The organism is Vibrio maerlii (assembly GCF_003415655.1).
In the GTDB taxonomy this organism is placed as follows: domain Bacteria; phylum Pseudomonadota; class Gammaproteobacteria; order Enterobacterales; family Vibrionaceae; genus Vibrio; species Vibrio maerlii.
In genome coordinates, this window is record NZ_QRHC01000006.1 from 1 (window position 1) to 57,671 (window position 57,671).

The window sequence follows — 57,671 nt, forward strand, 5'->3', positions numbered from 1 at the left end:
GAGACTGTCTTAAATTCTGTGTAACTGTCTAAACTTAAAGCCGTAATGGCTAAGGATAGGCACATGGATAAGAAAGCACTTGAAGCTTTTGCTAAAGAAGCTGCAAAGGGAATTAAAACTCCCGAAGACTTAACTGAATTCAGTCAGATGCTCAAAAAGATCACTGTTGAGGCTGCTCTCAACGCTGAAATGGATGAGCATCTTGGCTATGAAAAACACCAACCTTCTAAATCCAATAACAGCCGAAATGGAAAGAGTTCCAAGAGTGTAAAAACTGAAGATGGAGAGTTTGAACTCGACACTCCTCGCGACCGCCTTGGCTCATTTAACCCTAAGCTCGTCAAAAAGCACCAAACACGATTTACCTCAATGGATGACAAGATCTTGTGGCTCTATGCGCAAGGTATGAGCACCCGCGACATCGTAAGCGCTTTTGATGAATGGTACGGTGCCGAAATATCACCAAGCCTCGTGTCGCGCGTTACAAATGCGGTGATAGAGGAAATCGTAGAGTGGCAATCTAGACCACTTGATGCCATTTATCCTATCGTTTATCTAGATTGTATCGTGGTCAAAATCCGCCAAGACAAACGCATTATTAATAAGTCTATCTTCCTTGCGTTGGGCATTAACACCGACGGTCAGAAAGAGCTGATGGGCATGTGGGTAGCCGAAAACGAGGGTGCGAAATTTTGGCTGAGTGTTCTAACTGAACTCAATCAACGTGGTGTTGAAGATATACTCATCGCCTGTGTAGATGGCTTGAAGGGCTTTCCTGATGCAATCAATACTGTTTTCCCCCAAACACACATTCAGCTTTGTATAGTCCATATGGTGCGAAACTCATTGAAGTATGTGTCGTGGAAAGACTACAAGGCGCTCACAGCCGATCTGAAGCGAGTGTATCGCTCAGCTACAGAAGATGAGGCTTTGCTTGAACTAGAGCGCTTTGGTGAAACCTGGGACAGCCAGTACCCACAAATCTCTAAGTCCTGGCGCAATCATTGGCAGAACCTCAACACGCTTTTTAACTACCCTGAAGATATCCGTCGGGCCATTTACACCACCAATGCGATTGAGTCTCTGAACAGCGTAATACGGAAAGCACTCAAGAAACGTAAGATCTTCCCAAACGACGAGGCCGCAACCAAGATGGTGTATCTAGCGATCAAAGACGCAAGCAAGAAATGGACAATGCCCATTCAAAACTGGCGTCAAGCTATGAGTCGATTTATTATCGAGTTCGAGGAACGATTAGAAAAATACATTAACTAGATGGCAGATACACAGAATCTGTTACAGCCTCCTCTAGCTCTCTAGCTCTCTAGCTCTCTAGCTCTCTAGCTCTCTAGCTCTCTAGCTCTCTAGCTCTCTAGCTCTCTACCTATGCGTTGGAGCCTTATAGAAATGGCTCTCTACCATTCTTTGCGTAATTTGGTGTGATGGTTCGGTAATAATCTTCTGCGTGTCACCTGATTCAACCACTTCACCTTCGTGCATGACTACAAGCTTATCAGTGATGTGCTTGACGATGCCGATGTGTTGAGACACATAAACAAAAGCAACCCCCATTTCTTCTTGAAGCTCTAAGAACAGGTTTATGATCTGCGAGCGCATCGCCATATCTAAGCCGTTTAATGCTTCGTCAGCGACGATGATCGATGGTTGGAGGATAAGAGCACGCGCTAAACACACACGTTGTTTCTGACCCGTTGCTAGCATCTGAGGGTAAAAGTAAGCATGTTCAGGAAGAAGCCCAACGCGGAGTAGGGTATCTTTTACGCGTCTTGCTCGCGCTTCTGGCGTCATCTCGGTGTTACGCTTTAATGGCCCTTCCAAGATACGACCGATTTGAATTCGTGGATTCAAGGAGGTGTTGGGGTCTTGGAAGATCATGCGAATCAGTTTACAACGCGTTGAATAATCCTTGTGTTCAAGTAAATCTCCATTCACGCGAATCTCGCCTGCAGTAGGTTCGACAACCCCAGCAAGCATACGAGCGATGGTGGATTTACCCGAGCCATTTTGGCCGATAAAGCCAATTGTCTGCCCAGCTTCGAGTGTAAAGTCTATGGGCTTAACTGCGTGCTGAACTTTTTTACGGAAAAGACCAGAGCGGACAACAAAGTCCTTTGATAAGCCCTTTACTTCTAACAAGGCGCTCATGATTTCTTCTCCATATTTAGCGGAAAGTGACAGGCAAACTTATGGTTCTTAATGCGTTGAGAATACGGGATCTCGATACATTGTTTCTGTGCATAGGGGCAACGAGGTCCCAAACGGCAACCAATAGGTAAATGTTGCAACGGTGGAATGGTGCCTGGCAGAGAGTCCAGCTTCTCTTTATGTGGAATCCACTCATCGAAGTCCGGCATCGCTTTTAGCAGTGCGACAGTATAAGGGTGCTTTGGCTCAGTGAGGATCTTATCTGTATCTGCAGATTCAACAGACTGTCCACAGTACATGACCGTGATGCGACTTGCCCATTGGGTAATGGTCGTTAAGTCGTGGCCGATCAAAATGATTGTGGTGTTTGCAATCTGATTCATACGACTCAATAAGCGCAAGATCTGCGACTGAGTGATTGGGTCCAGATCGTTTGTCGGTTCATCGGCAATCAGAATCTTAGGCTTAGCTGCAATCGCCATTGCGATCATCACCTTTTGACACTCACCATCGGTAAGTTCATAAGGGTAGCTATCCATCAAGCGTTTGTGGTCTTTGATACCGACTTTATGGAGAAGGGCGATTGCCTGCTTCTTCTTCCATTTAAATCGCTGCCACCATTTTCCTTCAAAAGATTTACTTGGGATCGATTCGATAAGCTGACGACCGATATCCTCCGAGGGATCTAAACAGGTTGAAGCCTCTTGGAAGATCATTGCGACTTCGCGGCCGATGACCTTCCTGCGTTCACGTGGTGTGAGTTGGAGCAAATCAATATTGCCAAGTCTCATCCGGTCAGCAGAGACTCGCCAGTTCTCTTTACATACGCCGACAATCGCTTTTGCAACCAAACTTTTACCTGAACCTGACTCGCCCACTAGACCGCGAATTTCGCCCTCATTTAGGGTAAAGCTCATGCGGTCTACGGCTTTCACCAACCCCTGTGGGGTCTCGATCTCTATCGTTAGGTGTCGAATATCTAATAATGGCATTATTCGATCCCTGTATTCAGTGCGCGGCGTACACCATCGCCCACGAGGTTGATGATGATAACCGTGAACATAATCGCAAGACCTGGCAAGGTCATGGTCCAAGGCGCTAGATAGATGAGCTCAACGGAGTCACCTAAGATTGCTCCCCACTCGGTACTCGGGGCTTGAGCACCAAGGCCTAAGAAGCCTAAAGCGGTGATATCAAGTATCGCGATCGAGAGAGCTAGGCTGGTTTCAGCAGCGATAACCGTCAATATGTTTGGAATAATTGAGTTCCATAGTAGGTAGAAATCGTTCGCACCATCTAGGCGAGCTGCCATGATGTAGTCTTTCTCTACTTCTGTGTGTACTGCGATATAAACCGATCGAATAAACCTCGGGATCAGCGCCAAACAGATCGCAAGCAATATATTAAACTCACCAAAGCCTAAGAAGGCGACAAAGATGATCGCCAATAACAGAGATGGAATCGACATAACGGTGTCGAGCAAGTGGTTCAAGGTACTGGATAGCAAACCTTTCGTCATGCCCGCAAGGATTCCGATGATGCAACCAATAACCGCTGCAATAAACGTGATGATGATAGCCGCGCCAAATGTCAGCTGAGAACCGACAATAAGACGAGATAGGATATCGCGGCCAAGGTCATCTGTACCTAAGAAAAACTCAACACTGCCCGCGGGATTCCAGGAGGGTGGTACCAGTAAGTGACGGGTTTGTTCTTGCGGGTCGTAAGGTGTGATCCATGGTGATGTGATCGTGATGAGTAACAGAAAACCCAAGCACCAAAGCCCAAACATCGCCATGTTGTTTGAACGGTAGCTGCGCCAAAAACGTTCAAACTGAGTCGGTATCTGTTCTTCTTGGTAGATACTATTTGTGAGCATACCATTCCTTCCTTACTAGAGGGTTGGCAATTGCGCCTACTAGCTCCGATAAAATATTGGCTGTGAGTACAAGTGTCGCGACGACCATTACACCCGCTTGGATTGCAACGTAATCTCGATTAGAGAGTGCGTCTAACAACCAACGACCAATCCCAGGCCAGTTGAAAATAGATTCCGTAATGATTGCAAGGGTAATCATGGTTGATAGCTGCACACCAATTTTTGGGATGATCGGTGGGATTGCATTTCTCAATACGTGCTCTGTGATGATTTCGTATTGAGATAGACCCTTAATACGTGCTGCGCGGATGTAGTTTTTGGTCATTACGTCGGCAACAGAGGCTCGCATCAATTGAATGACCTGTGTTGTTGGCGCGAGCGCCAGTACAATACATGGCAAAATCATATGTTGAATTACAGATTGTAATGCATGAGCGCGATATTTTCCGTCGGCCATGAAGGCATCGATAATGGCAAAACCTGTAACGTGGTTAATCTCGTAAAGCAAGTCGTAACGCCCCGCGACAGGTAGCATTTCTAGATGTAATGAGAAATACATAATCATGATCAACGCTACCCAAAAGATAGGCGCAGAGTAACCAGACATTGATGTAAAGCTGATCAGGTTGTCGACAAATTTTCCTTGTCGCATACCGGCCAGTGTGCCTAGAGGGATACCTATAATCAGCGAAAGAACAAAGGCAACGATGCAGAGTTCTAGGGTTGCCGGAAACACCTGAGCTAGCTGTGCTGAAATTGGTGATCCATCTTTCGCAACGCCAAAGTTTAAGTTAGCGAGTTCTCCTAAATAGGTTTGCCACCCAGGCCAGAAATCAACCAGAGCCCAAGGTGAAGTAGGGTCTAGTCTTAGAATGTTGTAACCCACTAGCGTCAAAATCAGCAAAGTGATAATGAAGAGGTTAAGTCGGCGAATGGTATAAACAAACATCGTTATTGTCTCCGCTCAACTTGATCAAAGGGTTGGCTATTAAATGGGCTGTATTTAAAGCCAGTTAAATCATTGGAGTTCACTTGGAACTGGACACCATGGGCCAATGGAATGACTGGAAACTCTTCGTTCAATAGATTCTGCGCCTGACGATATAGGTTTAGGCGATAGCGCTTCTTATTGGTCTCTTTTGCCAAATCGAGCAAGAAATCAAAGTCAGGGTTACACCACAACGAGACATTAATACCAGCGCGTTCTGACTCGCAAGAAAGCAAAGGCCGGAGGAAGTTATCAGGGTCACCGGTATCACCGATCCAGCCAGTTAACACCAAGTCTATATCACTGCTGCGGTCAGCCTCAGAACGTCGATAACGATCTTCAGTAATGATATTCAGCTTTATACCAACCTGGGCAAAGTTCGACTGGATGAGCTCGGCAGTTTTGCGAGGACTTGGATTGTAAGCCCTTGGCTCTAGGGGCACCCACATTGAAAGCTCGAGACCGTCACGATAGCCTGCCTCATTAAGTAGCGCTTGTGCATAGTTACGATCATAACGTATTTGAATGGTGTCTTTCTGATATGCCCAAGAAGAAGGAGGGAGTAAAGTAAAGGCGATATTACCAGTGCCGTAGTAGACAGAATCGAGAATGCTTTCGCGATTAATCGCCAGGTTGAGAGCTTTACGCACACGCATGTCATTCAACGCGGGGTGAGCTGTGTTCAAACCAATAAAGGATACGTTCATTGAGGGCTTAGCAACGAGTTCAACTTCGTCACGACGCTCGATGATAGGGATCTGACTAGAGCGAGGTGAAGTAAGCACGTCACATTCATTCCTCAGTAACTTGGCCAATGTACCTGTTCCTCGGTGAGAAACATCAAATACCACTTGCTCCATTTTTGGTGTGCCTTGCCAGTAATCGTTATGTCGACGAAGACGAACGAGATCATTAGGTTGAAACTCATCCAAGTAGAAGGGACCTGTGCCTACTGGCAGGCTGTCAAGTTTTTGCTTTTCATCTTTAGTTAGGAGTTGTCGTGCGTACTCTTGAGACAAAATCACTGCATGGCTAGTCGCAATGTTTGATAAGAATGAGTTGTCAGGTTGCGCTAATGTGAATTGAACCTTTAACGGTGCAATAGCTCTTACATCGAGTACTAGGTTTTGAAAATCGAGGCCAGTGAACCAAGGGTAGTTGCCGCCATTTACGTAATGGAATGGGTGTGTAGAATCGAGCAAACGTTGAAAACTGAACACCACATCTTGCGCATTTAAAGGGCGCGTTGGTGTAAACCAATCGGTGGTTTGAAACTCTACATTAGGCGTAAGTTCGAAGGTGTATATAGTCCCTGTCTCGTCAACTTGCCACTGCGCTGCAAGGCTTGGTTCTGGCAAATGAGAGTCAGGATTTAGAGTGAGTAGGGTACTATACAGCTGAGGGCTGAGTGACTCTGCAGTAATACCACTATCCACTAACTGCGGATTGAAAGTTGTAGGGCTACCTTGCCCACAATAGACAAAACCTGTGCGCTTAATTTTTGAATGGTCTACGTCATCACTGCATGCCGCAAGTATTGTGATGCTAAATAATCCGCAGATTAGTTTAATAATTGTATTCATATGACTTTGTTGAAAGCAGAGTTTGTCTGTCTTCATAAGGGCCTGTAAACCCAAGGAATCCGGCTAATTTACCACTCTTTAAAGAGTAGCTCCAAATGAAACCTAAGTTTTAACCTTTTATTTCTGAGAAATGTGTTGCCCAGTATCTATTTGATATTTGCGTACCATACCCCTGAATTGATGGTAGCTAAGGTTGAGTAACTCAGCGGCGTTCTTCTGGTTGAATTTCGCCTGCTCCATGACTGCATTGAGTAGTTTGATATCTTGTTGCTGCTGCCATTCCTTATAGTCGAGTGGAAATGAAGGGATAACTTTACTGTTCTGCTCGCCTGATACATCGGTTTTTACTGTTTCTGGGTGACGCCAAGGTGACTCAAATGGGTTGAGTTGAATCTGCTCGATAGGGGTTTCTGTTAATCCGTGTTGATAAACAGCACGTTCTATAACGTTTTTCAGTTCACGCACATTGCCAGGCCAATCGTAAGCCAGTAACTCGTTCTCGGCATGAAAAGAGAAACCGACGAAAAGCGGTAGTTCAAGCTCTCGACACATTTGCATGGCATAGAACTCTGCCAGTAATAAAATGTCTTCTTGCCTTTCTCGAAGCGGCGGCAGGTGAATAACATCAAAGGCAAGTCGGTCAAGGAGATCAGCACGAAACTGACCCTGGTTCGCCATTTCTAGAAGATCTGCATTGGTTGCACAAATTAACCTGACATCAGATTGCAGAGTTCGGGAGCCGCCCACTCGTTCGTACTCTCCATATTCAATGACACGGAGTAGTTTCTCTTGAACTGCTAAAGGGGCTGTTGCGAGCTCGTCTAGAAATAGACTCCCTTTTTCAGCGCGTTCAAAACGACCCTGGTGTTTACCTTTTGAGCCAGTAAAGGACCCCGATTCATGACCGAATAACTCAGAATCAATTAAACCTTCACTGAGTGTTGAACAATTCAGTGAAACAAGTGGGCTATCCCATCGCTTAGAAAGATAATGCAGGCGCTGAGCGATCAACTCTTTACCTGTACCACGCTCGCCAATAATAAGCACTGGTCTGTTTATTGGTGCAAGGCGAGAGACCTTTTCTAATACATTTAGGAATAATGGGGATTCACCAATTATCTTTTGCTGCATACTTATCTCACTAGTGGCGAAAAATACCAAAGGTTGGTTTATTTCATCATAGCATAGAGAGAGATAATGACGTGATAAAATTAACTTATTGATTTATCGTTGTTTTAAAGTTGGCACGAGGCTTGATTACTTATTAGTAAACTGAACAAGTCACTCGATTGTCGAGCTTATTATTACTGGAGTTTATTATGGGTATTTTTTCTCGTTTCGCAGACATCGTAAATTCAAACATCAGCGCATTACTGGATAAAGCTGAGGATCCAGAAAAAATGATCCGCCTGATTATCCAGGAGATGGAAGATACTTTAGTTGAAGTGCGCACCAATTCCGCGAAAGCCATCGCTGACAAAAAAGAGCTTGCACGCAAGGTTGAAGCGGTCGAATCTCAGATTGAAGATTGGCAGCAAAAAGCCTCGCTTGCACTAATTAAGCAACGCGAAGATTTAGCTCGTGCCGCGTTGATTGAAAAACAAAAACTACAAGATGCTGTAAAAGGTCTGCACACAGAACAAACCTTGGTTGAAGAAACAATTGAAAAGCTAACCGGTGAAATTTCGAAATTAGAAACTAAAATCACCGAAACACGAGCGAAGCAGCAAGCACTTGCGATTCGTAGTCAAGCTGCGACAAATCGACGCGATATTCAACGCCACCTCAATGCTGGTCGTACTGAAGAAAGCATGGCGAAATTTGAGCGTTACTCACGTAAAGTGGACGAGTTAGAAGCGGAAGCCGATTTACTAGCAAATAGTGGTAAAGCGAAATCGCTAGAACAAGAGTTTGCTGAATTACAGGCGCAAGATGAAATCGAACAAGAGCTTGCGAAGCTGAAAAAGCAGGTTGAAGAACAAAACAAATAATAGAGGTGAAAGATGTCGACATTCTTAATCGCAGGTCCACTGATTGTATTTTTGATATTTGTGGCTCCGCTATGGTTGTTCCTTCACTATCGAAGTAAGAAAAGCAGTGCAAATGGTTTGAGCAGTGAAGAAATGCAGCAGCTTGAGTCCTTGGTTAGGCGAACTGAGCAGATGCAAGACCGTATTTCTACCTTAGAAAAGATCTTGGATTCAGAGTCACCAAATTGGAGACGAGATTATGGCAAGTAACGGCTTATATCGTGATGTAGAAAATAGAAAGTTAACCGGTGTTTGTGCCGGTTTAGCCAACTACTTTGGGATTGAAGTGTGGTTGGTTCGGATTCTATTTATGTCAGCGGCGCTGCTTGGTGGATTGTTTCTTGTTGTTCTTGCCTATATCGCTCTGACATTGATGGTTGAGAAGCAACCTGCAAATTACGTGAACCAAGTAAAGATGCAACAGGACCACACACTTAAGAGTAAACCATGGAAGGCGGGTAAAACACCAAGTGCGCTTCTATCGAATATACATAAAGATGTCGACCAAATGGAAACCTCTTTGCGTAATATCGAAGCGTATGTGACATCGGATGCTTTCAAAGTAAATCGTGAATTTAATAAACTTTAACACTTAGCCAGTTATAAACTCTTGATGAGATCTTACTTTAGATTTCACTAAGATAAATAACTGGCTGAATTTTATAACAAATACTTAAAAAGTATTGGTTAATCCCCCTATGTTCAACTATCTTAATATAAGTTGTTAATCATGGATGAACGCTATGTTAAGAAGAATGCCTCTCGCAGTTCTTGTTACCCTTGTCCTTTCCGGATGTGGTAAAGAGCTCCCCCCTGTCCCCGAGCCTGAATCTAGACCTGCCAAGCTCTTTACCGTGTCGGTCGGTGAACACTCTTTTACTCGAACTTTTCCCGCTGTTTCTGAAGCGGGTGACCGAGCCGTGTTGGCATTTCGTGTTCCAGGGCTGATGCAGACCATTGATGTTCGAGAGGGGCAAAAGGTTAAAAAGGGCGAGGTGCTGGCTACCCTAAACCCAGATGAGTACACATTGTTGATGCAGGCTGCTCAAGCCGAGTTTCAGCTAGTCAATGTGCAATACGAACGTATGAAGAAACTGCGCAAAGATAAAGTCGTTTCGGAACAAGACTTCGATCAAGCCCAAGCGAACTATAACTCGGCTAGAGCGTCACTATCGCAGGCAAAAGCCAATGTCAGTTATACCAGTCTCGTCGCGCCTTATGATGGAACAATTTCTTTAATCCCTGCTGAGAATCATGAGTACATTGCTGCCAAAGAAGGGGTAATGAATATTCAGACGGATCAGCTACTGAAAGTGATCTTCCAGCTGCCTGATTATTTACTGCGCAGAGCGAGTCGCGATCAGAAAGTGACAGCGACAATGAAATTTGATGCTTTTCCAGATGCAACTTTTGATGTCGAGTTCTTAGAAATTGATACCGAGGCTGATCCTTCAACCAGTGCCTACAAGGTGACCATGATAATGGAGCGACCTACCGACATCGGGATACTACCAGGCATGTCAGGTACGTTGACGGCGGTTATTCCAAAGGGCAATGCCTCTTCAATTCCAAAAAGCGCTTTGCTTCAAGAAGAGTCGGGTAACTTTGTTTGGCGAGTGAATGACGATAGCTTAGCGGAAAAAGTTGAAGTAGAGCTTAACGACAGCAATGAAGTGCTTGATGGCCTTGAAGATGGAGACCGTATTGTGATCAATGGCGTCAACAATATCGAAGCTGGCATGAAGCTTCGTGAGTGGGTGAAGGAGCGAGGACTGTAGTATGAAAAACAAAAATCGCGTTCTTATCTCTCTGTTTTGTGTTGCGGCGATTGCTGGTTGTGGACAAGTCGAGCTTGAACAAAAAGAGATGATTCCCAATGTCAGAACTTACGAGCTAGGCAATCGAACTCAGCTTGAAGACTCGCTTTACTTTCCTGCTGTGGCGACGGCTGCTGAACGTTCTCACTTGAGCTTCCGAGTTTCTGGAGAGATCAGTTCGTTAACGGTCAAAGAGGGTGATCGAGTGAGTAAGGGCGATTTAATTGCAGAGCTCGATCCAACTGACTATCAGCTTGACGTCGATAATGCTCAGGCAAGCTTTACTGTGTCTGACAGTCAGTTTAAGCGTTCTAAACCACTGGTTGAAAAAGGTTTGTTAGCAAAATCACAGTTCGATGAAATAGCCGCCCAGAGACAAATTGCTCTACGCCAGTTACAGCTAGCGAAGCTTAAATTGTCGTTTACAAAACTGATGGCGCCTGTAGATGGCATTATCTCGCGAGTTAGTGTGGATCAGTTTGAGAATATTCAGATTGGTCAACAGATCGTCAATATTCATAGTGTAGAAGCCGTAGAGGTCCAGGTTCAGGTTCCCGATAGCTTATATGTAAACCAACCAAGCGAGTTGGATTTAGAGAGCATTGAGGCGAGTGTAAGAATTGAGAGTGGTAATGAATATACCGCCAAGCTAAAAGAGTTCACGACGGAGCCGGATCCTCAGACGGGTAGTTACACAGTCACCTTGGTTCTTCCTATGCCAGAAGATGAGTTGATTCTTGATGGTATGGCAGTTGAAGTGACCACAAAGGGTGAAAGTGTCGGATTGGAACTCAATGCCGGTACGAGTGTGCCGATCGAAGCGGTGTTTAATGCCGATGGTGATTCCGTTCTTAGAACCAATAAGTTTGTTTGGGTGATCAACGATGACCAAACGGTATCGAAGACTCAAGTTGTCGTTGGTAAAGCGACCCGCTCGCATCTGCAAGTTCTGAGTGGGTTAGAAGAAGCCAAGCAAGTGGTGGTTGGTGGCGTGGCTAAATTACGAGAAGGGATGCAAGTCAATGTGCTTAAGTCGCAGGAGGCGAGTCAATGAGTGAAGTAAATAATACGCCCGCGCTAAATGACGACGATGAAAAGGGTATCGCGGCATATTTCATAAAGAATCGTGTCATCAGTTGGATGGTGTCACTGATTTTCTTAATTGGTGGTACGGCGGCTTTCTTTGGGTTGGGCCGATTGGAAGACCCTGCTTTTACCATTAAAGATGCGATGGTCATAACCTCGTATCCTGGGGCGACACCGCAGCAGGTCGAAGAAGAGGTGAGTTACCCGCTTGAGAAAGCGATTCAACAATTGACCTATGTTGATGAGGTCAACTCGATATCAAGCCGTGGCCTTTCCCAGATATCAGTAACGATGAAGAACAACTATGGTCCCGATGATCTTCCACAGATCTGGGATGAGTTGCGTCGTAAAGTCAATGATCTGGCACCTCAGCTTCCTCCTGGCGTGCAAGATCCAACGGTGATCGATGACTTCGGTGATGTTTACGGGATTTTGTTGGCAGTTACGGGAGATAGCTACTCGTATAAAGAGTTGCTTGATTACGTTGATTACTTGAGGCGTGAGCTTGAGCTTGTCGATGGTGTGAGCAAGATTTCTGTTTCTGGACAGCAACAAGAACAAGTCTTCATCGAGATCTCCATGAAGCGTTTGAGTACCTTAGGAATTTCTCCAAATACGGTTTTTAATCTGCTATCAACCCAAAACGTTGTGTCGAACGCGGGTGCGACTCGAATTGGAAGTGAGTACATTCGTATTCAGCCAACCGGTGAGTTCCAAGATGTAGATGAACTTGGTGACTTAATTTTATCGGAAGGTGGTGCTCAAGGGCTGCTGTACCTGCGTGATGTGGCTGAGATTAAGCGTGGTTATATCGAGATCCCTACCAATATCATTAACTTTAACGGCAATTTAGCGCTTAATGTCGGCGTTGCGTTCAGTAAAGGGGTTAACGTAGTAGAGGTCGGAAAGGCGTTCGACAGACGTTTGGCTGAGCTTAAATTTCAACAACCAGTGGGCATAGAGATCTCAGAGATCTATAGTCAGCCTAAAGAGGTGGATAAGTCGGTAAGTGGTTTTGTGATCAGCCTAGGTCAAGCCGTCGCAATCGTTATTATCGTATTACTTTTCTTCATGGGTTTGCGTTCAGGTCTATTGATTGGCTTGATTTTGTTGCTGACGGTGCTCGGCACTTTCATTTTCATGCAATACTTTGCAATTGACCTTCAACGTATCTCTTTGGGTGCACTTGTCATCGCTCTCGGTATGCTGGTGGACAATGCCATCGTGGTGGTTGAGGGGATATTGATAGGAACGCAGAAGGGCAGAACCCGGATGCAAGCTGCGACTGATATTGTGACTCAAACGAAATGGCCATTGCTAGGTGCGACCATTATTGCGGTTACTGCGTTTGCACCTATTGGCTTGTCGCAAGACTCAACCGGTGAGTACTGTGGAACCCTATTTACGGTGCTTCTGATTTCATTGATGCTAAGCTGGTTTACGGCGATTTCTCTTACCCCATTCTTTGCTGATATCTTCTTCAAAGGCCAGAAATTAACGGGTGGTGGAGAAGATTCAGACCCGTATCAGGGCGTGGTATTTGTTTTTTACAAACGATTCCTTGATTTCTGTATGCGTCGAGCGTGGTTCACAGTGATCATTTTGGTGATTGGTTTAGCTGCCAGTTTTTGGGGCTTTACCTTTATCAAACAATCTTTCTTCCCATCATCGACAACACCGATGTTCCAAACGGATGTGTGGTTGCCGGAAGGCACCGATATTCGTGCAACGAATACCAAGCTAAAAGCGCTTGAGTCTTGGCTTGCAGATCAAGATGGTGTGGAACATATCACCACGACAGCGGGTAAAGGTTTACAGCGTTTCATGCTGACCTATGCCCCAGAAAAAAGCTACGCCGCATATGGTGAAATAACCACTCGTGTTGCTAGCTACGAAGTGTTACAGCCACTGATGGAGCGCTTCCGTGAGCACATTCAGAATGAATTCCCAGAAGTGAACTATAAGCTTAAACAGATAGAGCTTGGTCCTGGTGGTGGTGCAAAGATTGAGGCTCGATTAGTCGGTTCCGATCCGACAATCTTACGCGGTTTAGCAGCTCAAGTAATCGACATCATGAATGCTGATCCAGGTGCGACCAATGTTCGTCATGACTGGCGTGAACGTACCAAGGTTCTTGAGCCTCAGTTTAACGAGAGTCAGGCTCGTCGCTACGGCATTACCAAGTCTGATGTCGATGAGTTCTTAGCCATGTCTTTCTCTGGTATTTCAGTAGGTGTCTATCGTGACGGTACAACGCTGATGCCGATTGTGACTCGCTTGCCGGAAGAAGAACGTGTCGATATTCGAAATATCGAAGGAATGAAGATCTGGAGCCCGGTTCTGAGTGAATACATTCCTCTGCAACAAGTGACTCAAGGCTACGAAATTCGTTGGGAAGACCCGATCATCGTGCGTAAAAACCGTAAGCGTATGCTGACGGTATTCGCTGATCCGGATTTGCTGGGTGATGAAACGGCAGCAACCCTGCAGGGGCGCTTGATGCCATTGATTGAAGCGATTGACTTCCCTCCAGGTTACAGCCTTGAATGGGGTGGTGAATATGAGTCATCAGGTGATGCACAGGCTTCATTGTTTACCACAATGCCGCTCGGTTATCTGTTTATGTTCTTGATCACTGTGTTCCTGTTTAATTCAGTGAAGGAGCCGCTGATCGTATGGTTGACCGTGCCGTTAGCGGTGATAGGGGTAACAACCGGCCTTCTGGCATTAGATACCCCATTTGGTTTTATGGCATTGCTTGGTTTCTTGAGTCTATCGGGGATGGTGCTTAAGAATGGTATCGTGCTATTGGATCAGATCTCGGTAGAGATAGCTTCAGGTAAAGAACCATACACTGCAGTAGGTGATGCAGCGCTAAGCCGTGTAAGACCGGTTTGTATGGCGGCAATCACGACGATTCTTGGCTTGGTTCCACTGCTTCCGGATATTTTCTTCCGCCCTATGGCAGTAACCATCATGTTCGGTTTAGGCTTTGCAACCGTTCTTACATTGATTGTTGTACCTGTGTTGTATCGATTGTTTTATCGATTAAAAGTCGCGTAGACTCAGGTTAACTTAACACTTGTACTGAAAAGCCTCGACAGAGGCTTTTCTTATATTTCGGGAGAGCTGAAATGGCAGAAAGATGCAGTTGGGCGGAGGTGTCTGACCTTGATAGGGACTACCATGATAACGAGTGGGGAGTACCTGAATATGATGACAACCGTTTGTTTGAGTGTATTTCACTAGAAGGTGCTCAAGCGGGGTTGAGTTGGAGTACCATTCTCAAGAAACGAGAAGGCTACCGCGCGGCTTTTCACTATTTTGATATTCAAGTGGTGAGCAAGATGACAGAAGCCGATGTTGAGCGTTTAGTATTGAACCCAGAAATTGTTAGGCACAGAGGCAAGATTGAATCGGTAATCAATAATGCAAAACAGTTGCTCGATATTCAAAAGGAGTTTGGTTCGGTGAGCGATTACTTCTGGGCCTATGTTGATCATAAACCGCAGGTCAATCAATGGAAGGAAATGTCAGATTTACCAGCCAGTACCGATTTATCTAAACAGATAAGTAAAGACCTTAAAAAGCGAGGTTTTAAATTCGTTGGTCCGACGACGGTTTATGCTTTCATGCAGGCTGTAGGGTTAGTTGATGACCACTTGGTCGACTGTGTCTGTCGAATACGAAAGAGTTAAATAGAGAACTAGAGAAATAGAGAACTAGAGAACTAGAGAACTAGAGAACTAGAGAACTAGAGAACTAGAGAACTAGAGAACTATTTTGGGGGTTGACGTTATTACGTCAACCCTTTTTGTTATCTGCGATTCAAACAAGCGAGATAACTCGTTTTAGACAGTAGCTTCTTTCTCTAGGATAAGTGCGTTGTAACGCTCAAAGCCTGCTTCTAGGTCAGCGATCAAGTCATCCACATTTTCTAAACCAATATGTACGCGAACTAGCGTGCCTTCAAAGTTGGGATTAGCGACGGTTCTCAAGCTATTAAAACTGCGTGGTTCATTGGCCAGAATTAAGCTTTCGAAACCACCCCATGAGTAACCCATAGAGAAATGTTTCATACCATCGAGTAGTGCGGTCGTCGCTTTAGGGTAGCTTGTATTCAATACAAATGAGAATAAGCCGTTCCCACCAGTAAAGTCACGTTTGAAGAACTCATGTCCAGGACAGCTTTCTAAGGCTGGGTGGCGAACGTGGTCAACTTCAGGGCGACTTTGTAGCCATTGTGCGACTTTTAGGCTATTTTCTGCGTGTTGTCTTAAGCGAACATCTAGCGTACGAATACCACGTAGACCAAGGTAAGCGTCGTCTGGAGAAACACATTGACCCATTAGGTAGCTTTGCTCACGCAACTGATCCCAGCACTTCTCATTAGCTACCGCGGTACCCAACATCACATCTGAGTGACCTACAATATATTTGGTCGCTGCCTGAATGGAGATATCGACACCGAAATCGAATGGTGAGAAGTTAACTCCCGCTGCCCAGGTGTTATCTAGCATCACGATGATGTCGTGTTCATGAGCGATGCGGGCCAGTGTAGGAACGTCTTGGACTTCCATCGTGATTGAACCTGGAGACTCAGTAAACAATACCGTTGTATTTGGCTGGATAAGGTCACCAATCTCTTCACCAATGGCAGGCTGATAATAAGTCGTTTCAATACCCATCTTTTTCAAAATGGTGTCACAGAAATCACGGGTTGGCTCGTAACAGGTGTCGACCATCAAGATATGATCACCTGTTTTTACAAAAGATAGGATTGCGTTGGAGATCGCTGCGGTGCCGCAAGGATACAATGCACAGCCAGTACCCCCTTCAAGGTCGACCATTGCATCTTGGAATGCGAAGTGAGTATTGGTGCCGCGACGGCCGTAAAATAGGGTCTTGTTTGCACGATTAATGGTTGCTTGCTGCTTCTCTGCAACGGTATCAAAAACTACAGTAGACGCTCGCTGAACAGGGGGGTTTACCACACCGTTTGTCCATTTTTTGTCTCGACCTGCCGTGATTAATTTGGTCTGTTTATGCTCAGACATCTGAATTCCTTATCTTTAAAATTGCATTACGTTATTTAAACCATGCATTGCAGGCGAAGATCAACCTTTTACTGAAGCCATCGACTATCAGCGATGGCTTTAGAAGCAATTAAAAGCAAAAGCAGACCAGCTTTACAGTAGTGGATTGAACAGATAGAAAACGCGTTCTAAGAAACGTGCCCCAATGTGGCGTTTTTTCCATATTTCAGGTTCAACGTCGTAAGAGTTAGCGATGTACTCTTTCTGCAGCCAGACTAACTCTTTGGTGAAGGCTTGGTCATCGACCGCAAGCGTAACCTCGAAGTTGAGCCATAGACTTCGCATGTCCATGTTTACCGTACCGACTAGACAGAAAGACTCGTCGATTACTACCGATTTTGTGTGCAGCAAGCCACCGTGGAACTCATGTATTGAAACTCCTGCTTGCATTAGCTCGCTGTAGAACGCTCTAGATGCCCATTTCACCATGATTGAGTCGTTCTTCTGTGGAATGATTAAGTCAATCGTTACACCACGTTGAGCCGTCATCTTGATGGTATCCAACAGCTCCTGGCTTGGAACGAAGTAGGGGGTGGTAATGGTGATATTGTGATTCGCTTGATGCATCGCAAGGATTAGCACTTGTTGAATCAAGTTGTCAGGCATACCAGGGCCTGATGGAACCACTTGAATAGGGTGGTGATTGGTCGCTAGATCGATCTTACACTCTGGCAGTGGTGGGAAGTGACGTTCACCTGTTTCCACTTCCCAGTCCCAACTATGAATGGCGGAAAGCACGTTAACGGTCGGGCCAGTGATACGAATCATGATGTCGATCCAATGTCCGACTCCGCTATTCTGCTTAAAGAATCGAGGGTCGACTAGGTTCATTGAACCGGTGTAGGCCACTTCGTTGTCAATCACGACAATTTTTCGATGTTGACGAAGGTCCATTCGTCTTAATGGGATACGCCAAGCACTTACTTCGAGTGCTTGCACAACCTTAACACCGCTATTCTTCATCATGGTGTACCAGTCGCTTCGGAAAAAACGGGGACTACCAGCGGAATCTAACAGTAGCTTTACTTCAACGCCACGTTTTGCTGCTCGAATCAGTGCACTAGATACTGAGTCGGCTAAGCCACCTGGATGCCAGATGTAGAACACCATCGAAATGGATTCTTGAGCGTTCTCTATATCTTCAATAATCGATTGAAGAATTTCTTCAGGGGAGTTTTGTAGCGATAAAGTGTTACCACTTAGCGATGGAATGCCCATTCGATTGTTACAAAGTTCGTCGATCCGGTAGATATGATCGCCTAAATGACCCACTGTGTGTGCTTGGCAATCGTTAAGTTGCCTAAACCATTGTTCAAAAGGAGAGAACATTTTATGTGCGCGTTCGGCTCTTTTTCGCCCTAAGTTTAACTCGCCAAACAGCAAATAACAGATCACCCCGAAGATAGGGATAATGTAAATGATCATAAGCCAAGCCAGAGAAACACTGACGGCGCGGCGTTTAAGCACGACGCGAATGGTGACACCTGCCACTAAAATCCAGTAGAGCGCAATACCAGCCAAAGTTAAGAAGTGGTAAAGCTTATCCATCTGCTATGCACCTGTAATATTTAAAGTTATCTATAGTTGAGTATATCTGAGTTAAGGACGAAGTGAATATTCTAGAGAAGGAAATAAGATGCAGAATATTACTGTTGTGATTGTGTAATAGAAAAGTTGAAAAATTAGACTTTGGTTAAATTATCAACATTTAGCAGGGATAATTACGCGATCGTACGGAAAAATGTACTGTTCGGGCTTCCAATTTTAATCTGAAACTGTTTTACTTGCTATACATTCAATCGTACTAGATAACTTTTAAAGTGTATAAAAATATGTACACACCTTTTGACGGTTGATGATGCAAACACAACACAATATTTGGAGATACCGTGGCTACAAGCACAAGCAGTCAACCTCGTGATACTTGGGGTTCAAAATTAGGCTTCGTCATGGCAGCAGCAGGATCAGCTGTAGGCCTTGGCAACATTTGGAAATTCCCGTACACCGCTGGTGAAAATGGTGGTGGTGCGTTCGTTCTAATCTATCTTTTCTTCGTAATCTTTATCGGTTTCAGCGTAATGCTGACTGAATTTGCTGTCGGCCGTAGAACACAGAAATCTGCGGTTGGTGCATTTAAGTCAACTGACCGTCGTTGGACATTTGCCGGTGTGATCGGGGTAATCAGTGGTCTACTTATCATGGGTTTCTACCCGGTAGTAGGTGGCTGGGCAATCGCGTACGTTGGCAAGGTTGGTACTGGTCTACTAAGTGCACCAGAAGCAATCGGTGACAGCTTCGGTGGTTTCATTTCTAACCCGGTTCAACCGCTAATGTGGATGGGTCTTTACCTACTGCTTAACATCGTAATCGTAATGAAAGGTATTTCTGGCGGTATCGAGAAAGCAGGTAAGATTCTAATGCCTCTACTATTCCTTATCCTGATCATCGTATCAGTGAAAGGTCTAATGCTACCTGGCGCGATGGCTGGTCTAGAATTCCTATTCAGCCCTGATTTTTCTAAGATTGACAGTGGTGTTGTTCTAGCGGCTCTTGGTCAGGCGTTCTTCTCACTATCCCTAGGTATGGGTTGTATGATCACTTACGGTTCTTACCTTAAGAAGAAAGAGAACCTAGTTCAGACAACTGCAATGGTTACTGCAATGGATACTGGTGTAGCTATCCTAGCTGGTATCGCAATGTTCCCTGCAATGTTTGCATTTGGCATGGCTCCAACAGCTGGTCCAGGTCTAGTATTCGTTGTTGTACCTCAGCTATTCGCTGAAATGGGTGGCGTAGGTGTAGTATTCGCACTAATGTTCTTCATCGGTCTAAGTGTTGCGGCACTAACTTCTTCAGTATCTCTTCTTGAAGTAGTTGTTTCGTACCTAATCGACGAGAAGGGTATGAGCCGTGCTAAAGCAGTAATCTCTGCAAGCGTTGTAATGGCAGTACTGTGTATCTTTGCTTCTCTATCTTTAGGCGGCGTAGGTCCAACTCTGTTTGAAACGGGTGCTTTCGATATCTTCGACCTACTAACTGATAAGATCTTCCTAGCGGTTGGCGGTATGCTTCTATGTATCTTCGCTGGCTGGCGCATGAAACGTGAAGACCTAGAAGACGAGATCACAAATGGCGGCGAAGTTAAGTTCCCACTATTCGGTCTATGGTACACGCTAGTTAAGTTCGTAATCCCATTCGCAATCGCAATCGTTGCATTCATGGGTATCTCATCTGGCTTCGATAGCGGTAAAGGTCCAATCATGTTATTGGGTATCGCTATCATCGCAATCTCAGCGTTATTCTCTAAGAAGCTGTAAGCGCGAGCAAATGATTAAAAAAGAGTCCTTCGGGGCTCTTTTTTTATGCCTGTTCGAAAAAGAGTGCGAGAGTGAGTTGGTTTACGCTCGCTTAATCACAATAGTCCGTTATACTTCTGGCTCCCAACAGGAGCCAGATTTTTATGTTCGATATCCTTTATAACCACGCTGATTTTGTTGCAATCAACAAGCATCCAGGTGTCTCTGTACACAAGGATGATGGGGATACTATGTTGATCCACGAAGTAGAAGAGTATCTAGGCGAATCCAAGCTCTACTTGGTGCATCGATTGGATAAAATGACATCGGGCATCCTGCTCCTGGCTAAGTCGTCAGAAGCGGCAAGTAAGCTTGCAAAGCTGTTTGCTGACCGAAACATTTCTAAGTTTTACCTCGCTATTGGAGCCAAGAAACCAAAGAAGAAACAGGGCTTGGTAATGGGGGATATGGAACGTTCCAGACGTTCTTCTTGGAAACTACTGAATTCCATGAATAATCCAGCGATCACTCAGTTCTTCTCTATGGCTGGGGAAAACGGCCAACGCTTGTTTTTATGTAAGCCCCACACGGGAAAAACACATCAAATTCGTGTGGCTCTCAACTCTGTAGGCTCTGCAATTATTGGTGACCCGATATACAATTCTGGTCAAAATGAAGATCGAGGTTACCTTCATGCCTATGCGACTCTTTTTGAGTATGAAGGTGAAGTTGTCTCTTTAGTATGCCCGCCCCGACTTCAAGCTGAAGTCGGCAAACATTGGTTATCCTCCTCAATGACCAAAGCACTAGAAGAGTGGAACGAACCGTGGTCACTAAACTGGCCAAAAATTAAAATGAACAACTCGATTAAATCAGCGTAAACCGCTGACTTACTCTAAAAAACATCGAAACTGAAAAGTAAATTGGTATGCAATATAGCGAACTTCCTAGATTTTTTTCACACCTCGAACAGCAGCTAGCAGAAACAAACGGCGAATTAAGGCGACTTTTTCACGGTCGAGGTCGTTGCTATACCGGTCTTGAGCAAATCACTTGTGATTGGACCGGCTCACAGTTACTCGTCACCTTGTTCAAGCCTGTTGATGATGTGTTTCTGCGAGACTTGAAAGCAGGTTTATTAGCATTAGCTGAGAGTGAGTTATGGTCTCAAGTAAACGGTAAAGCGATTTCATTGCAGCATCGTTATGAAGAGTTAGCTCCTTCTGAAGCGATCGTTGGTGAACTTGACGCTAAGCCTGTGGCGATTGAATCTGGCCTAAAGTACCAACTCGATATCGGCCGTAACCAAAACTTTGGCCTGTTCCTTGATATGCGTGCAGGGCGAGACTGGGTGGGCCAAAATGCTCACGGTAAGCGTGTACTCAACTTGTTTGCCTACACTTGCGGGTTCTCAGTTGCCGCTGTTGCGGGTGGGGCAGAGCAAGTTGTCAATGTTGATATGGCCCGTTCATCATTAAACAAGGGGCGTGATAATCATCGACTTAACGAACACGATATGCGCAAGGTAAGCTTTTTAGCTCACGACATATTTAAGTCTTGGGGGAAAATTAAGAAAGCTGGACCTTATGACTTGATCATTATCGATCCACCATCGTTTCAAAAAGGTAGCTTTGCATTGACTAAGGACTACAAGAAGATCTTACGTCGACTACCAGAGTTACTAACTGAAGGTGGAGAAGTCATGGCTTGTGTGAATTCCCCGTCAGTGAGCCCAGACTTCCTTATAGACTCAATGAAAGAAGAAGCACCTGAACTTGAATTCAAATATCGCCTCGATAATTTGCCAGAGTTTCGCGATGTTGACGAAGACTCTAGCTTGAAAGTTATGATGTTTAAGTAACCGATCGTACAACTAAAAACGCCCTAAAGATTGATGATCTTTAGGGCGTTTTTAGTATCTTGTTCTAGCTCTCTAGCTCTCTAGCTCTCTAGCTCTCTAGCTCTCTAGCTCATTGACAGCTTTGAGCTGTGATCAATGCGTCGACAAGTAATTGACCACGGTGATTTCGCATTTTTAGAGCGTAGCTTAATCCAAGGTCGAGGTTAGAGCGTATCTCTTGGTTGCTGCAATAGTCTGACAAAGTCTTGTTATAAACTTGTTGGACGGGCATTGCACCTGGAGCTTCTTGGTTATAGATCATCATAAGTTCTATGCTGGTACCTTTCGCCCGGGCGCTCATAATAGAAAGCGGCCCTTCCTCGAGCGGTAAGCCAGTAGAAAGAACGGTAGCTCGATTGTTAGCTAGCGCCTCGAGTTGCTTTTGTTGTTCACGTTCATTAGATGCACAACCAGAAATGATTGCGGTAGCAAACAGGCCTATGATGATCTTATGCATGATTAAAATACTTTCTTGAACGGCTTAACGATAACGTTTTGATAAACACCTGCTTCGATATATGGGTCTTGGTCTGCCCAAGTCTGAGCATCAGCAAGAGAGTCGAATTCCGCAATGACTGTTGAGCCTGTAAAGCCAGCTTCGCCTGGGTTATCACTATCAATTGCTGGCATCGGACCTGCAGTTAGAAGACGACCTTGGTCTTGTAGCTCTTGAAGGCGAGCAAGGTGAGCAGGGCGAACGCTTAAACGTTTTTCTAGAGAATTTTCAATGTCAGTTGAAAAGATCACATACCACATAGTTTCTTCCTTAAGTGAGGGCTTATTGTGCAGCTTATCGGTGTTAGTTTATCGACATTCAATGTTACGTGAATCAGTCGCTTATCGCATTCTTGAATTTGAATAACTTGACTGAGTTAGAGTTATTTATTAATCGCTCTAGGCTTACCATTTTCGTCAACCGCGACATAATTGAATGTGCCACCGCAGACTTTGTATCGGTCTCCAATACCATGGTCAAGAACAGGCTTCACCCATACCTCTAGCTCGATGCTCATCGAAGAGCGACCAATCTTGCTACAGTCGCCATAAACACATACAACATCACCAACCGATACAGGCTGCTTGAACTCAATAGAAGAGACACTGACAGTGACGATTTTTCCATTTGAAATCTCTTTTGCCAAGATTCCACCCGCTAAATCGAGTTGAGACATGATCCAGCCGCCAAAAATCTGCCCAGCGGCATTAGTGTCTGACGGCATTGCTAGAGTTCGTAGTAGAAGTGAGCCGATAGGGTTATGCGTAGATTGGATGGTCATTTTGTTGCTCTGTATTGGTAAGATTAATCGCGCTTTAGTTTGAAAACTAAAACGAAAACAGCGGCTTCTAATCAGAAAGCCGCTGCATTATAACATCAGTTATTCCTCTGACTCTTCTTTTGGCATCTTTTTATAGATGTAGATACCCGTGAGTAAGGTAAATCCAAAGGTCGCTGCAAGTAAGCCAAAGACTTTAAAGTTAACCCATGTATCCAAGGGAAGGCTAAATGCAATGTAGACATTGAGCACCGCGCAGAATGTAAAGAAAGCCACCCAAGCCCAGTTGATTTTATTCCACGTAATATCGGGCAGGATAATTTCTTTGCCTAACATCGCTTTGATTGCTGACTTACCCATTAAATGACTGATCGTTAATCCAAGCGCGAACACTGCGTATATGATAGTGACTTTCCACTTAATGAAGTTGTCATCGTGTAAGAAGATAGTCATGCCACCGAACACTGCAACCATAACGAACGTGATGAGCTGCATCTTTTCTACTTTTTTGAACAGAAGAAAGGTCAAGAGAACTTGTATGGCCGTAGCAACGATGAGAGCGCCCGTTGCTACGTAAATATCGTACAATTTATACAAGACAAAAAAGACAATGAGCGGGATGAAATCTATCAGCTGTTTCATGACATCAAAGAATTAAAGAGAGAGTTTCTTCAGTCTAGCTAAATTCCAATGCTAGCTAAAGGTTTCGAGACTATTGCTTCTGCAGTCACTCACTCTCACATCTGTTCAATGATGGGGAATCAGTGATTTAACATCTTCTAAATAGCCTTCGCTTTCCAACATCGACAGGGTTGTCTTTAGCTCTTCTAAATTCATAGCAAAACAAGAAGACTTACCCGATAACATATCTAGATATTGGTGGTATTCATTTTCAGAGTAATGACCAAGGCGGTCCATCAATAGCTCTTGGATACCGTGATGGATGAGATTGTAATAAGTCTGGCGTTGAGAGTGCATGATGACCTCCAGCAAAATCAATAAACATTCACTTTTTGGTTGAAAGTACAAAACACCTTAATGAACTAGACCGCATGTAGAACTGGCATCTTTCATTATCGGGGTTTGATCACTTAGTAATATGAAAGGAGCAATTGCTGTGCCGGGTTTGGCTATCTCAACATTATGCGTGAATTCATTGAGTTAACGACTCCATATCAATTTGAGAATAAGAGCGGAGTTTGCTGCATTATTGATTCTCTTTCTGCAATTCATTTTGGGATAGAGTGAAATGCTTACAATTGGAATGAAAAAAGCCACTCGAATGAGTGGCTTCTAATTCAGAACGAATTTCGCTTAAAGGGTCAAAGACCGTAGCAATTAAGCTTCTTGTTTTTGCATCTCTATTTCTTGCTCTGCAGCTTCTTCTTTTGCAATAGAGTCGATGATAACCGCACATGCTGCATCACCCGTGATGTTCAATGCTGTACGAATCATGTCGAAGATACGGTCTAGAGCGAACAATAGTGGTAGACCTTCGATTGGAATACCTGCCGCTAGAAGTACAGCTACAACTAGGAATGATGGACCAGGAACACCTGCTTGACCTACTGCACCCAGCGTAGAGGTTACGATGATTGCAATGTATGCACCCATTGAAAGGTCAATGTTGAATAGTTGTGCAAAGAAGATCGCAACCAGACCGTAGTAGATAGCGTTACCAGACATGTTGATTGTCGCACCCAGAGGCAGAACAAACGATGCTGTTGAGTTTTTAACGCCTAGCTCGTGCTCTACTGTATCCATTGTTACAGGTAGAGTTGCCATTGAAGATGCTGTAGATAGTGCAACCGCTTGTGGCTTCTTCATCGCAACTAGGAACTTCTTAGCAGAAGTCTTAGTGAAGAACTGAACCATTAGTGGGTATACAACGAAGCCGAAGATCAGGATTGCAGCAACGTAAACCACGAACAGTTTGAATACCACCATTAGGGCACCAAAACCGAACGTACCAACCGCTTCTGCCATTAGGCCGAATACACCGATAGGTGCAATGATCATTACCTTGTTGATCATCCATACCATAGCGTCGACGATGCAGTTTACGCCGTTGATGATTGGTTCGCGTTTCTCTTTCGATTGCTTAGATAGTGCAATACCGAAGAATAGGCAGAACACTAGGATTTGTAGAATGTTAGCTTCGTTTAGTGATTGGAAAACGTTAGTAGGGATCATACCGGTTACGGTAGCCCAAAAAGTAGGAAGTTCACCTTTAGAAGCGTACTCAGCAGAGAACATGCCTTCAACGCCTGAAACATCAATACCAAGACCTGGCTTGAATACTTCACCCATGAAAAGAGCAAGTGCTACAGCAAGTGCAGAAGTAAGACCAAAGTAAGCCAGTGTAGAAACACCCACTTTACCTGCGTTTGAGCTGTTACCAAGGCCAGCAGCACCAGAAATTAGCGCAACAGCGACCAATGGAATAACTAACATTTTAATTAGATTGATAAAGATTGCGCCTAATGGTGCAAACATCGCTGCAGATTCGCCCATTAGAGCACCAACAGCAGTACCAACGATCATTGCAATTACGACTTGAAAGCCGATATTGCTCATTAAATTCTTTTCTTTTAACACTTCCATAACCTCTATACTGAGAAAGTTAGCTTTTGTGGCATTACCATCTAAAGTACGCTGTACCATTGAAGTAATGTTTCGCTGCACTTTGTACAGCTTTTGGCAAAACGGATCAACAGTGAAGAGGGAGTTATTTTGATTTTATTATCAAAAAAACACGATATTGGGTATTTGTTGAACGATAGCAAACGTTTGCTTGGGTATTTGTATGTATATTGCTGTGAAAAGGTTGCTTGTTTGTGTTTGTTTTTATAGGGCCATAAAAAAAGCAGGGATTAGCTTTTCAGCCAATTCCTGCTCATGTTGTTACCGTTTTGTTTGTTTTAACTTTATCGCTACTTTTGCGTTGCCGCTTTCATGGGTCTAACGAAATCTGCCAACGCTGTCAGCATAGTTTCAGGTTGTTCTACATTAGATTCAATAATTTTTACAACAGCAGAGCCTGAGATTGCTCCCGCCGCACCAGCTTCGATTGCTTGCTTAACCTGCTCTGGCTCTGAAATACCAAAGCCAAGTAGAGCTGGTGGCGCATCAAACTTGTTTAAACGCTCTAGAAGCGTGCTTACTGGCATGTTTGCTTTGGTTTCTGCACCTGTTACGCCCGCACGCGAAAGTAGGTAAGTATAGCCGCCGCCAAGCTCTGCAACTTGAGTGAGTGTTTCATCAGACGCTGTTGGTGGTGCGATGAAAATAGGTTCTACGCCATGCTTTTTCGCCGCAGATACAAACTCCGCACTTTCATTCGTTGGTACGTCAGCGATAAGAACGGAATCGATACCAGCTTTTGCGCAGCGCTCGTAGAAGTTGTCGATGCCACGCGAGAACACAAGGTTTGCGTACATCAGAAGACCGATTGGTAGCTCTGGGTATTTAGCGCGGATTTGTGAAATAAGGTCGAAACAGATATCTGGAGTCGCACCTGAATCTAGAGCCCGAATGTTCGCGCCTTGAATGGTTGGGCCATCTGCCAATGGATCAGAAAATGGAATGCCTAGCTCCAGTGCATCTGCACCAGCTTCCACTAGTGTTTCCATGATCTTAAGTGATTGCTCAGCGTTAGGGTCTGACACCGTTACGAACGGAACAAATGCACCTTGGTTTTTCTCGTTTAGGCGCTCAAACATTCCTTTGTAACGATTGGCTTGGTAACGGCTCATTAGATTACTCCCTTTTCTTCAAGGATGGCGTGAACAGTGAAAATATCCTTATCACCACGACCAGATAGGTTTACAACAAGAAGCTGCTCTTTCTCAGGGTTTTCACGAGCCATGCGTAGTGCTTGTGCTAGTGCGTGAGAGGATTCTAGAGCAGGGATAATACCTTCGCTGCGAGCAAGCTCTTGGAATGCATCCAGTGCTTCATCATCAGTCACGTTGTCATATTCTGCTCGGCCAATCGCGTTTAGGTGAGCGTGTTGAGGACCAACAGAAGGGAAGTCTAGCCCCGCTGATACCGAGTAAGACTCTTCTACCTGACCGTTCTCATCTTGCATTAGTGGCGCTTTCATACCAAAGAAGATACCGGTTTTACCATGCTTAAGTGGCGCACCGTGTTGGTCGGTGTCGATACCTTTACCTGCAGGCTCTACACCGATCAGGCGAACTGATTCTTCTTCGATGAAATCTGCAAACATGCCGATAGCGTTTGAGCCACCGCCCACACAGGCGATAACTGCATCTGGTAGGCGACCTTCACGCGCCAGGATCTGATGCTTAGTTTCTTCACCAATCATACGCTGGAAGTCACGAACGATGGTTGGGAATGGGTGAGGACCTGCGGCAGTACCAAGTAGGTAGTGCGCATCTTCATAGCTTGCTGACCAGTCACGTAATGCTTCGTTACAGGCATCTTTCAGCGTTGCTGAACCTGAATGTACAGGAATCACTTCTGCACCCATAAGCTTCATGCGGAATACGTTCGGGCTTTGACGTTCGACGTCTTTTGCACCCATGTAAACGCGACATTTAAGGCCAAGAAGAGCACAAGCAAGAGCCGTTGCAACGCCGTGTTGACCTGCGCCAGTTTCAGCGATGATTTCTTCTTTACCCATGCGCTTGGCAAGCAGCGCCTGACCAAGGACTTGGTTGGTTTTGTGCGCGCCACCGTGAAGTAGATCTTCACGCTTTAGGTAAAGCTTAGTTTTCGTACCTTTGGTTAGGTTACGAGTCAGCGTTAGTGCTGTTGGGCGACCTGCGTACTCTTGCAATAGCCCCATGAACTCGCTGCGGAATTTCGGATCTTGTTGAGCGTCAATAAACGCTTGTTCTAATTGCTCAAGAGCTGGTACAAGGATCTGTGGTACGTATTGACCACCATATTCACCAAAGTAGGCATCGAGTTTTGCCATGATTTTATTCCTTAAATTTGGATTGCCGCTAGCGTTCTTTTTAAATTAAGTAACCAAGCAGCAATTTTGAATCTTATTCTTATATTCTATGTTTTATATGGTGACTAGTAGTCACGAATCGCTACAAATGCTTGCTGCAGCTTTTCTAAATCTTTTTTACCCGGTGCGCTTTCTACACCTGAGTTCAGGTCTAGACCTAAACAGCCTTGTAATGCTGCTTGCTTTGCGTTTTCTGGGGTGATGCCACCAGCAAGCATAATTTTTTCTGGTTGAGCAATCAGTGACCAATCGAACACGACACCTGTTCCACCAGATTGATTGCCAACTTTAGAATCAAATAGGTGACGATCGACACCTTGTTCAATGAGTGTTGGCGCTTGCTCAGTTACCCCGTAAGCCTTCCAAATTTCAATGTCTGATGGTAGCTCAGTGCGTAATGCAGAGATGTAATCTTGGTCTTCATCTCCATGCAGCTGTACCGCTTTTAAGCCAAGTTCAGTGGCTGTTGCTAGTACAGCAGATGCATCATGATTTTGGAAAACGCCAACGTATTTGAGTGGCGCGCCGCTCATGGTTAATCGAGCAGACTCAAGATCAACATAGCGCTTAGACTTCTCAACGAAGATAAGGCCACCGAAGATTGAACCCGCTTGGTAAGCTTTTGCTGCATCGTCTGGGTGGGTTAGACCACAAACCTTGTTTTCACCCAACGTCACCTTGCGTACCGCAAGCTCAAGGTTTTCTTCTGCCATCAGAGAGCTACCAATCAGGAAGCCATCAGCAAACGTAGCTAGGTCGCGTACTTGTTGGTGAGTGTAGATGCCAGATTCAGAAATTACCGTCGCCTCAGGTGCTAGCTCACGAATAAGTGGCGCAAGTTCTTTGGTGCGGTTTAGGTCAGTCGAAAGGTCACGCAGGTTACGGTTATTAATGCCGATAACCTTGGCGTTTAGTGCCACCGCGCGGTGAAGCTCTTCTTCATTACTTACTTCTGTTAATACACCCATGTTTAGGGAGTGGGCAACGTCTGCAAGTGCTTTGTATTCTTCGTCGTTAAGCACAGATAGCATCAGAAGGATTGCGTCAGCAGAGTAGTGACGAGCTAAGTAAACCTGGTAGGTGTCCACCATAAAGTCTTTACACAGAACCGGCTGTTTAACCTGCTTGCGAACTTGTGGCAGAAAGTCGAAGTTACCTTGGAAGTATTTTTCGTCGGTAAGCACAGAGATAGCATCCGCGTGGTTGTTATAAACTGATGCGATGTAATCTAGGTCGAAATCATCACGGATTAGACCTTTTGATGGTGACGCTTTCTTACACTCTGTGATGAAAACCGTTTTGTTACCGCTTAGCGCGTCGTAAAAACTACGATCAGATGGCGTCAGTTCTGCCTGAAAACCGTCTACTGGCTGAGCCTGCTTGCGAGCTTCAACCCATTGGTACTTGTCACGAACAATCTTCGCTAAAACTTCTGCCATTTCAGCTTCTTTGACTGAAACGTGAGTCGACAGTTTTTCGTTTGGTGTTGTCATTTCTCAATATCCGTTAGTTTTGCAGAGCGTCAGCGTTATGCGTGTTCAGCTAGTTGTCGTACAAGCTCGTAAGCTTTGCCTGAGTTCATCGCCTCAAGTGCTGTCTGAGCGTTTGCTTTTAGGTCCTCATGACCAAACAGGCGCATCAATAGTGCGACGTTGACCGCTACCGCACCAGACTGCGCTTCGGTTCCTTTACCCGTAAGGATATCGGTTGTGATTTCTTTGTTCTCTTCTGGCGTGCCACCCTTGATTGCTTCAAGAGGGTGCTGGTTTAGGCCAAAATCAGCAGGTGAAACGGTGTATTCGTGAATTTGACCATCTTTGATTTCAGCAACCGTGGTCTTGCCATGAATCGCGACTTCATCAAGACCACTACCGTGTACGACAGCAGCACGCTTCATACCCATTTTTAGCATGGTTTCTGCGATTGGTCGCACAAGTTCTTCACTGTAAACGCCCATTAGTTCAATATTTGGACGCGCAGGGTTAATCAGAGGACCAAGAATATTGAAGATCGTACGCGTTTTCATGGTCTGGCGCACAGGCATCGCATGGCGAACACCACTGTGATATTGCGGAGCAAATAGGAATGCAACACCTAGCTTGTCGACTGCAGTACGAGTGTCTTCTGCTGACATCGCTAGGTTGATGCCGAATTTGTCTAGAAGATCAGAAGAGCCAGACTTGCTTGATACGCTGCGGTTACCGTGCTTCGCGACCTTAAGGCCACATGCTGCGGCAACGAATGCAGAAGTTGTCGAGATATTGATCGTGTCATGGCCGTCACCACCTGTACCTACGATATCTGCGAAATCGTAATCTGGGCGTGGGAATGGGTTCGCGTTTGCTAGCAATGCTTTTGCTGCGCCTGCGATCTCATCTGGCGTTTCGCCTTTGATCTTAAGTGCAGTTAACGCTGATGCCATTAGAATAGGGTCTAAATCACCACGGATAATGGTATCGAAAAGTTGTTGGCTTTCTTCAAGAGTCAGAGCTTGCTGCTCGTATAGCTTATTGATGATCTGTTCCATGATAATGTCCTTATTCCATATCCTGAGAGTCGATAGGTTGAGAGTCAGCAGTTAGCGCCCATTCAATAGCGTTAGAAAGCAGTGTGGCACCGTAAGTGGTCATAATAGATTCTGGGTGGAACTGGAATCCACACACCTTGTCTTGTTCTTGAACCACAGACATGACGAGGTCATCAACTTCCGCAGTTATAGTCAAAGACTCTGGAACCTTGGTTGCAACGAGAGAGTGGTAACGAGCTATCGCCAGTGGAGACGGCAGATTCACGTAAGTTGCGTGGTTTTGGTGTTCCATCATGGATACTTTACCGTGAATGATTTCACCTGCGCCTGCCACTGTGCCACCGTAAGCTTCAACGATGGCTTGGTGACCGAGACAAATACCAATCATTGGCACTTTACCTTTAAGGCGTTGAATCACTTCTGGCATCGAGCCTGCGTCACTTGGCGCGCCTGGGCCAGGAGAGAGAAGCACCACTGGGTTTGCGAGTTCTTGAACCGCTTTTTCAATGGTTTCCGCAGCAATGTTGTTACGGTAGATTTTTACTTCGTGACCGAGTGAACGGAACTGATCAACAAGGTTGTAAGTAAAAGAATCAAAGTTATCAATAAATACGATGTTAGCCATGATAATTACTCCTGACCTTGTTGGTGAGCTGCCTGAATCGCGGAGATCACTGCCTGAGCTTTACCGCGAGTTTCATCAGCTTCTGCTTGCGGATCCGAATCGAATACCACACCAGCGCCAGCTTGTACCTGAGCAATACCATTCTCAACGTACGCTGAGCGAATAACGATACAGGTATCCAGTGTGCCTTCACCAGTTAGGTAACCAACAGCGCCACCGTAGCTACCGCGGCGAGCACCTTCAACGTCACGAATTAACTGCATTGCACGAATCTTTGGTGCGCCTGTTAACGTGCCCATGTTCATACAAGCTTGGTAAGCGTGCAGGGCATCGAGATCATCACGCAGTTGACCCACTACGCGAGATACCAAGTGCATTACGTGGCTATAACGGTCTACTTTCAGTAGGTCAGCTACGTGGCGTGTGCCTGCTTGAGAAATACGCGCCACATCGTTACGTGCTAGGTCAACCAGCATCATGTGTTCTGCGTTCTCTTTTTTGTCCGTGCGAAGTTCAAGCTCGATGCGGCTATCTAGGTCGAAATCAATCTCGCCATTCGGGCGTTTGCCTCTACGACGGGTACCTGCAATCGGGTAGATCTCAACTTGGTTTGTTTCCGTTTCGTATTTCAGTGCGCTCTCTGGTGATGCACCAAACAAAGTGAACAGCTCATCTTGCATGTAGAACATGTAAGGGCTTGGATTGCTCTGTTTTAGTGTTTTGTATGCAGCCAGTGGAGAAGGGCAAGGAAGCGTAAAGCGGCGTGATGGTACTACCTGGAACACATCGCCTTTTACAACGAATTCTTTTAGGTCAGTCACCGTTTGGCAGAAATCTTCGTCGGAGACGCTTGGTGTAGCGCTTACATCACTAAGCTGCTCGGCTTGTGGTAGCGCTTTAAGGTTTGCACATTGCTGTTGAATTTCAGCAAGGCGTGCTTTGAGCGTCTCTGTTTCATCTGAGTCAGAAAATACGGTTGCTTGTAGATCACATGACTCGCTTTGGTGATCAACAACAAGCAGTGTTTCTGCTACGTAAAAGACGTAGTCCGGACACTGGTTTGTCGCTTTCGCATCGCCCAGAGGTTCAAAATTAGCTACTAGGTCGTAAGCGAATAGACCACCGATGAAAACCGCGTGTTTGTCTTGCTCACTGATATCGAAACTGTGCTGTACCAAGCGTAGAGCATCAAAAGAGGATGCTTCACGCAGGCGAGAATCTTCATCAAGCGTATCGCAAGGTGTTTCAAAGTTTAACGTGAGCGTGTTGTCTGTTAGCTCATGCTCAACACCGGCCTTAATATTTTGGCTTAGGTGGGCAATAAGGTTCTGACCGTTGGCGGTGAGCGCAGTCATGGTTACTTGATGACCGAAGCAAACGATTCGAACAGCAGAATCAACGATCAGTAGGCTTTTTAGGTCTTGCTTAGAATCAATTTCGGCGGATTCTAATAGCAAGCTGTCAGTCTTGTTTTCACACAGAGTGTGGAAAAGGCGAGTTGGATCTTGTGTATAGGGTGCTGCTGCTTTTAGCACTTCCAACTGACCTAAATTTTCGATTTGAATGGCCTTGTTCACAAGACCTCCTTTTTATTCATAATTCTTTGATACTTCCTGTCGTACATACTCGCATAAAGCGAGGGGGCTCCCAATCATAAATCGTTTGATTTTGATTACTCTTTACCCATTTAACTGACAGTGTGAAGTGTAAATAAAAAGCCCGCTATAAAAGCGGGCTTTTTGATAACTTATTTATATCGCTTAGATATTAGAAGTACACGTTAGCCCACCAAGAACTTGTCCAAGTGCGCCACCAGTTCAACTCGGTGTGAGCCTCAACGTGTGCAGATGCTAGCGAGCTTTGAGCTTGCTGTTTTGCATTTTGGTTTTGGTTAAATTCTTGTAACATAGTGGACCTTAAATTCAGCACTTTGTATTTGTGTACTAGTTAACTAGTGCAAGGGTGAAAAGTCAACCCTTAAGACAGAAAAACATGAGAATAGATCTACATAGTCACACCACAGCCTCGGATGGTCGCTTAACACCATCGGAACTTATTGATAGAGCATTGAGCTTTAATATCGAAGTGCTGGCCATTACTGACCATGACACAATCGATGCACTGGGTGAAGCGCATAGTTATGTTGTTGATAATGACAAACCGATAGTCATTATTGATGGCATTGAGATCTCTACCGTTTGGCAGAACAAAGATATCCATATTGTTGGGCTAAACATTGACCGTGAAAGCCAAGAGTTGGTTGATTTAATCAGGCAGCAACAAGCTCATCGTGACGGTCGAGCTCGTCTTATTGCTGAGCGACTACAGAAAGCGACAAGGGAAGGTGTCTACGAAGAAGTCAGTGAGATTGCAGGTGATGCACCAATCACTCGTGCACACTTTGCTAAATGGCTAGTGGACAATGGTTACGCTAAGACCATGCAGCAGGTATTTAAGAAATTCCTGACTCGCAATAACCCGGGTTATGTACCGCCAGCGTGGTGCTCTATGGCTGATGCGGTGAATGCAATTCACGCTGCGGGTGGTCAGGCTGTGCTTGCGCATCCAGGACGTTACCAGCTGACGGCTAAATGGACGAAGCGGCTTATTGCAGCTTTTGTTGAAGCTGGTGGGGACGCTATGGAAGTCGCTCAACCTCAGCAAGGGCAACAAGAAAGGCGCAACTTGGCAGATTATGCGATACAATACAATCTATTAGCCTCTCAAGGCAGTGATTTTCATTACCCGTCACCATGGATGGAGTTGGGACGCAACCTCTGGTTACCTGCTGGCGTTGAGTCAGTGTGGAAGGATTGGAATTTAGAGCCGCGAAATACAGAGGTGGCTGATGCTGGAGAAAATAGAGTCGAGAGACTCAATAATGAGGAATAACAATGAGCCAGTTTTTTTATGTACACCCAGATAACCCGCAAGCTCGCTTGATCAATCAAGCGGTAGCAATTATTCGCAATGGCGGTGTGATCGTTTATCCAACAGACTCAGGTTATGCACTGGGCTGTCAGCTTGAGAACAAACAAGCATTAGATCGTATTTGTCAGATCCGTAAGATCGATGACAAGCACAACTTCACATTGTTGTGTCGTGACCTTTCAGAGCTATCCCTGTATGCGCGTGTTGATAATACCGCTTTCCGCTTACTAAAAAGTAACACTCCGGGTCCCTACACTTTTATTTTCAAAGGGACGAAAGAGGTACCTCGTCGTCTTATGAACTCCAAGCGTAAGACAATAGGTATTCGTGTACCTGACAATCAGATTGCTCTAGATTTACTTGAAGCGCTAGGTGAACCCTTGATGTCGACATCATTGATCCTACCTGGTAATGACTTTACAGAGTCTGATCCAGAAGAGATTAGAGACCGCCTAGAGCACGCAGTTGATGTCATCCTAAATGGTGGTTACCTAGGAGAGCAGCCTACGACTGTGATTGATTTTAGTGACGATGAAGCGGTTGTTGTTCGTCAGGGAGCTGGTGACCCAACCCCATTCGAGTAATCGATAAATACTGGAAAAGGAGGCGAATGCCTCCTTTTTTGTGCTCGCTTGGTAATGAATTACCTTAGCTAAAGCTGAAAATATCTATGTTGTTATTTTCTGCATAACTCATATAGCTAGAGTTAATGCCATTTAGCGTTAGTTCTATGTTGTATTCATCACTAGAGATGACTGCCCAACCTTGCGCATTGTAACTAATGTCAAAATCAGCTTGTGATGTTGCAAAGCTGTCTCGAGCATTGTCGTTATTTGTGTCTAGGCCAAGGTCGAGAACGATTTTATCTTGGAATATGTTGAAGTCTAAGATCTCAGCTTTGATCTCTATATCGTTGGTTGAAACAGGTTCATCAGCTGCACCCACCGCATATCGATTAGTTAAAACAAAAGTATCAGAACCAAAACCACCGGCTAGTACATTGTGACCATCACCAACAACGATGGTGTCATTACCTCGACCACCACTGATAAAGTTGTTTCCTGAATAGTCGATAATAAAATCATCACCGGAACCGCCGAATAGCCAATCATTATCAAGACCACCTGAGACATAATCATTGCCTCGTCCTCCAGCGACTAAATCGTCCCCACGACCACCGATCAATCGGTCATCGCCTCGACCACCAAAAATAAAATCATCGCCGTTATAACCGACAAACTCATCGTTTCCACGTTTGCCGACAAAAATATCAGCTTCATTGGTGCCACGCTCGTTATCATGCGAGCGAGTACCAAAAATCCTGTTGAAAATAGACATAATCAATCCCTTAGATCTAATAAGTAGTTGGGGTTTAGTGACTAGGGTCAACAGACCCTAAGATTTTGAGCCAATAAACACAGTTAATTTTATCAGCTGCTATGCTTACCCAAGGGATTAGCAGGAACCATATTTGTTTGATTCTATCTAAGACAAACTCATACTTTGATGAGATTCATTAATTTTATTAAAAGCAAAAAGAACACGAATAACCGCTACAATCTGTGCAAATCTTCTTACAATTGGTTGTGGAATCTCGTATAATCCGCGGTCGATATTCTCGGGCTCCTCCGAATCAATGATGACTACGTTCTTAATTTGAGAACACGACGTCTGTGAAGACGACATATTTTAGGTAGATAAATGAGCGAAAAATTACAGAAAGTTCTTGCACGCGCAGGTCACGGCTCTCGTCGCGAACTAGAAGCGATGATCAAAGCTGGTCGCGTGAGTGTAAATGGTGTGGTTGCAAAACTAGGTGAGCGCCTAGAGGACGAAGATGCAGTAATCCGTATCGATGGCCATACTGTGAACGCGAAAGAAGAAAATGAAGTGATTTGTCGAGTATTAGCTTACTACAAGCCTGAAGGTGAGCTATGTACCCGTCACGATCCTGAAGGTCGTCGTACCGTATTTGATCGTCTGCCTAAAATCCGCGGTTCTCGCTGGATCTCTGTTGGTCGTCTAGATGCGAACACTTCTGGTTTATTGCTTTTCACTACTGATGGTGAACTTGCTAACCGTCTAATGCACCCAAGCCGCCAAGTTGAGCGTGAGTACCTAGTGCGTGTATTCGGTGAAGTGAACGAGCAGAAAGTGAAAAACGTGACTCGTGGCGTTGAGCTTGAAGATGGTATGGCTCGTTTTGAAGACGTTGTGTATGCGGGTGGTGAAGGCATGAACCACACGTTCTACGTTGTAATCAACGAAGGCCGTAACCGTGAGGTTCGCCGCCTATGGGAATCTCAAGAGACAACAGTAAGTCGCCTTAAACGTGTTCGCTACGGTGATATCTACCTAGAGAAGTCACTGCCTCGTGGTGGTTGGATGGAGCTGAACCTCAAAGACGTGAACTACCTGCGTGAGCTTGTAGAACTGCGCCCAGAGAAGAACACAATGTTAGACTTGAATAAGGACAACACTTCTCGTAAACGTGAACGCTCGCGTCACCAAAAAATCCGTCGCGCAGTTAAGCGTCACGAAGAGCGCGTATCGACACCAAAGGGTCGTAGTAATAACCCAGCACGCCGCAAGCCAAAGAAAGCAGCAGGCGAACAAAGTGCTCGCAATAAGACTCGTCGTTAATACGACGATTTAAATGAACAATTGAAAAGGGCTGATGTTTTCTTGTAAACATCAGCCCTTTTTGTATCTGTGAGCTCACTTTTCGTTGACAGCAGATTCGATATTACCCAATCTTTCTCTAGCTCTCTAGCTCTCTAGCTCTCTAGCTCTCTAGCTCTCTAGCTCTCTAGCTCTCTAGCTCTCTAGCTCTCTAGCTCTCTAGCTCTCTAGCTCTCTAGCCACTCACTTATGATTTGAGAAGTTATCACCCTTTGCCAATCGGTCATAAAGCACTACGTTAACCGCGGCTGCTAAATTCATACAGCCATTCGTTGGTACGTAGATTGTCTCACGACAAAAGTCGGTGATCTCTTTCTTGAGGGTGCCGTCTTCTGGCCCAAAGATATAAAACGCTCGTGGTGGGTGCTTGTACTCTGGCAGCGGCTTTGCCCCTTCTATGAGGTCTACGGCCACAGGTACACAACCAACAGGTATAATATCCTTTAGATCTTCGACCCCTATTAATGGCAAGGCAAGGTGCTGCTCTTTCGTATCTGTTTGGAACTGTCGCGCATGGTCATAACGAGTACCTGTATAAAATACAGAGTTTGCACCGTAGCAACCGGCAGCTCGCATTACAGAACCAACATTTTCCGGAGTTTTTGGGTTTACCAACCCAACACACGCATACCCTTTTGACTGGGTATCTGTTTTCGCTTTAGTCATTGTCGAGCTCGATTAGTCACGCTTCCAAAGCATGTGGCAGAATTTATGGTCTGGGTCGCGGCTGATTAGCATGCGTGCAAACACATCATCGAGCACATCATCTTCTTCGTTCACTAAACCAATACGAACTTCTGCATAAGTTTCTTTGTCGACTTCAAAACCCACGTGTTCCACCCAGTCATCACCGGTTTCTACCAGCTCAGCTGCACCACGATCTTCAAATTGTGCAGTAAAAAGGATTACGTCTGCTGCTTCTAGGTTGTCAGGAGCCATCTCTAAGAAGATGTCATATGCTGCGTCAATTACGTCGTCGTAAGAGATTAAATCTGTCATGGTATGAGCCTTATAAGTTTGGATGAACAAAAAATGGGGCTTAATGCCCCATTTATCAAGTCGTAAGTTCCTTAAGTTCTGTAATTAGAGGTCGGGAATTATGCACGGCTCATGTATTTACGCTCAGCGGTGTTGATCACTACTTTGTCGCCAGTTGCGATGTACTCAGGTACTTGAACTGTCAGGCCTGTAGCGAAGCGAGCTGGTTTAGTACGAGCAGACGCTGATGCACCCTTGATCGAAGGGTCAGTTTCTTCGATAACAAGCTCAACAGAAGAAGGTAGCTCAAGTGTTGCAGCGTTGCCATCGATTAGGATTGCGTACATACCCTGAGTCTCTTCATTGATGAACAGTAGCTCTTCTTCGATAGCCTGAGCTGTGAAGATGTATTGCGTGTAATCTTCGTTGTCCATGAAGATGTATTCTTCGCCATCTACGTAAGAGAACATCACAGCACGCTTTGTGACGTCGATAGTCTCAACGATTTCATCTGCCTTAAAGCGAACTTCAGCTTTAGTACCCGTTGCAACGTCGCTGCCACGGAAACGGTAAATTTTTTGGCCACCGCGACCACCAGGAGTGGTGATTTCGATGTCTTTAACTAGAAGAGTTTTGCCATCAACGTCGATAGCAAAGCCTTTTTTGATTTCACTTGCTCTAGGCATTGTCGATATCCTTAAATGAATCGGGATTTTAGTGCGGCATATTATGCATTGGGATAAAATAATTTCATAGCAAGAAACCTTTTTGAGTTAACAAAAAATACTTTTAGAAGGTAAACTAGCTGAGCGCTCCTTTGTTCTTGACTTTACAAACGATTCTTCTCTATGTACCAACCAATTATCGACCCTAACGCACCCTTCCAGCCTGACTATGAACCGGTTGTTCAAGACCTGGTTTGCTTCTTACGTGGTGGTGTTGGAAAAAATCTCCATAGTATCTATGTCTATGGCAGTGTTGCTAACAAAGCAGCAAAAAAAGGGTTATCGAATATTGATGTTGTCGTTGTGACTCAAAAGGGTGATATCGAGAATCGCGCGACGGTCTTAAATAGTATCAAGTGGCGATTCAAGCAAAGCTTTCCATTTGTAAGAGATATCTCTTTGCAGGTGACTGATGTTGAAACGGTTACCGACCTCGAAAATATTTTTGTTTGGGGCTTTCTACTTCGGCACTTGGCGGTGTGTGTTCACGGTGAAAACCTTGGCGAGTGTTTTGGCGATTTCGAAACGAACTGGGAAATTGCCAAAAACTGGAATATGGATGTCGAAGATTGGATTGCGGTTTATCGGCAAAAGATAGCAGCGGCCAAAACCATAAACGAACAGATCTTTCTTCAATCTACGATAGCCAAGAAGCTTCTGCGCGCTAGTTACTCTTTAATCATGTATAAAGATAAGCGTTGGTTTAATCATCCCGTAGCTTGTGGGCGAGCTTTCTTGCATTACCATCCAGAGAAGCAGATTGAGATTGATCGTCTAGGTATTCTGTTCTCTGGAAAACCGGTACCCAAGCGTTCAGTGATTGGTTTTATCGATAGCTACGGTGCTTGGCTAGTTAAAGCCTACAAGAAAACTGAGTTTCGAATAGGCTAGACCCTCAAGTAAGTAAAAGGTTTTAAAATAACCCTAATTGAGGGGCGCTCAAGTCATCAAAGTTTAACACCACAAATGGCAAGATCGCTTCTGCAATAGGACGAAGCTGTTTATCAATATAGTGTTGGTAGTCGATTGGACTCTGCTGATACTCTTTTGGTTCCGGGCCATTTACGGTGATGACATACTCAATTCGTCCTTTGTTCTGATATTGCAAAGGGCGACCTAGCTTTTGATTCATCTCATCAGCCATTCTTGCTGCTCTTACTTGCGGCGGAATGTTTTTTTGGTATTCATGCAGTTTTCTTCGCAGGCGTTTTTGGTAGATCAAATCATCGTCATATAGGCCAGATGAAGTGTTCTCGACAAATTCACGCACGTAATCATCAGGTCTTTGACCATGAAAAACCATGTCATACAGGGTCTGTTGGAATTTTTGTGAAAGGGGAGTCCAGTCGGTGCGAGCACTCTCCAATCCTTTAAAGATGATTTTTTCACTACTCCCTTCACCAATAAGACCGGCATAGCGCTTTTTCGAGCCCGTTTCGGAGCCACGTATGGTCGGCATCAAGAATCGTCGGTAATGGGTTTCGTACTCAAGTTCTAGAATCGAAGTAAGGTTGAACTTCTCTTTGAGGTGATGGTTCCACCATGCGTTGATATCTTTGACGAGCGACTGTCCGATCTCATCGGCCTGTTGCTGAGAGTAATCCCCATTGAGAGAGACAAAGGTCGAATCTGTATCGCCATAAATCACCTGGTAACCCTTTTGTTCAATCAGCTTTTTGGTTTGCTTCATGATTTCATGGCCACGCATGGTGATTGAAGAAGCAAGGCGTGTGTCGAAGAAACGACAACCCGACGAGCCCAGAACTCCGTAAAACGAGTTCATTATGATTTTTATCGCTTGTGAGAAGGCCTTTTCGTTGTTTTTCTTTGCTACATCACGAGCCGCCCACAATGATTCGATCATTTCCGGTAGGAAATGCTTAGAACGATGGAATTGGGCGCCACGGAAACCGGGAACGGCTTGTTTGGGTTTATTGCCTATTTCTAATTTTAGTCCTTCGACGAGTCCCATTGGATCGATCAAGAAAGAACGAATAATAGATGGATAAAGAGACTTAAAGTCGAGTACCAATACTGAACCATATAGTCCCGGGATGGAGTCCATTACATAGCCTCCTGGACTTGCAAGCCAATTCTCTGGTTCTAAGTTTGGTGCTATGTACCCAGCACGATGCAGTTGAGGAAGGTAGAGGTTTGTGAAAGCCGCGACAGAGCCACCAATGCGATCGAGCTCAACCCCCGTCAATCGTGTGCGCTCAATGGCAAACTCCAGCATGTGGGTTAGCTCGAAGATGCGAGTGACTAGCTTACAATCTTGCAGATTGTACTTTGCTAGTGACGGTTTATCTTCGAAGAACATTCGATTGATTTCATCCATGCGGTCATGGACGTTGTGGATTTCTTTACCTTCACCGAGCAGCTCTTGTGAAACGAATTCAAGTGACCAAGAGCGGAAAGTGTAGGTTGCGGTTTTCAGTGTATCAATACCATCAAGTACGACTCGACCAGGAATGGTGATAAAGCCTTGTTGAGAAATATTTGAGGAACGAAAGAAACTTGTTTGCCCACCTCGCCCAATACGTAAGGCGAGTTTGTGTACTTCAGCGCGCTTGTGTAGCAGACGAAAATCAAAGTCGATCACGTTCCAGCCAATTAACACATCTGGGTCATACTCTTGTATCCAATCAACAAATGCAGCTAGTAAGGCCTTTTCATTGGCAACCCACTGGATGGTTGTTTCTGCTACTTCAGGCTCCCCAACCATAATGACTCGACTGTCTATTTGACTGTCAATGCCGATGGAGTAAAGGACACCTTTTTCAGAGCACTCAATATCAATCGATGCCATTGTAAGATTTGGTGTGTAATCTGCTTTACGACATTTCACTTGTTGCCAGGCTGTATGATGCTTCTTTTGTGTTGCATGGCCTGTAAACTCTATGCCGCCTTGAATAAAGCGTTCCATCAGATAACGATCGGTGAGTTTTATGTCAGATTCGTAGTGAGGAACGCCGGAGACATCAAGCAACTGCATTGCTACTTGTCTTACTTTGACCGAAGGGAAGTAACAAGCAGCCACACTGTTTTGTTGGAAATCTTTAAGCTCGAGTGGCTTGACGTTGCATTGAACTTGTTGGGCTTGAAACAGACGAGTTGCTTCTTCGACATGAGCCTGTTCGATAAAGAGAATCGATTGCTCTCCGCCAATGACCAACTGGTGCACACCTGAGTGGTTTTTTACCCATAGGTGGATATCCGTTGTGTTACCGTTCTCTTTGGTCTGACGGGTGAGAACAAAGCCTTGCTCAATATTCAATATGGCTACTCAGTCTGTTTTGCTTAGTTATGTGAGATTTTACCAAACCCTAGCAAAGAAGGAACATATCGATGAAGTTGTTTATCTATGCTACCTGTTGCTTTTTAAGCAGTTAACCGCCTATATTCCACACGAATAGAGATTGCTGTTGTAATTGCTCGAACTATATGAGATTTTAACCAAGCAGTCTCTTGCCTCCCTTATTAATTAATTGAAATATTAAGAAATTCAGGGAGATGTGATTAATGTAGACAAATAGTTTAATTAAGAATTTGCTAAAGTTTGCATTTGGGCACATATTTGATGTACGCATTTTATGACAAAGTGCGGTAATATAGGCAACCATGCTGTTATCCACTAACCTAGTGGGTGCAGAGCCAAGAAATTAGTGTGGAGATACAAGTTTGATAAATGTTTTCCTTGTAGATGATCACGAGCTGGTTCGCACAGGGATACGACGTATTATTGAAGACGTCCGTGGAATGAACGTAGCAGGGGAAGCTGAAAGCGGTGAAGATGCAGTAAAATGGTGTCGTAGCAATCATGCAGATGTCATTTTGATGGATATGAATATGCCGGGTATTGGTGGTTTAGAAGCTACCAAGAAGATCCTGCGTTTAAATCCTGACGTTAAGATTATCGTCCTAACCATTCATACGGAAAACCCTTTTCCGACGAAGGTCATGCAGGCGGGTGCAGCCGGTTATTTAACCAAAGGCGCCGGCCCGGATGAAATGGTTAATGCAATTCGTATGGTGAACAGTGGCCAGCGTTACATTTCGCCAGAGATTGCGCAACAAATGGCACTGAGTCAATTTTCATCGGCGTCTGAAAATCCGTTCAAGGAACTTTCAGAACGTGAATTGCAAATCATGATGATGATTACCAAAGGACAAAAGGTTACTGATATTTCAGAGCAATTGAGCCTGAGTCCAAAGACAGTCAATAGTTACCGTTACCGCTTGTTTAGTAAGTTAGACATTAGCGGTGATGTTGAGCTAACACACCTTGCTATTCGTCATGGCATGCTAGACACGGAAACACTCTAAACAGAGTATTTTGTGTTTGATTCTAAAAGTTTTCTAAAAACGGTTACCGACCAACCCGGCGTTTATCGAATGTATAACGCCGAGTCGGTCGTCATTTATGTTGGCAAAGCCAAAGACCTCAAGAAACGCCTTTCTAGCTACTTTCGCAAGAATCTCGATAGTGAAAAAACAAAAGCGTTAGTCAGCAATATCGATAAGATTGATGTTACGGTAACGCATACCGAGACAGAAGCACTAATCCTTGAGCACAACTACATTAAGCAGTACTTACCTAAGTACAATGTGTTGTTGCGTGATGATAAATCTTATCCGTATATCTTTCTAAGTCAGCATCAGCACCCTCGTTTGTCCATGCATCGTGGCGCGAAGAGACGAAAAGGGGAATATTTCGGGCCTTATCCAGATTCTGGTGCGGTGCGAGAAACGCTTCATCTGATCCAAAAGATCTTTCCCGTAAGGCAGTGTGAAGATACTGTCTATGCAAACCGCACCCGACCGTGTCTGATGTATCAAATTGGCCGCTGTGCGGGCCCTTGTGTCAGCAGCGTAATTTCCAGTGAAGAGTATGAAGAGCTAGTTAGCTACGTGCGTTTGTTCTTGCAGGGTAAAGATAAGCAAGTGGTCGAAACCCTAGTCGAGAAGATGGATGTCGCCAGCCGGACACTCAAGTTTGAGGAGGCGGCTAAGTTCAGAGATCAGATCCAAGCGATTCGTCGCATACAAGAGCAGCAGTTCGTTTCTGAAGACTCTAATGATGATATGGACGTATTGGGCTTTGCTCAAGAGAGTGGCGTCGCCTGTATCCACATTCTGATGATTCGTCAGGGTAAGGTATTAGGTAGCCGAAGTCATTTTCCTAAGATCCCACATAATACGACTCGTCAAGAGGTGTTTGATAGCTTCTTGAGTCAGTATTACCTTGCACATAGTGAAACGAGAACGTTACCGAGCCGATTGGTCTTAAACGATGGCCTATTAGACGATGTGACACCCATTCAACAAGCGATCAGTGATTTGCTTGGGCGAAAGGTGAACATTCATATTGCACCAACGGGAAGCCGTGGTCGTTACCTTAAACTCTCAAACACCAACGCTCTGACGGCTATTACCACCAAGATCAACCACAAAATGACCATCTCACAGCGCTTTAAAGAGTTGAGAGAAACCATGGGATTGGAATCGATCTCCCGTATGGAGTGTTTTGATATCTCACACACCATGGGGGAAAGCACCATTGCTTCTTGTGTAGTGTTCAATCATGAAGGGCCGGTTAAGCAAGAGTATCGTCGTTACAACATCACAGGCATTACTGGTGGTGATGACTATGCAGCGATGGGGCAGGTGTTAGAACGTCGTTACTCCAAGCAACTGGATGTTGAGAAGATTCCAGACATTATCTTTATCGATGGGGGGAAAGGGCAGTTAAACCGAGCGATAGAGATAATTTCTAAGTACTGGGATGATTGGCCTGTGAGACCTAGATTGGTCGGTATTGCCAAAGGCGTTACTCGTAAACCAGGCTTAGAAACGCTGATCACCGCAGAAGGCGATGAGTTCCATTTACCCAGTGACGCACCAGCGCTGCATTTGATCCAGCATATACGAGATGAAAGTCATAATCATGCCATTGCCGGACACAGAGCGAAACGAGGTAAAACGAGAAGAACGAGTGCTTTAGAAGGCATTGAAGGTATCGGACCTAAGCGTCGACAAGCCTTACTCAAATACATGGGTGGTTTACAAGAGTTAAAGCGAGCAAGTGTTGAAGATATAAGCAAAGTTCCCGGAATTAGCTTTTCTTTAGCAGAAAAGATTCATTCGGCGTTGAAAGAATAGGAAAAATACCGCACCATTAGCGCGCAGTATAAAAAGAGCCCAAAACTATGCGTTTTACTATACCTAATATTTTGACCATGCTACGCCTCGTACTCATACCTGTATGTGTTGTGGTGTTCTATCTTCCATACTCATGGGCACCATTTGCGGCGGCAATGGTATTCTGGGTAGCCGGTTTTACTGATTGGCTCGACGGTATGCTTGCTCGCAAGCTAGGTCAAACCTCGCGTTTTGGTGCTTTCCTTGACCCTGTGGCGGATAAAGTCATGGTGGCGACGGCACTCCTGCTAATTACCGACCATTACCACTCGATTTGGATAACTATCCCAGCTATCACTATGATTGGTCGAGAGATTATCATTTCAGCGCTGCGAGAGTGGATGGCTGAAATTGGCAAACGAGCGAGCGTTGCGGTTTCTTGGGTAGGTAAGTGGAAAACGGCTGCACAGATGTTTGCGCTTTGGGTTCTGATTTGGCGCTATGACGAGTGGATGGTTTGGGTTGGTTATGCCGCACTATACATCGCAACCTTCCTAACATATTGGTCAATGTACCAATATTTGAAAGCAGCAAAAGATGATTTGCTAGAAAGTGATTAAAGAAAAACGAGCTTCGGCTCGTTTTTTTGTTTTTGCGCACAGCGTCGGCAATGTGTATGTTGGTAAGTATGCTTGTGTATAAGGCTATAGAGAGTGTTTTTTCAACATACGGGTTACTAAAATAGCTAAAAAGGCGGTCTTTGCTGCAAAAACAAGCAAACGATTTAAAATATCAAAAAATAGTATTGACTCATTTCGGCGATTCCGTAAAATGCCTCCCCGTAGTCAAGAGCAACGCAAGAAATTGCAAAGCAAGTTGACGATAGAGATGGCGCCTTGGCAGAGTGGCTATGCAGCGGATTGCAAATCCGTGGACCTCGGTTCGACTCCGGGAGGCGCCTCCATTCTCTACTTTATCTTAGAGAATATGCGACACTAGCTCAGCTGGTAGAGCGCAACCTTGCCAAGGTTGAGGTCACGAGTTCGAACCTCGTGTGTCGCTCCAAATTTTAAGATAGCGATTCCCCAAAAAGGGTCGATATCAAGGATGGTGTCTCCATCACAAATTTTAGATTTGTGTGCCCTGGTGGTGGAATTGGTAGACACAAGGGATTTAAAATCCCTCGGCGTTCGCGCTGTGCCGGTTCAAGTCCGGCCCGGGGCACCATCTAAGTCTAAACAGATTAATGCGACACTAGCTCAGCTGGTAGAGCGCAACCTTGCCAAGGTTGAGGTCACGAGTTCGAACCTCGTGTGTCGCTCCAAATCGGAAAAGCTCATCAGAAATGATGAGCTTTTTTCGTATCTGCTAGGTTGATATTTTAAAGAAGTAGAACGATCTGCGTCCTGTAGAAGTTTAGGATTCAGTTTCTTTCATGCTGACTGTATCAGTTCAAGTTCTGCCCGGGGCATCATCTAAACCTTTTTATGCGACACTAGCTCAGTTGGTAGAGCGCAACCTTGCCAAGGTTGAGGTCACGCCTGATGCCTTGAAGATCGGGAACCTCGTGTGTCGCTCCAAATCGGAAAAGCTCATCAGAAATGATGAGCTTTTTTCGTATCTGCTAGGTTGGTATTTTAAAGAAGTAGAACGATCTGCGTCCTGTAGAAGTTTAGGATTCAGTTTCTTTCATGCTGACTGTATCAGTTCAAGTTCTGCCCGGGGCATCATCTAAACCTTTTTTATGCGACACTAGCTCAGTTGGTAGAGCGCAACCTTGCCAAGGTTGAGGTCACGCCTGATGCCTTGAAGATCGGGAACCTCGTGTGTCGCTCTAAATCGGAAAAGCTCATCAGAAATGATGAGCTTTTTTCGTATCTGCTAGGTTGATATTTTAAAGAAGTAGAACGATCTGCGTCCTGTAGAAGTTTAGGATTCAGTTTCTTTCATGCTGACTGTATCAGTTCAAGTTCTGCCCGGGGCATCATCTAAACCTTTTTTATGCGACACTAGCTCAGTTGGTAGAGCGCAACCTTGCCAAGGTTGAGGTCACGTCTGATGCCTTGAAGATCGGGAACCTCGTGTGTCGCTCCAAATTGAAAAAGCTCATCAGAAATGATGAGCTTTTTTCGTTTTAACGCTCTCAAAAATCACTCCAGCCCTTTTGAAACATCTCCTAATAGAAATCGTTGATAACATTGGCAATAAAATTGCCAATACAGACCATTGTATGGTAGATTCCCGCCCAATCTCGGAGTGAGTTTTCTATTAGTAGAAGCTTCTGGGGGATACGCGTGGTTTTCGACTAAGCTGACGAAGAACACGTAGGGTAGGTATCGATAAACCAATTATCGATAGACGGGATACTAATGTCGACAAGACTCGGCATGTTAATGGGAAACCCAACATTGAAATCAACACATCAACATAAATTCAACAGCCTTCTTCTACCTAAGTGTCCGGTATTGCGTACTCGCTGCATTACCGAGCCTTGATCGACCCTATTTATTTCGCACATTAATTTAGCGCGGCTTTTCGCGTCTGGATTTCGTGCATCTAATACTCCCTGTCTATGGAGGGAGTGCCTATGGAACAAATAAATTACGATCAATGGAACCATTATGAGCACTATGATTGAGCTGGGTAGCTCGTTTGCTTCAACTTTTTCAACACAAGTCCCAATTGTTGAGGGGCTGTACGACTTAACCCCTGATGCACTGTTACAAGAACAACAAGATAATGAATCGGCAGTGCGCTCTTATCCTCGCCGTCTTCCTATTGCGATCAAACAGGCGCATGGCTGTTTGGTAGAAGACACACGCGGCCAATTATTCTTAGATTGCCTTGCGGGCGCAGGAACACTGGCTTTGGGGTATAACAACCCTGAGATCAACCAAGCGCTTAAAGAGCAGCTTGATGCAGGCCTACCATATCAAACGCTCGACATTTCTACACCAGCAAAAGCGAACTTCACCAAAGCGGTAAAAGCATTTCTACCAAAAGAACTGAGTGAAGACAGTGTGATTCAATTCTGTGGCCCATCAGGCGCAGATGCGGTCGAAGCTGCAATCAAACTCGCCAAACAAACCACAGGTCGCAATACCATGTTTGCCTTCCGTGGCGCATACCATGGTATGACCAACGGCACGATGGGCATGATGGGCAACCTAGGCACTAAAGCTCGCCGTACAGGCTTGATGTCTGACGTGCACTTTATGCCTTTCCCTTATAGCCTACGCTGTCCATTCGGGCTAGGTGGTGATGAAGGTGCAAAAGCGAGCATTCGCTACATTGAACGCCTGCTTGCCGACGATGAAGCGGGTATTATGAAGCCTGCGGCAATCGTAGTAGAGCCAGTTCAGGGTGAGGGCGGCGTAATTCCTGCTCCGGCTTTCTGGCTGCGTGAACTTCGTCGTATTTGTGACGAGCACGATATCTTACTAATTCTTGACGAAATTCAATGTGGTGTGGGTAAAACCGGTCATCGGTTTGCGTTTGAAGAAGCAGGCATCATTCCTGATGTACTGTGTCTTTCAAAAGCGATTGGTGGCGGCATGCCGATGTCACTGCTAGTGATTAAAAAATCTCATGATACGTGGAATCCAGGTGAGCATACTGGTACGTTCCGTGGTAATCAGCTTGCGATGGTATCGGGTGCTAAAGCACTAGAAATCATTGAACGTGATAACCTCGTAGAGCACGCCCAAAACGCCGGTGATTACCTACGCAAAGGTCTAGAAACCCTGCAACAGCGAGTGAACTGTATTGCAGAGGTTCGTGGTAAAGGCTTAATGCTAGGCGTTGAGGTGAAATCGACATCTGGCGAAAAAAACAAGTTTGGTGAGCCACTAGCCGATGGTGAGTTAACGCTTGCGATTCAGCGTGCTGCGCTTGAACGTGGTTTGATGGTAGAAAAAGGTGGCCGTGATGGTTCAGTTCTACGCTTCCTACCACCTATGATCATTTCTTATGAGCAAATCGACTTCGCACTAAAAGTGATTGAAGAGGCTATGATTGCCTCTGGTGCAAGCTATGTGGATCATCAAGAGCAGCCATCTTGGTCTAAGCATTTTATCCATACTGGCGAAACGGGTGCTGATGAAATGGCTGCGGTTCTGCACCATACCGCAGAATCATTGCGAGATGTGTTCAATCACGTGGATAAGCCGTACTCTGGCATGAATCCACAGGAGCTTGAAGCCGCAATCAATCAAGTTGATTTAGATAATCAACAAACCTCTTTGAAAGAAGTGGTCGACAGCACATCAGAGCTTGTTGTTAAGAACGCTATCTTTACTCAACACCCAGACTGTATTGCCCATTTGCATACGCCACCATTAATGCCTTCAGTTGCCGCTGAAATGATCATTGGTGCACTGAACCAATCGATGGATTCGTGGGATCAAGCATCGTCAGCGACCTACGTAGAGCAGAAAGTCGTAGATTGGCTATGTGAGCGTTACGAACTGGGTAGCAAGGCGGATGGAATCTTCACCAGTGGTGGCACGCAAAGCAACCAAATGGGCTTAATGCTGGCTCGCGATTGGGCGGCAGATACGATCTCTGGTCACTCAATTCAAAAGCTAGGCCTTCCTGATTACGCGGATAAACTGCGTATCATCTGTTCTGATAAATCGCACTTTACCGTTCAGAAGTCAGCATCTTGGATGGGCTTGGGTGAGAAGGCTGTGACGACCGTTGCGACGAACCCTAACGGCACGATGAAATCAGAGCTACTGCAGATCACCATTGAAGAGATGAAGTCTGAAGGGCTTATCCCATTCGCGATCGTTGGCACAGCAGGCACAACCGATCACGGTGCGATTGATGACCTTGAAGCAATTGCAGATATTGCTGACAGCAATAACCTGTGGATGCACGTAGACGGGGCCTACGGTGGTGCGCTTATTCTAAGTAGCCAAAAAGCTCGACTAAAAGGTGTTGAGCGTGCTCATTCCGTCAGTGTCGACTTCCACAAGCTGTTCTATCAAACAATCAGTTGTGGTTCGCTTCTAGTGAAAGATAAAGCGAACTTCAAATACCTTCTACATCATGCGGATTACCTAAATCGTGAGCATGATGAACTCCCGAATTTGGTCGACAAGTCGATTGCAACCACCAAGCGATTTGATGCGCTTAAGGTCTTCATGACCATGCAATCGGTAGGACCAAAAGCATTAGGTGAGATGTACGATCACCTACTCGCGCAAACCTTTGAGGTGGCTGACCTTATTCGTCACCATTCGGACTTTGAATTACTGGCAGAACCGAGTCTGTCTACGGTTCTGTTCCGTTTAAAATCCGTTCGCGCTAAAAATGTGTCACAGGACCTTGATACACTAAACCAAACACTAAGAATTGAAGCGCTGACGCGTGGCGTAGCAGTTCTAGGTGAAACCGTTGTTGATGGAAAAACAGCGCTTAAATTTACGATTCTAAATCCTTGTCTTACACTTAAAGACTTTGAATCTTTGCTTTCTAAAATCAACAAGCTAGCGGCTGAGCTAGCAGAATAAAGGTAACGAAACTATGGCAATTCTACAGATTGGTGCAGGCGGCGTTGGCTGGGTAGTTGCACACAAAGCAGCACAAAACAACGACGTTCTAGGTGATATCACGATCGCTTCACGTACTGTGAGCAAGTGTGAAAAAATCATCGAGTCAATTCAGAAGAAAAACAACCTGAAAGATGCATCTAAAAAACTAGAAGCACGTGCAGTAAATGCAGATGACGTTGATGCACTCGTTGCGCTAATTAAAGAAGTTCAGCCTGACCTAGTAATTAACGCTGGTCCTCCGTGGGTCAACATCGCAATCATGGAAGCGTGTTACCAAGCTAAAGTATCTTACCTAGATACATCAGTAGCGGTTGACCTATGTTCTGAAGGCCAGCAAGTGCCTGAAGCTTACGATTGGCAGTGGGGCTACCGTGAGAAGTTCGCAGAAGCGGGCATCACGGGCATTCTTGGAGCTGGTTTCGATCCAGGTGTGGTATCAGTATTCGCAGCTTACGCAGTTAAGCACCTGTTCGATGAAATCGATACTATCGATGTAATGGACGTTAACGCGGGTGACCACGGTAAGAAATTCGCAACGAACTTCGATCCTGAAACAAACATGCTTGAGATCCAAGGCGATTCTTTCTACTGGGAAAACGAAGAGTGGAAACAAGTACCTTGTCACTCACGTATGCTTGAGTTTGATTTCCCGAACTGTGGTTCGCATAAAGTTTACTCAATGGCGCACGATGAAGTTCGTTCAATGAAAGAATTCATCCCTGCGAAACGTATCGAGTTCTGGATGGGCTTTGGTGATAAGTACCTAAACTACTTCAACTGTATGCGCGACATCGGTCTACTAAGCCCAGATCCGCTAACGCTACACGATGGTACAGTCGTTCAACCTCTACACGTACTAAAAGCACTACTACCAGACCCAACATCACTGGCACCAGGCTACACAGGCCTAACGTGTATCGGTACGTGGGTTCAAGGTAAGAAAGACGGTAAAGAGCGCAGCGTGTTCATCTACAACAACGCTGACCACGAAGTAGCATACGAAGACGTAGAGCACCAAGCGATTTCTTACACAACGGGCGTTCCTGCAATCACTGCTGCACTTCAGTTCTTCCGCGGCGAGTGGGCAGATAAAGGCGTGTTCAACATGGAACAGCTAAACCCAGACCCATTCCTAGCAACCATGCCTGAAATCGGTCTAGATTGGCATGTTCAAGAGCTAGAAGCAGGTCAAGGTCTTCCAGTGATTCACGAACTAAACAAAGACGCGTAATCTAACTTGTTATTTCTCTCCATTTCGTTGTCGTCTGTGCTCATTTATACTTATGACTTTTATAAGTATTATGGGCGCGCTGACTTCTAGAACTGAAGAGAAATTCCTGCGTTATATAGTGCAAAAAGGGAGCAGTGGATGTTCCCTTTTTCAATTGTTACTCAGTGGTGGTGTTTAATATTTTTAGTTTGTCTTGTTTGAACGAAGTGAGTTACAAAATAAAAATATTGAATGCCTCCTCTATCCATTCTGTTTGAGTGTACAAATGACATTTAAAAAAGAAGAATTAAAAACCCCATACTTCATGATCAACGAAGACAAGTTGATTGCGAACCTAGAAAAAGCAAAGCAGTTGAAAGAAATCTCTGGCGTGAAGCTGGTATTGGCGCTGAAGTGCTTCTCTACATGGGGTGTTTTCGACATTATCAAGCCTTACCTAGATGGCACCACAAGTTCGGGTCCATTTGAGGTGAAACTGGGTCAAGAGACTTTCGGCGGTGAGACACACGCTTACAGTGTGGGTTACAGCGAAGATGACGTTCGTGAAGTGGCAGATATCTGTGACAAGATGATCTTCAACTCGCAAAGCCAACTGGCAGCGTACCGTCATATTGTTGAGGGTAAAGCGTCACTGGGTCTTCGTCTTAACCCTGGCGTAAGTTACGCGGGTCAAGATCTTGCGAACCCTGCTCGTCAGTTCTCTCGTCTTGGCGTTCAAGCGGATCACATCAAACCTGAGGTATTTGAATCGGTTGATGGTGTGATGTTCCACATGAACTGTGAGAACAAAGATGTGGATGCGTTTATCGGCCTACTGGATTCGATCTCTGAACAGTTTGGTGAGCACTTAAACAAGCTAGATTGGGTAAGCCTTGGTGGTGGCGTGTTCTTCACGTGGCCGGGTTACGATATCGAGAAACTTGGTGCAGCGCTAAAAGCCTTCTCTGAAAAGCATGGCGTGCAGCTTTACCTTGAGCCAGGCGAAGCGATCATCACCAAAACAACCGACTTGGTTGTAACCGTGGTTGATATTGTTGAGAACGTGAAGAAAACGGCGATTGTGGACTCTGCGACTGAAGCACACCGTCTCGATACGTTAATTTACGACGAGCCAGCGTCTATCTTAGAAGCCTCTGAAAGCGGTGAACATGACTATGTTATTGGCTCATGTTCTTGTCTTGCAGGCGACCAGTTCTGTGAAGCGAACTTTGAGCAGCCGTTAGAGATTGGTCAGCGTCTGCATATCATGGACAGCGCGGGCTACACCATGGTGAAGCTGAACTGGTTTAATGGTCTACGCATGCCATCAATCTACTGCGAACGCTCAAGCGGTGAGATTCAGAAGCTGAACGAGTTTGATTACTCAGACTTTAAACGTTCCTTGTCTCAATGGGCAATCTCATAAATTATCTGCTCCATTTATATTAGATATTACTTAAGAATCCCTGCAGAAATGTAGGGATTTTTTTATTTGTTTCATAACGTTAGTAAGTTCAGAAGCCTAGTCTATACTTTTTAATTTAGCCTACGTCTTTTTACGATAATAAGAGTCCGCTTGTTAGCAAGGAGTGCAAATGAGCCCAATTTTGTACATTGAAGTCGGTAACGTGCTTTGGCAGGTCCTGCCAGACGGAACCTGGCAACAAATTCCGCTCGATACAGTGAAAGTAGATGGTGTGCTTGTCATTAAACAGGATGTAGACGGCAATACTCTGGTTGAAAACCAACAACAAACCGAAGAAGTCGCTGAACAGCTCGAGCAAGTTGTTGACCAGCTTTCTGAAGAGTTCTTATCCAATAACTTAGCGAATCCAAGTAATCAGGCTAACTCGCCGGAGTCCGCAAGTGCTTCATTTATCGAATATGTTCAAGCGACATTAGATGAAACTATCGCTCAAGCTGGTTTTGATACTAGGCCAGACACTCCTGAGCCAAATGAAGTGAACCGCCAAGACGAACAGATACAGGATGTTCTTGAGGCAAATGCTCAACTCACCGTCGATATTCTTGATGGTGGCGATTTCGTAGAAAACCGTTTCGAGGTTCCAAACGTCACTATTGAAGGTACTGCACCAGAAATGCGCGATGGGCGTATTGTGAATATCACCATCACGGATATTAATGGCAAGACGGTCACCACTACAGCAGTTACAGATAATGAAACCTATCGCGTCGAAGGTGTTGACCTTACTGGCTTGGCAGAAGGTCCATTAAACGTTGATGCCATCGTATCGGACAACTTTGGCAACAGTGTGTCGGCGGTCGATGATACAAACAAAGATACTCTCGCCGAGATTGAAGTTGATTTTGATGGTTTGGGAGACGAGTACTTCAACCAGTTTGAGGTATCGTCTACAAGAATTTTTGGTTCAATTGATTTTGTCGAAGATGGGCAACCGATTGAAATTACGATTAAAGACAGCCAAAACACTATCCTGACTTTCTCAACTATTGTCAGCGGAGGGACTTGGGAGATCCTTAACGAGGATTTCTCAGCTCTAGCAGAAGGCTTGTTGGAAGTTACGGCAGAAAGCATTGATATTGCCGGCAACCCAGCAATCGCAGTCGATACCATAGTTAAAGATACCATTGCGGGTATTACCGCTCAGATTGAGGATGGCGGTGATGCGGTTCTAAACGTTGAAGAGAAAAAGTCTGCTAACTTCTCTGGAGCTGTAACTGACGTTGAAGATGGTCAGAACGTCCACGTTGTGATTACTGACAGTAGTGGTGCGACACTTGAGTTCGATACGACCATTTCTAATGGAGAGTGGTCTGTTGAAGACGTTGATGTAACCTCGTTTGCTGATGGGGTTGTGACTGTTACCGCATCGTCTATTGATATTGCTGGTAACCCGACCTCTACCACGGATACGACGACGTCGATCGATACTACATTACCGACCATCGATATTGATACGTTAGCTGGTTTCAGTATTTTAGACTTCCGAACTGGCAACCTAACTACTCTACAGGGCACGACGACAGGTGTTGACGAAGGATTACCTATCTATGTGATTGTCAGTGATGGGAGCACCACTCTAACGTACGAGAGCACTATCAAGGCTGATGGCTCATGGGGTATGTCGGGTATCGATACTTCAACCCTAGACAGAAGCCAAACATGGACACTCGATGCAAAAGTTCTCAACGCCATAGGCAACGAAGCCGTTGATGATATGCCGACGTTGGTACTGCCTGATTCTATTATTTTCGCAGAAACTATTATTGGAATCTTGGGAAGCGAGGTCCAAACCTCTAATATCAACATAGAATTTGCTGAGTTTTCTTTCGCTAGCGACCAGTCTTTTCTAAACACTATCACTTCACAGGGGGTTGGTGTAACCGCAAATATCGCACCAGATGGTCTTTCGATTGAAGGGCGAGACTCTTTAAATGATCTAGTTTACTCCGCTGAAATAGTAGGTGACCAAGTACGAGTCACTTTTTACCAAGCAGTGGATCAAGGCGTAGATGTCGATAGCATTCAAACTGCGCTCTTGATTCAAGGTGTTCAAACCGACGCTGATGGGACAACAGAAACCGTTCTCGCTCACCTACCAATCGTTGTTAAAGACTCTGATCCTCTCGTGTTTGGTGAAAGCTATGACATGATTGAGGGCACAACCTCGTCGGGCAATTTCCTTAATAATGATATTGACCTCGATGGTGCACTACTCATTAGAGAAGTAACCGTTGGCAATGAAACGAAAGTGATAACAGGAAATCAACCGGTCACCTTCTTGACTGTAGATGGCTTGCTGACGGTTTTCGCCAATGGTCATTGGACAATGCAAGCCGATCGTAACTTAGACCATAGCACGGACCACCAGGTAGTCATCGACTATGTAGCGAGCGATGGCAGTAATGATTTTGGTACCGCAACTGCTACGATTGACATTTTTGATGGTAGCGCAGGTTCAATTAATGACGGTTCTACGCAAACCCAAGAAAACACATTAACCGATGGGGCACTGACAATCAGTGCTGATTTTAATGTTGAAGCAGGATCTGATAATCCTGATCCAGCCTCGATAGAGTTTGCAAGTACGAGCCTTGTATTGCTCAAAGCACTGGGTCTAGAGACGACTCTGAATCTAGAGAAGATCGACTATAGCCTGAGCGCCGATGGTAAAACGATAACTGCTACGGCAAATGGCGCAGCAATTTTTAGCTTAACCTTGAGTGCAGTAGCAAGTGGCGATGATGTTCTCGCGACAATCGAACTTAATCAGCAACAGCCTATCAGCCATCTTCTTGCCAGTGATGCTATAAAGCTGCCGTTGGAAATCAAAGGTAGCGATCTTGATGGAACAACACTCAATTCTGGTCGATTCGATTGGACGATCACTGATGGAGCAGACCCAACATTAAGCAATGCGCAGTCAATAGTTTTAAACGAGTCAGATCTTGCAACAGGACCTATTACTAGCTCGGGACAATTCTCTTTAACGATTGGCAGTGATTACTTAGATAGCGTGTTTTTTGACATAGCTGACCAACCTAGTTTAACAAGCGGTGGTGAAACAGTTGTGTACGTGGTCAATCCAGATGGTTCCTTATCTGCCTATGTTGAAGATGTGGACATTCCAAGGTCCCCGGACCTTGATAAGTTAGTATTCACTGTTAGCTTCACCCAACCAGCGAATAATGCCGACTCAACCATCAATTATGATCTTGTTCTCCATAGAGCATTGGATCAGAAAGGGACAGCAGAGTCTCTACCGATTGTGGTCACCGCAAGAGACCGTGATAATGATGAGACCAAATTAGAGTTAGATATCACCATTAACGATGATGGAGACCCAATTATTGGCTCGGGTGAAGTTGAACTCTCTGAAGTACCTATTGCAGATGGTATTACCGTTGGTCCAACAGCAAGTGTGACCTTTGATGTCACTGCATCTTATGACCCAATTGTCTTCCTTGGCTTGGAAGTTACGTCTGGCGCTCCTGTATTGGATACGGAAGGTAATCAAATCACGCAAAATGGTGAATCTTTGACTTGGCGCGATAATGGTGACGGTAGCTACGATGCTATTTTGCCAAACGGTCAATCAGTACTCCTTATTTCGTTACCTGCGAACTTTTCACTTGATCCTGAATCTAGCGCAACAGTTTCAGTCGATATAGAGCTCTATCAATCTATCGATCATATCGGCTCAGATGAAACGGCAAGCTCAATTACTGTTCCAGTCATTACCGTCGACTCCGATGGCACAACGAAAACTGTTGAATCGACCATCAAAATTTATGACGGCTTAAACCCAGTACTCGAAGTAGTGGGATCAATTGATGTTGATGAGGCAGGGCTGCTAACGGGTAATGTTGATTCTGGAAACGAAACGGACTCACCATCGATCGTTCTAACTGAAGGCTCAGATGATATCGTTGATATTACCGTTAATATTGCTGAATTTGACGCAGAGGGTTATACCAGCGGTGGTAAAGCCATTACCTTAAATGACAAAGACGCCGATGGTTATTATTTTGGTGTTACCTCTGATGGTTCTGAAATTTTCAGAGTGCGTTTTAATCTCGATGGCAGTGTTGAGTTTGATCTCTTAGCCCCCTTGGACCACGACCCTGTACAAGGCGAAAATAACCTACCGTTAGATTTTTCTATTAACGCGGTGGATGCTGATGGTGACCTGTCCGATCCCGTTGACTACACCGTAAATGTAAAGGACGACACGCCTCTTATTGATGGGGATTCTACGGTCTATTTAGTGGAAGGTGATCTTCTAACGGGTAACATCTTATCAGTTAACGACCGAGTTGGTGCTGATGGTGGTGAGATGGTAAGTCTCAATTATAAAGGGACTTTATATGTGTTTATCGAGCCAGAAACACCGGTCGTTATTGAGCTTATAAATGAAAATGATCTTTCGTCATATGGCACATTTACGGTCTACCAGAACGGTGACTTCACTCTGGAAACGAACCAAAGTGTAGATGCGGACCCTGCGTTACTGGATGACATAATTTATGTTATCGAGGATTTTGATGGTGATACCGACACTGGAACGATCAAATTATCTCTCGGTGATAATGAAGGTTTTATTCGAACTTACGACGTTGAAATTCGAGAAGACGAAGAAGCGACGTTAAGGATCGAGGTATCTCGTGGTGATGTTGACCAGGGGGAAACCGTTACTGAGATTTCCATTGATG

48 protein-coding genes, 7 tRNA genes and 1 other annotated feature (1 of these 56 running past the window's edge) are annotated in these 57,671 nt (G+C 45.0%); of the genes, 29 read left to right on the forward strand and 26 right to left on the reverse strand.

Annotation, left to right across the window (positions count from 1 at the left end; all coding sequences use genetic code 11):
* Positions 1-63 precede the first annotated feature (63 nt).
* On the forward strand, positions 64-1,275 hold the full coding sequence (locus DPF91_RS11375; RefSeq protein ID WP_117234563.1) for an IS256 family transposase: 1,212 nt from the start codon (positions 64-66) through the stop codon (positions 1,273-1,275).
* A gap of 105 nt (positions 1,276-1,380) precedes the next feature.
* Here DPF91_RS11375 and DPF91_RS11380 read toward each other — a convergent pair whose 3' ends face one another.
* The 6 genes from DPF91_RS11380 to pspF all read right to left on the reverse strand — a co-directional run bounded on the left by DPF91_RS11380 (position 1,381) and on the right by pspF (position 7,747).
* Positions 1,381-2,166 carry a peptide ABC transporter ATP-binding protein gene (locus tag DPF91_RS11380; protein ID WP_117234564.1) on the reverse strand — a complete coding sequence of 262 codons (786 nt, stop codon included), beginning with the start codon at positions 2,164-2,166 and terminating at the stop codon, positions 1,381-1,383.
* Entirely contained in the window at positions 2,163-3,158 is a 996-nt protein-coding gene (locus tag DPF91_RS11385; protein WP_117234565.1) for a peptide ABC transporter ATP-binding protein, read from the reverse strand. The genes DPF91_RS11380 and DPF91_RS11385 overlap by 4 nt, the downstream gene beginning before the upstream one ends.
* Entirely contained in the window at positions 3,158-4,045 is an 888-nt protein-coding gene (gene sapC / locus DPF91_RS11390; RefSeq protein ID WP_117234566.1) for a putrescine export ABC transporter permease SapC, read from the reverse strand. Before sapC ends, DPF91_RS11385 begins: the two co-directional genes overlap by 1 nt.
* Positions 4,032-4,994: an ABC transporter permease gene (locus DPF91_RS11395; protein ID WP_117234567.1), complete on the reverse strand. Its 963-nt coding sequence runs from the start codon at positions 4,992-4,994 to the stop codon at positions 4,032-4,034. Before DPF91_RS11395 ends, sapC begins: the two co-directional genes overlap by 14 nt.
* A 2-nt stretch (positions 4,995-4,996) precedes the next feature.
* Positions 4,997-6,616 carry an ABC transporter substrate-binding protein SapA gene (sapA, locus tag DPF91_RS11400; RefSeq protein WP_117234568.1) on the reverse strand — a complete coding sequence of 540 codons (1,620 nt, stop codon included), beginning with the start codon at positions 6,614-6,616 and terminating at the stop codon, positions 4,997-4,999.
* A gap of 117 nt (positions 6,617-6,733) precedes the next feature.
* The gene (pspF, locus tag DPF91_RS11405) at positions 6,734-7,747 is read right to left on the reverse strand and encodes a phage shock protein operon transcriptional activator (RefSeq protein ID WP_117234569.1); all 1,014 of its coding nucleotides are present in this window, start codon (positions 7,745-7,747) and stop codon (positions 6,734-6,736) included.
* A gap of 188 nt (positions 7,748-7,935) precedes the next feature.
* Between pspF and pspA the strand changes: the two genes are divergently transcribed.
* The 7 genes from pspA to DPF91_RS11440 all read left to right on the forward strand — a co-directional run bounded on the left by pspA (position 7,936) and on the right by DPF91_RS11440 (position 15,247).
* Complete coding sequence (pspA, locus tag DPF91_RS11410; protein WP_117234570.1) at positions 7,936-8,607, forward strand: phage shock protein PspA; 672 nt, start codon at positions 7,936-7,938, stop codon at positions 8,605-8,607.
* 12 nt (positions 8,608-8,619) lie between these two features.
* Positions 8,620-8,856 carry an envelope stress response membrane protein PspB gene (pspB, locus tag DPF91_RS11415; protein ID WP_117234571.1) on the forward strand — a complete coding sequence of 79 codons (237 nt, stop codon included), beginning with the start codon at positions 8,620-8,622 and terminating at the stop codon, positions 8,854-8,856.
* Positions 8,846-9,235: an envelope stress response membrane protein PspC gene (gene pspC, locus DPF91_RS11420; protein ID WP_117234572.1), complete on the forward strand. Its 390-nt coding sequence runs from the start codon at positions 8,846-8,848 to the stop codon at positions 9,233-9,235. The genes pspB and pspC overlap by 11 nt, the downstream gene beginning before the upstream one ends.
* Before the next feature lie 145 nt (positions 9,236-9,380).
* The gene (locus tag DPF91_RS11425) at positions 9,381-10,424 is read left to right on the forward strand and encodes an efflux RND transporter periplasmic adaptor subunit (protein WP_117234573.1); all 1,044 of its coding nucleotides are present in this window, start codon (positions 9,381-9,383) and stop codon (positions 10,422-10,424) included.
* Position 10,425: 1 nt separating this feature from the next.
* Positions 10,426-11,517, forward strand: coding sequence for an efflux RND transporter periplasmic adaptor subunit (locus DPF91_RS11430; RefSeq protein WP_117234574.1), 1,092 nt, complete (start codon positions 10,426-10,428; stop codon positions 11,515-11,517).
* Positions 11,514-14,612 carry an efflux RND transporter permease subunit gene (locus tag DPF91_RS11435; RefSeq protein WP_117234575.1) on the forward strand — a complete coding sequence of 1,033 codons (3,099 nt, stop codon included), beginning with the start codon at positions 11,514-11,516 and terminating at the stop codon, positions 14,610-14,612. Before DPF91_RS11430 ends, DPF91_RS11435 begins: the two co-directional genes overlap by 4 nt.
* 71 nt (positions 14,613-14,683) lie before the next feature.
* Positions 14,684-15,247: a DNA-3-methyladenine glycosylase I gene (locus DPF91_RS11440; RefSeq protein WP_117234576.1), complete on the forward strand. Its 564-nt coding sequence runs from the start codon at positions 14,684-14,686 to the stop codon at positions 15,245-15,247.
* Positions 15,248-15,400: 153 nt separating this feature from the next.
* Here the strand turns inward: DPF91_RS11440 and DPF91_RS11445 are convergent, their stop codons facing one another.
* Together DPF91_RS11445 and cls are read right to left on the reverse strand one after the other, a co-directional pair.
* Positions 15,401-16,606 carry a cystathionine beta-lyase gene (locus tag DPF91_RS11445; RefSeq protein ID WP_117234577.1) on the reverse strand — a complete coding sequence of 402 codons (1,206 nt, stop codon included), beginning with the start codon at positions 16,604-16,606 and terminating at the stop codon, positions 15,401-15,403.
* A 132-nt stretch (positions 16,607-16,738) separates the two neighbouring features.
* Positions 16,739-18,193: a cardiolipin synthase gene (gene cls, locus DPF91_RS11450; protein ID WP_117234578.1), complete on the reverse strand. Its 1,455-nt coding sequence runs from the start codon at positions 18,191-18,193 to the stop codon at positions 16,739-16,741.
* 341 nt (positions 18,194-18,534) lie between these two features.
* On the opposite strand from cls, the gene DPF91_RS11455 reads away from it, so the two are divergent.
* The 3 genes from DPF91_RS11455 (at position 18,535) to DPF91_RS11465 (ending at position 21,802) form a co-directional block, all read left to right on the forward strand.
* Entirely contained in the window at positions 18,535-19,962 is a 1,428-nt protein-coding gene (locus DPF91_RS11455; protein WP_117234579.1) for a sodium-dependent transporter, read from the forward strand.
* Positions 19,963-20,105: 143 nt separating this feature from the next.
* On the forward strand, positions 20,106-20,822 hold the full coding sequence (locus tag DPF91_RS11460) for a TIGR01621 family pseudouridine synthase (protein ID WP_117234580.1): 717 nt from the start codon (positions 20,106-20,108) through the stop codon (positions 20,820-20,822).
* 47 nt (positions 20,823-20,869) lie between these two features.
* A complete protein-coding gene (locus DPF91_RS11465; protein ID WP_117234581.1) occupies positions 20,870-21,802 on the forward strand; it encodes a class I SAM-dependent methyltransferase in 933 nt (310 codons plus the stop codon).
* 109 nt (positions 21,803-21,911) lie between these two features.
* Here the strand turns inward: DPF91_RS11465 and DPF91_RS11470 are convergent, their stop codons facing one another.
* The 13 genes from DPF91_RS11470 to trpL2 form a co-directional block, all read right to left on the reverse strand.
* Positions 21,912-22,298 carry a GspS/AspS pilotin family protein gene (locus tag DPF91_RS11470; RefSeq protein WP_117234582.1) on the reverse strand — a complete coding sequence of 129 codons (387 nt, stop codon included), beginning with the start codon at positions 22,296-22,298 and terminating at the stop codon, positions 21,912-21,914.
* 2 nt (positions 22,299-22,300) lie between these two features.
* Positions 22,301-22,597 (reverse strand): YciI family protein, encoded by a 297-nt coding sequence (locus DPF91_RS11475; protein WP_117234583.1) that lies wholly within the window; start codon positions 22,595-22,597, stop codon positions 22,301-22,303.
* Between the two features lie 122 nt (positions 22,598-22,719).
* Positions 22,720-23,118 (reverse strand): acyl-CoA thioester hydrolase YciA, encoded by a 399-nt coding sequence (gene yciA / locus DPF91_RS11480; protein ID WP_117234584.1) that lies wholly within the window; start codon positions 23,116-23,118, stop codon positions 22,720-22,722.
* A 99-nt stretch (positions 23,119-23,217) separates the two neighbouring features.
* The gene (locus DPF91_RS11485; protein WP_117234585.1) at positions 23,218-23,757 is read right to left on the reverse strand and encodes a septation protein A; all 540 of its coding nucleotides are present in this window, start codon (positions 23,755-23,757) and stop codon (positions 23,218-23,220) included.
* Positions 23,758-23,862: 105 nt separating this feature from the next.
* Entirely contained in the window at positions 23,863-24,093 is a 231-nt protein-coding gene (locus tag DPF91_RS11490) for a hypothetical protein (RefSeq protein ID WP_117234586.1), read from the reverse strand.
* 360 nt (positions 24,094-24,453) lie between these two features.
* Positions 24,454-25,779 carry a dicarboxylate/amino acid:cation symporter gene (locus DPF91_RS11495; RefSeq protein ID WP_338116880.1) on the reverse strand — a complete coding sequence of 442 codons (1,326 nt, stop codon included), beginning with the start codon at positions 25,777-25,779 and terminating at the stop codon, positions 24,454-24,456.
* Positions 25,780-26,048: 269 nt separating this feature from the next.
* The gene (trpA, locus tag DPF91_RS11500; protein ID WP_117234587.1) at positions 26,049-26,870 is read right to left on the reverse strand and encodes a tryptophan synthase subunit alpha; all 822 of its coding nucleotides are present in this window, start codon (positions 26,868-26,870) and stop codon (positions 26,049-26,051) included.
* On the reverse strand, positions 26,870-28,060 hold the full coding sequence (gene trpB / locus DPF91_RS11505) for a tryptophan synthase subunit beta (RefSeq protein ID WP_117234588.1): 1,191 nt from the start codon (positions 28,058-28,060) through the stop codon (positions 26,870-26,872). The genes trpA and trpB overlap by 1 nt, the downstream gene beginning before the upstream one ends.
* Before the next feature lie 104 nt (positions 28,061-28,164).
* A complete protein-coding gene (trpCF, locus tag DPF91_RS11510) occupies positions 28,165-29,592 on the reverse strand; it encodes a bifunctional indole-3-glycerol-phosphate synthase TrpC/phosphoribosylanthranilate isomerase TrpF (protein ID WP_117234589.1) in 1,428 nt (475 codons plus the stop codon).
* A 35-nt stretch (positions 29,593-29,627) separates the two neighbouring features.
* Positions 29,628-30,626, reverse strand: a complete 999-nt coding sequence (trpD, locus tag DPF91_RS11515) for an anthranilate phosphoribosyltransferase (RefSeq protein WP_117234590.1) — start codon at positions 30,624-30,626, stop codon at positions 29,628-29,630.
* A gap of 10 nt (positions 30,627-30,636) precedes the next feature.
* On the reverse strand, positions 30,637-31,251 hold the full coding sequence (locus DPF91_RS11520) for an aminodeoxychorismate/anthranilate synthase component II (RefSeq protein ID WP_117234591.1): 615 nt from the start codon (positions 31,249-31,251) through the stop codon (positions 30,637-30,639).
* Between the two features lie 5 nt (positions 31,252-31,256).
* The gene (locus DPF91_RS11525) at positions 31,257-32,828 is read right to left on the reverse strand and encodes an anthranilate synthase component 1 (protein ID WP_117234592.1); all 1,572 of its coding nucleotides are present in this window, start codon (positions 32,826-32,828) and stop codon (positions 31,257-31,259) included.
* Between the two features lie 132 nt (positions 32,829-32,960).
* Positions 32,961-33,072: a sequence feature (Trp leader region), on the reverse strand.
* A complete protein-coding gene (trpL2, locus tag DPF91_RS11530) occupies positions 33,019-33,159 on the reverse strand; it encodes a tryptophan operon leader peptide (RefSeq protein WP_117234593.1) in 141 nt (46 codons plus the stop codon). It overlaps the preceding feature by 54 nt.
* Before the next feature lie 84 nt (positions 33,160-33,243).
* Here trpL2 and rnm point away from each other — a divergent pair, with 84 nt between their 5' ends.
* Both rnm and DPF91_RS11540 read left to right on the forward strand, forming a co-directional pair.
* On the forward strand, positions 33,244-34,143 hold the full coding sequence (gene rnm, locus DPF91_RS11535; protein WP_117234594.1) for an RNase RNM: 900 nt from the start codon (positions 33,244-33,246) through the stop codon (positions 34,141-34,143).
* 2 nt (positions 34,144-34,145) lie between these two features.
* Positions 34,146-34,766, forward strand: coding sequence for an L-threonylcarbamoyladenylate synthase (locus tag DPF91_RS11540; RefSeq protein ID WP_117234595.1), 621 nt, complete (start codon positions 34,146-34,148; stop codon positions 34,764-34,766).
* Positions 34,767-34,830: 64 nt separating this feature from the next.
* Here DPF91_RS11540 and DPF91_RS11545 read toward each other — a convergent pair whose 3' ends face one another.
* Entirely contained in the window at positions 34,831-35,520 is a 690-nt protein-coding gene (locus DPF91_RS11545; RefSeq protein WP_117234596.1) for a calcium-binding protein, read from the reverse strand.
* Between the two features lie 363 nt (positions 35,521-35,883).
* Between DPF91_RS11545 and rluB the strand changes: the two genes are divergently transcribed.
* Positions 35,884-36,825, forward strand: a complete 942-nt coding sequence (gene rluB, locus DPF91_RS11550; RefSeq protein ID WP_117234597.1) for a 23S rRNA pseudouridine(2605) synthase RluB — start codon at positions 35,884-35,886, stop codon at positions 36,823-36,825.
* Positions 36,826-37,047: 222 nt separating this feature from the next.
* Here rluB and DPF91_RS11555 read toward each other — a convergent pair whose 3' ends face one another.
* From DPF91_RS11555 to efpL, 3 genes are all read right to left on the reverse strand, one after another.
* Positions 37,048-37,530: an RNA methyltransferase gene (locus tag DPF91_RS11555; protein WP_117234598.1), complete on the reverse strand. Its 483-nt coding sequence runs from the start codon at positions 37,528-37,530 to the stop codon at positions 37,048-37,050.
* A 12-nt stretch (positions 37,531-37,542) separates the two neighbouring features.
* Positions 37,543-37,863 (reverse strand): HI1450 family dsDNA-mimic protein, encoded by a 321-nt coding sequence (locus DPF91_RS11560; RefSeq protein WP_117234599.1) that lies wholly within the window; start codon positions 37,861-37,863, stop codon positions 37,543-37,545.
* 98 nt (positions 37,864-37,961) lie between these two features.
* Positions 37,962-38,528: an elongation factor P-like protein EfpL gene (gene efpL / locus DPF91_RS11565; RefSeq protein WP_117234600.1), complete on the reverse strand. Its 567-nt coding sequence runs from the start codon at positions 38,526-38,528 to the stop codon at positions 37,962-37,964.
* A gap of 162 nt (positions 38,529-38,690) precedes the next feature.
* Here efpL and DPF91_RS11570 point away from each other — a divergent pair, with 162 nt between their 5' ends.
* Positions 38,691-39,458, forward strand: coding sequence for a nucleotidyltransferase domain-containing protein (locus tag DPF91_RS11570; protein ID WP_117234601.1), 768 nt, complete (start codon positions 38,691-38,693; stop codon positions 39,456-39,458).
* Positions 39,459-39,480: 22 nt separating this feature from the next.
* On the opposite strand, the gene DPF91_RS11575 is transcribed toward DPF91_RS11570, so the two are convergent.
* The gene (locus tag DPF91_RS11575) at positions 39,481-41,844 is read right to left on the reverse strand and encodes a DNA polymerase II (RefSeq protein WP_117234602.1); all 2,364 of its coding nucleotides are present in this window, start codon (positions 41,842-41,844) and stop codon (positions 39,481-39,483) included.
* A 404-nt stretch (positions 41,845-42,248) separates the two neighbouring features.
* Between DPF91_RS11575 and uvrY the strand changes: the two genes are divergently transcribed.
* The 14 genes from uvrY to DPF91_RS11640 form a co-directional block, all read left to right on the forward strand.
* Positions 42,249-42,893 (forward strand): UvrY/SirA/GacA family response regulator transcription factor, encoded by a 645-nt coding sequence (uvrY, locus tag DPF91_RS11580; RefSeq protein ID WP_117234603.1) that lies wholly within the window; start codon positions 42,249-42,251, stop codon positions 42,891-42,893.
* 12 nt (positions 42,894-42,905) lie between these two features.
* Positions 42,906-44,729 (forward strand): excinuclease ABC subunit UvrC, encoded by a 1,824-nt coding sequence (gene uvrC / locus DPF91_RS11585; RefSeq protein WP_117234604.1) that lies wholly within the window; start codon positions 42,906-42,908, stop codon positions 44,727-44,729.
* A gap of 47 nt (positions 44,730-44,776) precedes the next feature.
* Positions 44,777-45,328 carry a CDP-diacylglycerol--glycerol-3-phosphate 3-phosphatidyltransferase gene (pgsA, locus tag DPF91_RS11590; protein WP_117234605.1) on the forward strand — a complete coding sequence of 184 codons (552 nt, stop codon included), beginning with the start codon at positions 44,777-44,779 and terminating at the stop codon, positions 45,326-45,328.
* 270 nt (positions 45,329-45,598) lie between these two features.
* Positions 45,599-45,672: transfer RNA gene (locus tag DPF91_RS11595), tRNA-Cys, on the forward strand.
* Between the two features lie 25 nt (positions 45,673-45,697).
* Positions 45,698-45,773: transfer RNA gene (locus DPF91_RS11600), tRNA-Gly, on the forward strand.
* A 75-nt stretch (positions 45,774-45,848) separates the two neighbouring features.
* Positions 45,849-45,935, forward strand: a tRNA-Leu gene (locus DPF91_RS11605).
* Between the two features lie 21 nt (positions 45,936-45,956).
* Positions 45,957-46,032, forward strand: a tRNA-Gly gene (locus DPF91_RS11610).
* 165 nt (positions 46,033-46,197) lie between these two features.
* A tRNA-Gly gene (locus DPF91_RS11615) sits at positions 46,198-46,288 on the forward strand.
* A gap of 166 nt (positions 46,289-46,454) precedes the next feature.
* Positions 46,455-46,542, forward strand: a tRNA-Gly gene (locus DPF91_RS22080).
* A gap of 169 nt (positions 46,543-46,711) precedes the next feature.
* A tRNA-Gly gene (locus DPF91_RS11620) sits at positions 46,712-46,802 on the forward strand.
* A gap of 527 nt (positions 46,803-47,329) precedes the next feature.
* Positions 47,330-50,224: a pyridoxal phosphate-dependent class III aminotransferase gene (locus DPF91_RS11625; RefSeq protein ID WP_117234606.1), complete on the forward strand. Its 2,895-nt coding sequence runs from the start codon at positions 47,330-47,332 to the stop codon at positions 50,222-50,224.
* A 13-nt stretch (positions 50,225-50,237) separates the two neighbouring features.
* Entirely contained in the window at positions 50,238-51,497 is a 1,260-nt protein-coding gene (locus DPF91_RS11630) for a carboxynorspermidine synthase (RefSeq protein WP_117234607.1), read from the forward strand.
* 265 nt (positions 51,498-51,762) lie between these two features.
* On the forward strand, positions 51,763-52,902 hold the full coding sequence (gene nspC, locus DPF91_RS11635; RefSeq protein WP_117234608.1) for a carboxynorspermidine decarboxylase: 1,140 nt from the start codon (positions 51,763-51,765) through the stop codon (positions 52,900-52,902).
* Between the two features lie 169 nt (positions 52,903-53,071).
* A protein-coding gene (locus DPF91_RS11640) for a T1SS-143 repeat domain-containing protein (protein ID WP_117234609.1) crosses the window boundary here: on the forward strand, positions 53,072-57,671 show its 5' portion. 4,517 nt of this gene lie beyond the right edge of the window; only the first 4,600 of its 9,117 coding nucleotides appear in the window; the start codon lies at positions 53,072-53,074; its stop codon lies beyond the right edge, outside the window.

Coding starts and splice junctions, on each gene's coding strand:
- DPF91_RS11375 (WP_117234563.1), top strand. CDS start 64: ATGGATAAGAAAGCACTTGAAGCTTTTGCTAAAGAAGCTGCAAAGGGA.
- DPF91_RS11380 (WP_117234564.1), bottom strand. CDS start 2,166: ATGAGCGCCTTGTTAGAAGTAAAGGGCTTATCAAAGGACTTTGTTGTC.
- DPF91_RS11385 (WP_117234565.1), bottom strand. CDS start 3,158: ATGCCATTATTAGATATTCGACACCTAACGATAGAGATCGAGACCCCA.
- sapC (WP_117234566.1), bottom strand. CDS start 4,045: ATGCTCACAAATAGTATCTACCAAGAAGAACAGATACCGACTCAGTTT.
- DPF91_RS11395 (WP_117234567.1), bottom strand. CDS start 4,994: ATGTTTGTTTATACCATTCGCCGACTTAACCTCTTCATTATCACTTTG.
- sapA (WP_117234568.1), bottom strand. CDS start 6,616: ATGAATACAATTATTAAACTAATCTGCGGATTATTTAGCATCACAATA.
- pspF (WP_117234569.1), bottom strand. CDS start 7,747: ATGCAGCAAAAGATAATTGGTGAATCCCCATTATTCCTAAATGTATTA.
- pspA (WP_117234570.1), top strand. CDS start 7,936: ATGGGTATTTTTTCTCGTTTCGCAGACATCGTAAATTCAAACATCAGC.
- pspB (WP_117234571.1), top strand. CDS start 8,620: ATGTCGACATTCTTAATCGCAGGTCCACTGATTGTATTTTTGATATTT.
- pspC (WP_117234572.1), top strand. CDS start 8,846: ATGGCAAGTAACGGCTTATATCGTGATGTAGAAAATAGAAAGTTAACC.
- DPF91_RS11425 (WP_117234573.1), top strand. CDS start 9,381: ATGAACGCTATGTTAAGAAGAATGCCTCTCGCAGTTCTTGTTACCCTT.
- DPF91_RS11430 (WP_117234574.1), top strand. CDS start 10,426: ATGAAAAACAAAAATCGCGTTCTTATCTCTCTGTTTTGTGTTGCGGCG.
- DPF91_RS11435 (WP_117234575.1), top strand. CDS start 11,514: ATGAGTGAAGTAAATAATACGCCCGCGCTAAATGACGACGATGAAAAG.
- DPF91_RS11440 (WP_117234576.1), top strand. CDS start 14,684: ATGGCAGAAAGATGCAGTTGGGCGGAGGTGTCTGACCTTGATAGGGAC.
- DPF91_RS11445 (WP_117234577.1), bottom strand. CDS start 16,606: ATGTCTGAGCATAAACAGACCAAATTAATCACGGCAGGTCGAGACAAA.
- cls (WP_117234578.1), bottom strand. CDS start 18,193: ATGGATAAGCTTTACCACTTCTTAACTTTGGCTGGTATTGCGCTCTAC.
- DPF91_RS11460 (WP_117234580.1), top strand. CDS start 20,106: ATGTTCGATATCCTTTATAACCACGCTGATTTTGTTGCAATCAACAAG.
- DPF91_RS11465 (WP_117234581.1), top strand. CDS start 20,870: ATGCAATATAGCGAACTTCCTAGATTTTTTTCACACCTCGAACAGCAG.
- DPF91_RS11470 (WP_117234582.1), bottom strand. CDS start 22,298: ATGCATAAGATCATCATAGGCCTGTTTGCTACCGCAATCATTTCTGGT.
- DPF91_RS11475 (WP_117234583.1), bottom strand. CDS start 22,597: ATGTGGTATGTGATCTTTTCAACTGACATTGAAAATTCTCTAGAAAAA.
- yciA (WP_117234584.1), bottom strand. CDS start 23,118: ATGACCATCCAATCTACGCATAACCCTATCGGCTCACTTCTACTACGA.
- DPF91_RS11485 (WP_117234585.1), bottom strand. CDS start 23,757: ATGAAACAGCTGATAGATTTCATCCCGCTCATTGTCTTTTTTGTCTTG.
- DPF91_RS11490 (WP_117234586.1), bottom strand. CDS start 24,093: ATGCACTCTCAACGCCAGACTTATTACAATCTCATCCATCACGGTATC.
- DPF91_RS11495 (WP_338116880.1), bottom strand. CDS start 25,779: ATGGTACAGCGTACTTTAGATGGTAATGCCACAAAAGCTAACTTTCTC.
- trpA (WP_117234587.1), bottom strand. CDS start 26,870: ATGAGCCGTTACCAAGCCAATCGTTACAAAGGAATGTTTGAGCGCCTA.
- trpB (WP_117234588.1), bottom strand. CDS start 28,060: ATGGCAAAACTCGATGCCTACTTTGGTGAATATGGTGGTCAATACGTA.
- trpCF (WP_117234589.1), bottom strand. CDS start 29,592: ATGACAACACCAAACGAAAAACTGTCGACTCACGTTTCAGTCAAAGAA.
- trpD (WP_117234590.1), bottom strand. CDS start 30,626: ATGGAACAGATCATCAATAAGCTATACGAGCAGCAAGCTCTGACTCTT.
- DPF91_RS11520 (WP_117234591.1), bottom strand. CDS start 31,251: ATGGCTAACATCGTATTTATTGATAACTTTGATTCTTTTACTTACAAC.
- trpL2 (WP_117234593.1), bottom strand. CDS start 33,159: ATGTTACAAGAATTTAACCAAAACCAAAATGCAAAACAGCAAGCTCAA.
- rnm (WP_117234594.1), top strand. CDS start 33,244: ATGAGAATAGATCTACATAGTCACACCACAGCCTCGGATGGTCGCTTA.
- DPF91_RS11540 (WP_117234595.1), top strand. CDS start 34,146: ATGAGCCAGTTTTTTTATGTACACCCAGATAACCCGCAAGCTCGCTTG.
- DPF91_RS11545 (WP_117234596.1), bottom strand. CDS start 35,520: ATGTCTATTTTCAACAGGATTTTTGGTACTCGCTCGCATGATAACGAG.
- rluB (WP_117234597.1), top strand. CDS start 35,884: ATGAGCGAAAAATTACAGAAAGTTCTTGCACGCGCAGGTCACGGCTCT.
- DPF91_RS11555 (WP_117234598.1), bottom strand. CDS start 37,530: ATGACTAAAGCGAAAACAGATACCCAGTCAAAAGGGTATGCGTGTGTT.
- DPF91_RS11560 (WP_117234599.1), bottom strand. CDS start 37,863: ATGACAGATTTAATCTCTTACGACGACGTAATTGACGCAGCATATGAC.
- efpL (WP_117234600.1), bottom strand. CDS start 38,528: ATGCCTAGAGCAAGTGAAATCAAAAAAGGCTTTGCTATCGACGTTGAT.
- DPF91_RS11570 (WP_117234601.1), top strand. CDS start 38,691: ATGTACCAACCAATTATCGACCCTAACGCACCCTTCCAGCCTGACTAT.
- pgsA (WP_117234605.1), top strand. CDS start 44,777: ATGCGTTTTACTATACCTAATATTTTGACCATGCTACGCCTCGTACTC.
- DPF91_RS11625 (WP_117234606.1), top strand. CDS start 47,330: ATGAGCACTATGATTGAGCTGGGTAGCTCGTTTGCTTCAACTTTTTCA.
- DPF91_RS11630 (WP_117234607.1), top strand. CDS start 50,238: ATGGCAATTCTACAGATTGGTGCAGGCGGCGTTGGCTGGGTAGTTGCA.
- nspC (WP_117234608.1), top strand. CDS start 51,763: ATGACATTTAAAAAAGAAGAATTAAAAACCCCATACTTCATGATCAAC.